This window comes from Vibrio sp. HENC-03 (assembly GCF_000305755.2).
GTDB classification, from domain to species: domain Bacteria; phylum Pseudomonadota; class Gammaproteobacteria; order Enterobacterales; family Vibrionaceae; genus Vibrio; species Vibrio owensii.
Window position 1 is genome coordinate 230,686 of sequence record NZ_JH976131.1, and the last position, 55,328, is coordinate 286,013.

Annotated in this window: 66 protein-coding genes (2 of these 66 only partly in view); 22 read left to right on the top strand and 44 right to left on the bottom strand. The window is 46.2% G+C overall.

Annotation, left to right across the window (positions count from 1 at the left end; genetic code table 11):
* From cgtA to rplU, 3 genes are all read right to left on the bottom strand, one after another.
* Positions 1-371, bottom strand: the start of a protein-coding gene (cgtA, locus tag VCHENC03_RS01935; protein ID WP_005437377.1) for an Obg family GTPase CgtA. It extends 805 nt beyond the left edge of the window; 371 of the gene's 1,176 nt are visible here — the first part of the coding sequence; the start codon lies at positions 369-371; the stop codon falls past the left edge of the window.
* 211 nt (positions 372-582) lie between these two features.
* On the bottom strand, positions 583-840 hold the full coding sequence (gene rpmA, locus VCHENC03_RS01930) for a 50S ribosomal protein L27 (protein WP_005383095.1): 258 nt from the start codon (positions 838-840) through the stop codon (positions 583-585).
* Positions 841-860: 20 nt separating this feature from the next.
* Positions 861-1,172: a 50S ribosomal protein L21 gene (gene rplU / locus VCHENC03_RS01925; RefSeq protein ID WP_005437376.1), complete on the bottom strand. Its 312-nt coding sequence runs from the start codon at positions 1,170-1,172 to the stop codon at positions 861-863.
* 257 nt (positions 1,173-1,429) lie between these two features.
* Here rplU and ispB point away from each other — a divergent pair, with 257 nt between their 5' ends.
* Positions 1,430-2,401: an octaprenyl diphosphate synthase gene (ispB, locus tag VCHENC03_RS01920; RefSeq protein ID WP_005437375.1), complete on the top strand. Its 972-nt coding sequence runs from the start codon at positions 1,430-1,432 to the stop codon at positions 2,399-2,401.
* 82 nt (positions 2,402-2,483) lie between these two features.
* On the opposite strand, the gene VCHENC03_RS0126285 is transcribed toward ispB, so the two are convergent.
* A complete protein-coding gene (locus tag VCHENC03_RS0126285; protein WP_020196546.1) occupies positions 2,484-2,675 on the bottom strand; it encodes a hypothetical protein in 192 nt (63 codons plus the stop codon).
* Positions 2,676-2,808: 133 nt separating this feature from the next.
* Complete coding sequence (gene mdh / locus VCHENC03_RS01915) at positions 2,809-3,744, bottom strand: malate dehydrogenase (protein WP_009707801.1); 936 nt, start codon at positions 3,742-3,744, stop codon at positions 2,809-2,811.
* Positions 3,745-4,102: 358 nt separating this feature from the next.
* Between mdh and argR the strand changes: the two genes are divergently transcribed.
* The 4 genes from argR to VCHENC03_RS01895 all read left to right on the top strand — a co-directional run bounded on the left by argR (position 4,103) and on the right by VCHENC03_RS01895 (position 9,282).
* On the top strand, positions 4,103-4,573 hold the full coding sequence (gene argR / locus VCHENC03_RS01910) for a transcriptional regulator ArgR (protein ID WP_005430583.1): 471 nt from the start codon (positions 4,103-4,105) through the stop codon (positions 4,571-4,573).
* A 384-nt stretch (positions 4,574-4,957) separates the two neighbouring features.
* A complete protein-coding gene (locus VCHENC03_RS01905; protein ID WP_009707802.1) occupies positions 4,958-5,926 on the top strand; it encodes a TAXI family TRAP transporter solute-binding subunit in 969 nt (322 codons plus the stop codon).
* 294 nt (positions 5,927-6,220) lie between these two features.
* Positions 6,221-8,800: a TRAP transporter permease gene (locus VCHENC03_RS01900; protein ID WP_009707803.1), complete on the top strand. Its 2,580-nt coding sequence runs from the start codon at positions 6,221-6,223 to the stop codon at positions 8,798-8,800.
* 44 nt (positions 8,801-8,844) lie between these two features.
* Positions 8,845-9,282, top strand: a complete 438-nt coding sequence (locus VCHENC03_RS01895) for a universal stress protein (RefSeq protein ID WP_005437370.1) — start codon at positions 8,845-8,847, stop codon at positions 9,280-9,282.
* A gap of 94 nt (positions 9,283-9,376) precedes the next feature.
* Here VCHENC03_RS01895 and thiQ read toward each other — a convergent pair whose 3' ends face one another.
* The 5 genes from thiQ to mpl all read right to left on the bottom strand — a co-directional run bounded on the left by thiQ (position 9,377) and on the right by mpl (position 14,921).
* Positions 9,377-10,081: a thiamine ABC transporter ATP-binding protein gene (gene thiQ, locus VCHENC03_RS01890; protein ID WP_009707804.1), complete on the bottom strand. Its 705-nt coding sequence runs from the start codon at positions 10,079-10,081 to the stop codon at positions 9,377-9,379.
* On the bottom strand, positions 10,081-11,667 hold the full coding sequence (gene thiP / locus VCHENC03_RS01885; protein ID WP_083481892.1) for a thiamine/thiamine pyrophosphate ABC transporter permease ThiP: 1,587 nt from the start codon (positions 11,665-11,667) through the stop codon (positions 10,081-10,083). Before thiP ends, thiQ begins: the two co-directional genes overlap by 1 nt.
* A 14-nt stretch (positions 11,668-11,681) precedes the next feature.
* The gene (gene thiB / locus VCHENC03_RS01880; RefSeq protein WP_009707806.1) at positions 11,682-12,674 is read right to left on the bottom strand and encodes a thiamine ABC transporter substrate binding subunit; all 993 of its coding nucleotides are present in this window, start codon (positions 12,672-12,674) and stop codon (positions 11,682-11,684) included.
* Between the two features lie 250 nt (positions 12,675-12,924).
* Positions 12,925-13,563: a flavin prenyltransferase UbiX gene (locus VCHENC03_RS01875; protein ID WP_005450501.1), complete on the bottom strand. Its 639-nt coding sequence runs from the start codon at positions 13,561-13,563 to the stop codon at positions 12,925-12,927.
* Positions 13,563-14,921 (bottom strand): UDP-N-acetylmuramate:L-alanyl-gamma-D-glutamyl-meso-diaminopimelate ligase, encoded by a 1,359-nt coding sequence (gene mpl / locus VCHENC03_RS01870; RefSeq protein ID WP_009707808.1) that lies wholly within the window; start codon positions 14,919-14,921, stop codon positions 13,563-13,565. The genes VCHENC03_RS01875 and mpl overlap by 1 nt, the downstream gene beginning before the upstream one ends.
* A gap of 313 nt (positions 14,922-15,234) precedes the next feature.
* Between mpl and fbp the strand changes: the two genes are divergently transcribed.
* On the top strand, positions 15,235-16,251 hold the full coding sequence (gene fbp / locus VCHENC03_RS01865; RefSeq protein ID WP_005430527.1) for a class 1 fructose-bisphosphatase: 1,017 nt from the start codon (positions 15,235-15,237) through the stop codon (positions 16,249-16,251).
* Between the two features lie 125 nt (positions 16,252-16,376).
* Positions 16,377-16,907 (top strand): inorganic diphosphatase, encoded by a 531-nt coding sequence (gene ppa / locus VCHENC03_RS01860; RefSeq protein ID WP_005437361.1) that lies wholly within the window; start codon positions 16,377-16,379, stop codon positions 16,905-16,907.
* A gap of 65 nt (positions 16,908-16,972) precedes the next feature.
* Here the strand turns inward: ppa and VCHENC03_RS01855 are convergent, their stop codons facing one another.
* The 5 genes from VCHENC03_RS01855 to tamA all read right to left on the bottom strand — a co-directional run bounded on the left by VCHENC03_RS01855 (position 16,973) and on the right by tamA (position 23,783).
* Positions 16,973-17,332 carry a DUF2799 domain-containing protein gene (locus tag VCHENC03_RS01855; protein ID WP_009707810.1) on the bottom strand — a complete coding sequence of 120 codons (360 nt, stop codon included), beginning with the start codon at positions 17,330-17,332 and terminating at the stop codon, positions 16,973-16,975.
* A 23-nt stretch (positions 17,333-17,355) separates the two neighbouring features.
* Positions 17,356-17,694, bottom strand: a complete 339-nt coding sequence (locus VCHENC03_RS0126290) for a DUF2799 domain-containing protein (protein ID WP_020196538.1) — start codon at positions 17,692-17,694, stop codon at positions 17,356-17,358.
* Positions 17,695-17,758: 64 nt separating this feature from the next.
* Entirely contained in the window at positions 17,759-18,106 is a 348-nt protein-coding gene (locus VCHENC03_RS01850) for a gamma-glutamylcyclotransferase family protein (protein WP_009707812.1), read from the bottom strand.
* A gap of 32 nt (positions 18,107-18,138) precedes the next feature.
* Positions 18,139-22,074, bottom strand: coding sequence for an autotransporter assembly complex protein TamB (gene tamB / locus VCHENC03_RS01845; protein ID WP_009707813.1), 3,936 nt, complete (start codon positions 22,072-22,074; stop codon positions 18,139-18,141).
* Entirely contained in the window at positions 22,071-23,783 is a 1,713-nt protein-coding gene (gene tamA, locus VCHENC03_RS01840) for an autotransporter assembly complex protein TamA (protein WP_032803111.1), read from the bottom strand. The genes tamB and tamA overlap by 4 nt, the downstream gene beginning before the upstream one ends.
* Before the next feature lie 166 nt (positions 23,784-23,949).
* On the opposite strand from tamA, the gene msrA reads away from it, so the two are divergent.
* Positions 23,950-24,588, top strand: coding sequence for a peptide-methionine (S)-S-oxide reductase MsrA (gene msrA, locus VCHENC03_RS01835; RefSeq protein ID WP_009707815.1), 639 nt, complete (start codon positions 23,950-23,952; stop codon positions 24,586-24,588).
* Positions 24,589-24,637: 49 nt separating this feature from the next.
* Here the strand turns inward: msrA and VCHENC03_RS01830 are convergent, their stop codons facing one another.
* Positions 24,638-24,838, bottom strand: a complete 201-nt coding sequence (locus VCHENC03_RS01830; protein ID WP_009707816.1) for a DUF1107 domain-containing protein — start codon at positions 24,836-24,838, stop codon at positions 24,638-24,640.
* 215 nt (positions 24,839-25,053) lie between these two features.
* On the opposite strand from VCHENC03_RS01830, the gene VCHENC03_RS01825 reads away from it, so the two are divergent.
* The 7 genes from VCHENC03_RS01825 to VCHENC03_RS01800 all read left to right on the top strand — a co-directional run bounded on the left by VCHENC03_RS01825 (position 25,054) and on the right by VCHENC03_RS01800 (position 30,685).
* A complete protein-coding gene (locus VCHENC03_RS01825) occupies positions 25,054-25,605 on the top strand; it encodes a YtfJ family protein (protein ID WP_009707817.1) in 552 nt (183 codons plus the stop codon).
* 176 nt (positions 25,606-25,781) lie between these two features.
* Positions 25,782-26,081: a DUF2607 family protein gene (locus VCHENC03_RS0126295; protein WP_005437348.1), complete on the top strand. Its 300-nt coding sequence runs from the start codon at positions 25,782-25,784 to the stop codon at positions 26,079-26,081.
* Between the two features lie 99 nt (positions 26,082-26,180).
* Positions 26,181-26,903: a zinc uptake protein ZrgA gene (gene zrgA, locus VCHENC03_RS01820; protein ID WP_009707819.1), complete on the top strand. Its 723-nt coding sequence runs from the start codon at positions 26,181-26,183 to the stop codon at positions 26,901-26,903.
* A gap of 52 nt (positions 26,904-26,955) precedes the next feature.
* Positions 26,956-27,684, top strand: coding sequence for an ABC transporter ATP-binding protein (locus VCHENC03_RS01815; protein WP_009707820.1), 729 nt, complete (start codon positions 26,956-26,958; stop codon positions 27,682-27,684).
* On the top strand, positions 27,681-28,940 hold the full coding sequence (locus tag VCHENC03_RS01810) for an ABC transporter permease (RefSeq protein WP_005437344.1): 1,260 nt from the start codon (positions 27,681-27,683) through the stop codon (positions 28,938-28,940). The genes VCHENC03_RS01815 and VCHENC03_RS01810 overlap by 4 nt, the downstream gene beginning before the upstream one ends.
* A 5-nt stretch (positions 28,941-28,945) precedes the next feature.
* A complete protein-coding gene (locus VCHENC03_RS01805) occupies positions 28,946-29,440 on the top strand; it encodes a DUF3299 domain-containing protein (protein ID WP_009707821.1) in 495 nt (164 codons plus the stop codon).
* 339 nt (positions 29,441-29,779) lie between these two features.
* A complete protein-coding gene (locus VCHENC03_RS01800; protein ID WP_009707822.1) occupies positions 29,780-30,685 on the top strand; it encodes a TIGR03899 family protein in 906 nt (301 codons plus the stop codon).
* Positions 30,686-30,775: 90 nt separating this feature from the next.
* On the opposite strand, the gene cysC is transcribed toward VCHENC03_RS01800, so the two are convergent.
* The 5 genes from cysC to cobA all read right to left on the bottom strand — a co-directional run bounded on the left by cysC (position 30,776) and on the right by cobA (position 36,645).
* On the bottom strand, positions 30,776-31,393 hold the full coding sequence (gene cysC / locus VCHENC03_RS01795) for an adenylyl-sulfate kinase (protein WP_009707823.1): 618 nt from the start codon (positions 31,391-31,393) through the stop codon (positions 30,776-30,778).
* A 24-nt stretch (positions 31,394-31,417) separates the two neighbouring features.
* Positions 31,418-33,142 (bottom strand): SLC13 family permease, encoded by a 1,725-nt coding sequence (locus tag VCHENC03_RS01790; protein ID WP_005437336.1) that lies wholly within the window; start codon positions 33,140-33,142, stop codon positions 31,418-31,420.
* Between the two features lie 210 nt (positions 33,143-33,352).
* Positions 33,353-34,783, bottom strand: a complete 1,431-nt coding sequence (gene cysN / locus VCHENC03_RS01785; protein WP_009707824.1) for a sulfate adenylyltransferase subunit CysN — start codon at positions 34,781-34,783, stop codon at positions 33,353-33,355.
* An 18-nt stretch (positions 34,784-34,801) separates the two neighbouring features.
* On the bottom strand, positions 34,802-35,710 hold the full coding sequence (gene cysD / locus VCHENC03_RS01780) for a sulfate adenylyltransferase subunit CysD (RefSeq protein ID WP_005450539.1): 909 nt from the start codon (positions 35,708-35,710) through the stop codon (positions 34,802-34,804).
* 59 nt (positions 35,711-35,769) lie between these two features.
* The gene (cobA, locus tag VCHENC03_RS01775) at positions 35,770-36,645 is read right to left on the bottom strand and encodes a uroporphyrinogen-III C-methyltransferase (RefSeq protein WP_009707825.1); all 876 of its coding nucleotides are present in this window, start codon (positions 36,643-36,645) and stop codon (positions 35,770-35,772) included.
* A gap of 275 nt (positions 36,646-36,920) precedes the next feature.
* Between cobA and cpdB the strand changes: the two genes are divergently transcribed.
* The 3 genes from cpdB to VCHENC03_RS01760 all read left to right on the top strand — a co-directional run bounded on the left by cpdB (position 36,921) and on the right by VCHENC03_RS01760 (position 40,108).
* A complete protein-coding gene (cpdB, locus tag VCHENC03_RS01770) occupies positions 36,921-38,882 on the top strand; it encodes a 2',3'-cyclic-nucleotide 2'-phosphodiesterase (protein ID WP_009707826.1) in 1,962 nt (653 codons plus the stop codon).
* A 97-nt stretch (positions 38,883-38,979) separates the two neighbouring features.
* Positions 38,980-39,552: a Crp/Fnr family transcriptional regulator gene (locus VCHENC03_RS01765; RefSeq protein WP_009707827.1), complete on the top strand. Its 573-nt coding sequence runs from the start codon at positions 38,980-38,982 to the stop codon at positions 39,550-39,552.
* A 208-nt stretch (positions 39,553-39,760) separates the two neighbouring features.
* A complete protein-coding gene (locus tag VCHENC03_RS01760; RefSeq protein WP_009707828.1) occupies positions 39,761-40,108 on the top strand; it encodes a hypothetical protein in 348 nt (115 codons plus the stop codon).
* 60 nt (positions 40,109-40,168) lie between these two features.
* Here the strand turns inward: VCHENC03_RS01760 and dbpA are convergent, their stop codons facing one another.
* Positions 40,169-41,548, bottom strand: coding sequence for an ATP-dependent RNA helicase DbpA (gene dbpA, locus VCHENC03_RS01755; RefSeq protein ID WP_009707829.1), 1,380 nt, complete (start codon positions 41,546-41,548; stop codon positions 40,169-40,171).
* 146 nt (positions 41,549-41,694) lie between these two features.
* Between dbpA and VCHENC03_RS01750 the strand changes: the two genes are divergently transcribed.
* Positions 41,695-42,147, top strand: coding sequence for a GNAT family N-acetyltransferase (locus tag VCHENC03_RS01750; protein WP_009707830.1), 453 nt, complete (start codon positions 41,695-41,697; stop codon positions 42,145-42,147).
* Positions 42,148-43,008 (top strand): DMT family transporter, encoded by an 861-nt coding sequence (locus VCHENC03_RS01745; RefSeq protein ID WP_009707831.1) that lies wholly within the window; start codon positions 42,148-42,150, stop codon positions 43,006-43,008.
* 62 nt (positions 43,009-43,070) lie between these two features.
* Here VCHENC03_RS01745 and VCHENC03_RS01740 read toward each other — a convergent pair whose 3' ends face one another.
* Entirely contained in the window at positions 43,071-43,667 is a 597-nt protein-coding gene (locus VCHENC03_RS01740) for a LysM-like peptidoglycan-binding domain-containing protein (protein WP_009707832.1), read from the bottom strand.
* 231 nt (positions 43,668-43,898) lie between these two features.
* Here VCHENC03_RS01740 and VCHENC03_RS01735 point away from each other — a divergent pair, with 231 nt between their 5' ends.
* Both VCHENC03_RS01735 and VCHENC03_RS01730 read left to right on the top strand, forming a co-directional pair.
* On the top strand, positions 43,899-44,519 hold the full coding sequence (locus tag VCHENC03_RS01735; protein ID WP_005437303.1) for an FKBP-type peptidyl-prolyl cis-trans isomerase: 621 nt from the start codon (positions 43,899-43,901) through the stop codon (positions 44,517-44,519).
* Between the two features lie 151 nt (positions 44,520-44,670).
* Positions 44,671-45,150, top strand: coding sequence for a DUF2780 domain-containing protein (locus VCHENC03_RS01730; protein ID WP_009707833.1), 480 nt, complete (start codon positions 44,671-44,673; stop codon positions 45,148-45,150).
* A 157-nt stretch (positions 45,151-45,307) separates the two neighbouring features.
* Here the strand turns inward: VCHENC03_RS01730 and rplQ are convergent, their stop codons facing one another.
* From rplQ to rpsC, 21 genes are all read right to left on the bottom strand, one after another.
* On the bottom strand, positions 45,308-45,688 hold the full coding sequence (gene rplQ, locus VCHENC03_RS01725) for a 50S ribosomal protein L17 (protein ID WP_005383141.1): 381 nt from the start codon (positions 45,686-45,688) through the stop codon (positions 45,308-45,310).
* Between the two features lie 26 nt (positions 45,689-45,714).
* Entirely contained in the window at positions 45,715-46,707 is a 993-nt protein-coding gene (locus VCHENC03_RS01720; protein WP_005383143.1) for a DNA-directed RNA polymerase subunit alpha, read from the bottom strand.
* Between the two features lie 24 nt (positions 46,708-46,731).
* Positions 46,732-47,352: a 30S ribosomal protein S4 gene (rpsD, locus tag VCHENC03_RS01715; protein WP_005383146.1), complete on the bottom strand. Its 621-nt coding sequence runs from the start codon at positions 47,350-47,352 to the stop codon at positions 46,732-46,734.
* Between the two features lie 27 nt (positions 47,353-47,379).
* On the bottom strand, positions 47,380-47,769 hold the full coding sequence (gene rpsK, locus VCHENC03_RS01710) for a 30S ribosomal protein S11 (protein WP_001118870.1): 390 nt from the start codon (positions 47,767-47,769) through the stop codon (positions 47,380-47,382).
* 18 nt (positions 47,770-47,787) lie between these two features.
* Positions 47,788-48,144, bottom strand: coding sequence for a 30S ribosomal protein S13 (rpsM, locus tag VCHENC03_RS01705; RefSeq protein ID WP_005435100.1), 357 nt, complete (start codon positions 48,142-48,144; stop codon positions 47,788-47,790).
* Positions 48,145-48,293: 149 nt separating this feature from the next.
* Positions 48,294-48,407, bottom strand: coding sequence for a 50S ribosomal protein L36 (rpmJ, locus tag VCHENC03_RS01700; protein ID WP_000868186.1), 114 nt, complete (start codon positions 48,405-48,407; stop codon positions 48,294-48,296).
* Positions 48,408-48,445: 38 nt separating this feature from the next.
* Positions 48,446-49,780: a preprotein translocase subunit SecY gene (secY, locus tag VCHENC03_RS01695; protein WP_005435093.1), complete on the bottom strand. Its 1,335-nt coding sequence runs from the start codon at positions 49,778-49,780 to the stop codon at positions 48,446-48,448.
* Positions 49,781-49,800: 20 nt separating this feature from the next.
* The gene (gene rplO / locus VCHENC03_RS01690; RefSeq protein WP_005435092.1) at positions 49,801-50,235 is read right to left on the bottom strand and encodes a 50S ribosomal protein L15; all 435 of its coding nucleotides are present in this window, start codon (positions 50,233-50,235) and stop codon (positions 49,801-49,803) included.
* Positions 50,236-50,241: 6 nt separating this feature from the next.
* On the bottom strand, positions 50,242-50,418 hold the full coding sequence (gene rpmD, locus VCHENC03_RS01685) for a 50S ribosomal protein L30 (protein ID WP_000201159.1): 177 nt from the start codon (positions 50,416-50,418) through the stop codon (positions 50,242-50,244).
* Between the two features lie 7 nt (positions 50,419-50,425).
* The gene (gene rpsE / locus VCHENC03_RS01680) at positions 50,426-50,929 is read right to left on the bottom strand and encodes a 30S ribosomal protein S5 (RefSeq protein ID WP_005435090.1); all 504 of its coding nucleotides are present in this window, start codon (positions 50,927-50,929) and stop codon (positions 50,426-50,428) included.
* Between the two features lie 14 nt (positions 50,930-50,943).
* On the bottom strand, positions 50,944-51,297 hold the full coding sequence (gene rplR / locus VCHENC03_RS01675; protein WP_005435088.1) for a 50S ribosomal protein L18: 354 nt from the start codon (positions 51,295-51,297) through the stop codon (positions 50,944-50,946).
* A gap of 9 nt (positions 51,298-51,306) precedes the next feature.
* Positions 51,307-51,840, bottom strand: coding sequence for a 50S ribosomal protein L6 (gene rplF / locus VCHENC03_RS01670; protein ID WP_005435087.1), 534 nt, complete (start codon positions 51,838-51,840; stop codon positions 51,307-51,309).
* A 12-nt stretch (positions 51,841-51,852) separates the two neighbouring features.
* On the bottom strand, positions 51,853-52,245 hold the full coding sequence (rpsH, locus tag VCHENC03_RS01665; protein ID WP_009707834.1) for a 30S ribosomal protein S8: 393 nt from the start codon (positions 52,243-52,245) through the stop codon (positions 51,853-51,855).
* 29 nt (positions 52,246-52,274) lie between these two features.
* On the bottom strand, positions 52,275-52,580 hold the full coding sequence (gene rpsN, locus VCHENC03_RS01660; RefSeq protein WP_004410442.1) for a 30S ribosomal protein S14: 306 nt from the start codon (positions 52,578-52,580) through the stop codon (positions 52,275-52,277).
* 17 nt (positions 52,581-52,597) lie between these two features.
* Positions 52,598-53,137, bottom strand: a complete 540-nt coding sequence (gene rplE, locus VCHENC03_RS01655; protein ID WP_004745887.1) for a 50S ribosomal protein L5 — start codon at positions 53,135-53,137, stop codon at positions 52,598-52,600.
* Between the two features lie 23 nt (positions 53,138-53,160).
* Positions 53,161-53,478, bottom strand: a complete 318-nt coding sequence (gene rplX, locus VCHENC03_RS01650; protein ID WP_005435084.1) for a 50S ribosomal protein L24 — start codon at positions 53,476-53,478, stop codon at positions 53,161-53,163.
* Between the two features lie 13 nt (positions 53,479-53,491).
* Positions 53,492-53,863 (bottom strand): 50S ribosomal protein L14, encoded by a 372-nt coding sequence (gene rplN / locus VCHENC03_RS01645; RefSeq protein ID WP_004410450.1) that lies wholly within the window; start codon positions 53,861-53,863, stop codon positions 53,492-53,494.
* A gap of 164 nt (positions 53,864-54,027) precedes the next feature.
* Positions 54,028-54,282: a 30S ribosomal protein S17 gene (gene rpsQ, locus VCHENC03_RS01640; RefSeq protein ID WP_005435082.1), complete on the bottom strand. Its 255-nt coding sequence runs from the start codon at positions 54,280-54,282 to the stop codon at positions 54,028-54,030.
* Positions 54,282-54,473: a 50S ribosomal protein L29 gene (gene rpmC, locus VCHENC03_RS01635; protein ID WP_004410456.1), complete on the bottom strand. Its 192-nt coding sequence runs from the start codon at positions 54,471-54,473 to the stop codon at positions 54,282-54,284. The genes rpsQ and rpmC overlap by 1 nt, the downstream gene beginning before the upstream one ends.
* Positions 54,473-54,883, bottom strand: a complete 411-nt coding sequence (rplP, locus tag VCHENC03_RS01630) for a 50S ribosomal protein L16 (RefSeq protein ID WP_005379577.1) — start codon at positions 54,881-54,883, stop codon at positions 54,473-54,475. Before rplP ends, rpmC begins: the two co-directional genes overlap by 1 nt.
* 11 nt (positions 54,884-54,894) lie before the next feature.
* Positions 54,895-55,328: the 3' portion of a 30S ribosomal protein S3 gene (gene rpsC / locus VCHENC03_RS01625; protein ID WP_005435080.1), read on the bottom strand. The gene runs 265 nt beyond the window's last position; the window shows 434 of its 699 coding nt (coding positions 266-699); its start codon lies beyond the right edge, outside the window; its stop codon occupies positions 54,895-54,897.

Below are 55,328 nucleotides of genomic sequence, written 5' to 3' on the forward strand. Positions count from 1 at the left end.
CCGTGCCAGCCGCCTTTCGCGACCATCACTTTCTTACCGTGTTCTGCTACTTCTGCAACGATTTCGTTAGTGTGGATATCAACCGCGCGAGTACCTACTGGTACGCGAAGTGTGATGTCTTTACCACGTTTACCAGTACAGTTACCTCCGCGACCGTTTTCACCGCGTTCTGCTTCGTAAAAGCGTTGGAAACGGTAATCGATCAGGGTATTTAGGTTTTCATCGGCTTGGATGTATACATCACCACCATCACCACCGTCGCCACCATCTGGGCCACCTTTAGTGATGAATTTTTCACGCCAGAAACTTACAACGCCGCTACCGCCGTCACCAGCCTGAACTTTAACTACCGCTTCATCTACGAACTTCATCTTTTACTCCGACTACTTCGTGCGTGGATTAAATCTGATTTGCCATCAAACAATTTTAGCAGATGACAGATCTAAGCTCCCAGATTCCAACCCCTCAGGGATAAAACGAGAAACTTGAATATGTCGACTGCTACAAATAAAAAACCCCGCCGAATCGGCAGGGCTTTTGAATTCAGCTATAAAGCTTTAGTAATTAACCTAAAAGGTAAAATTACTCAGCTTCGATGCTTACAAACTTACGGTTCTTAGGACCTTTAACCTCGAACTTCACCTTACCTTCAGTAAGAGCGAATAGAGTGTGGTCTTTACCGATACCTACGTTGTTACCAGCGTGGAACTTAGTACCACGTTGACGAACGATGATGTTACCTGCAAGAACAGATTCACCACCGAAACGTTTAACACCTAGACGTTTGCTTTCTGAATCGCGGCCGTTACGAGTAGAACCACCAGCTTTTTTGTGTGCCATTGTTAAACTCTCCTAATAGATTAAGCGTTGATACCAGTGATCTTCACTTCAGTGAACCACTGACGGTGACCCTGTTGCTTACGAGAGTGCTTACGACGACGGAACTTAACGATTTTAACTTTATCGCCACGACCGTGTTGTACTACTTCAGCAACAACTTTGCCGCCCTCTACAAGAGGTGCGCCAACTTGGATTTCTTCGCCGTTAGCAACAAGAAGAACTTTATCAAATTCAACAGTTGCGCCCGTTTCAACGTCTAATTTCTCTAAACGAAGAGTTTGACCTTCGCTTACACGGTGTTGTTTACCACCAGATTGGAAAACAGCGTACATATTTTACTCCGCTTTTTCCGCACAGCCTTTTCATGAGGGTGTGCGCTAAACTAATCATCAATAGGGCGCAGATTCTACAGAAGAGATGCCCCTATGACAAGCCATATTTTGAAAAAATTGGCGAAAAGCTAATCGCCAAAGAAAAGTGCGGCAATCATGCCCTTTAGTAATGTATTAATCAACGTTTTTTAGTGTATTATTCGACAATTATATAAATCGAATAAGCCTTGCAGGGTCTAACTTCAGCCGGATATACGATGGATTTTAAAACTATCCAAGCGCTTACTGCCGATGACATGGCAAAAGTGAATGAAACAATTCAAGCCCAACTAAATTCTGATGTCTCTTTAATCAACCAACTCGGTTTCTATATCGTGAGTGGTGGAGGCAAACGCTTAAGACCACTTCTGGCGATATTGTCAGCACGTGCTCTTGGTTACCAAGGTAACGGCCATACAATGGCAGCTGCGTTTATCGAGTTCATCCATACGGCAACTTTGTTGCACGATGATGTGGTAGACGAATCAGACATGCGCCGCGGTAAAGCGACAGCAAACGCTGCGTTTGGTAATGCCGCTAGCGTGTTAGTTGGGGACTTTATTTATACTCGCTCATTCCAAATGATGACTGAGCTAGGATCAATGAAGATCCTTAAACTGATGAGCGACGCAGTTAATGTGATCGCAGAGGGTGAGGTTCAGCAGTTGATGAACTGTAATGATCCTGACACGACAGAAGAAAGCTACATGCAGGTCATCTACTCTAAGACCGCACGTTTGTTTGAATCCGCTACACAGATTGGTGCGATTCTTAACGATGCGCCGGAAGAAGTAGAAGTCGCATTCCAGAACTACGGTAAATATTTGGGCACAGCATTCCAACTGATCGACGACGTGATGGATTACACGTCTGACGGTGAGGATATGGGTAAGAATGTTGGTGATGATTTGGCTGAAGGCAAACCAACGCTTCCTCTACTTCATGCAATGCGCAATACCACGCCAGAGAATGCGCAGATGATTCGTGAAGCGATTGAGAAGGCCAATGGCATGGATCGACTAGAAGACATTCTAGCGGTAATGCAGGAAGCTGGCTCGCTGGAATACACCACGCAAAAAGCGATGGATGAAGCAGATAAAGCGATTGCAGAACTCGCAATCCTTCCAGAATCTGATTACAAGCAAGCGCTGATTACTCTAGCCCACATGGCAGTTAAGCGTACCAGCTAAGCTAGTAAAAGAAGACCCTGATGAAAAAAGGAAGAGTGCTACTCTTCCTTTTCATTATGTTTGGCGCTCAAGCGATGTTTCGTTAGTAATAACGGTCACAACTGTCGTGAAGCTGTGGATTGTCTTCTATTTCATCGAAGCTAACTGCAAGCTGCTCTTCTGAACCTTGCTTAGCAAGCAGCACTGTCTCTGCCTCTTGGTCGATGACTAGAATCGTACCGACACCTTGCTGACACTCAACGACCATACCTTTACGGATTCGATTTGCTTCCATCACCCTCTCCTTCACAAAGTTACCCGATTCAGACTCTGTTACGCGAGATAAGGTGAAAGGATCAAAAAAGCCGATCATCAGATCGGCTTTCAATTTAAATTGTCTTCTTTATATAACCTATATAAAAATACGCTTATTTCGCAAATTCAACACCAATGTTGATATCGCCATTTAGTGTTTCTAGCATGCCATCTAATGCTGACGTCTCGTAGTCACTTAGCGCACCGTAGCTTAGAACTTCTTCTACGCCGTCTTTACCTAGCTTCACAGGTTGTGCGAAGTATGGTGCATGTTCGCTGCCACCGTCTACATAAGCACACTCCACTACGCCTTCTTCACCTTGAAGAGCACGTACTAGCGCTAAGCCAAAGCGACATGCAGCTTGGCCCATAGATAGAGTTGCACTACCGCCACCCGCTTTCGCTTCTACTACTTCTGTACCCGCATTCTGGATACGCTTCGTTAGCGCTTCAACTTCTTCAGCAGTGAACTCAACACCTTCTACTTGAGATAGAAGAGGAAGAATTGTCACACCAGAGTGACCACCGATAACAGGAACGCGAACGTCACCTGGATCTTTATCTTTTAGTTCAGCCACGAAGGTTTCTGAGCGGATAACGTCCAGCGTTGTTACACCAAACAGTTTGCGCTTGTCGTAAACGCCTGCTTTTTTCAACACTTCAGCTGCGATTGGCACTGTTGTATTCACTGGGTTAGTGATGATACCAACACATGCTGTTGGACATACAACTGCGATCTTTTCCGCCAGCGACTTAACAATGCCAGCGTTTACGTTGAACAGATCCGCGCGATCCATACCAGGTTTACGAGCTACACCAGCTGAAATTAGAACAACATCCGCACCTTCAAGTGCAGGTGTTGGATCTTCGCCAGCGTAACCTTTAATAGAAACCGGAGTTGGGATGTGGCTAAGATCTGCAGCCACACCAGGAGTTACTGGAGCAATATCGTATAGGGCTAAATCTGAACCTGCAGGAAGACGGTTCTTAAGTAGAAGGGCCAGAGCTTGACCGATGCCGCCAGCGGCACCAATAACGGCTACTTTCATGTAGTTCTCCTTGAGAGTATTTCTCTTATAAACGTATTCGTAGGGTATTTTGTAACCAGCTGAAACAAAGCTATCGGAATCACAACTTGATTACAATCAATTAACGCCAGCTTTGCGACCTCGCGCAACTCGCTGTTACCGTGCTACAAACAAAGGCTTGATTATTCGTTTATTCTGTTGAAATGACAAGAAATTCAGTGCAATAAATAGGTCAACAATTTCATACTTAAAGAACCCTATCCTGTTTAGGGTTTACAGTGATGGAATTAACATAATGTCGTGACTTTTTGGCACTGCCTGAATATCTATGCGAGAATATGCAAAATTGCTGACCCTTGATAAGAGAATCATAACGACTATGCGCAATTCAGAAAAACAAGATAACTTAGTTCGCGCTTTTAAAGCCTTATTAAAAGAAGAGAGCTTTGGCTCACAGGGTGAGATCGTTGATGCACTAAAACAACAAGGTTTTGAAAGTATCAACCAATCCAAAGTTTCTCGCATGTTGACTAAGTTTGGTGCCGTACGTACACGTAACGCAAAAATGGAAATGGTTTACTGCCTACCAGCAGAGTTAGGCGTACCAACAGTTAGCAGCTCTTTGCGTGAGTTGGTGTTGGATATCGACCATAACGCAGCTCTTGTCGTTATCCACACCGGCCCAGGTGCCGCTCAATTGATTGCTCGCCTACTGGACTCATTAGGCAAATCAGAAGGCATCTTAGGTGTGGTTGCTGGTGATGACACCATCTTCATTACCCCGACAATGCCAGTTTCTACAGAACAATTGTTCAAATCTGTGTGTGAGCTTTTCGAGTACACAGGCTAAGTAACTGTTTGTGGGCTATGAAATTAGTTGAGTTTTGTAGCCCATGAAAAATGTAAATTTTTTGATTTTTTAGCTTATTTTTCACCCATCCTATTTGTGATTTACATCACGCTATTGGTTTTTTTAATACCCTCGCCAACATGCAAGATAAGTAATTGTTCTAAAAAGAATTAGTCTACGAATTCATCCCCACACACCAACGCACACTTTAGACTTATTCGCTATAGTTTTTAACAATCGGATAATTTTCTGCCAATTTTTTGTTATGATTCGCTCGCTTTTTCAAACGATTGGATTGGAAAAGATGCCGTTTCCAAATAGGAAACTCCTGAAGTGATTTTTGGTTATTTCCGGGTTAATAATGAATATAAGGAAGGGAAATTCATGGCATTTAACAAACTTCTTAAAGTAGGCGCTATCGCTGCAGCAGTTATGGGCGCAGGCGCAGTTAACGCTCAAGAGTTTATTACTATCGGTACTGGCTCTGTTACAGGTGTTTACTACCCTACTGGTGGTGCTATTTGTAAATTGGTGAATAAAGGTCGTAAAGATCACAACATCCGTTGTTCAGTAGAATCGACTGGTGGCTCAATTTACAACGTCAACACAATCCGTGCTGGCGAGCTAGACTTTGGTATCGTGCAATCGGATTGGCAGTACCATGGCTACAACGGTACGAGTAAGTTTGCTGAACAAGGCCCGTACAAAAAACTACGTGCAATGTTCTCTCTTCATACCGAACCTTTTAACATCATCGCACGTGCAGACTCTGGCATCGAAAACGTTCAAGACCTTAAAGGTAAGCGTGTAAACATCGGTAACCCTGGTTCTGGTGACCGCGCGACAATGGGCGTAGTGATGGACGCAATGGGCTGGACTAACGACAGCTTTAAACTTGCATCAGAACTAAAAGGTTCAGAACGTTCTCAAGCACTATGTGATAACAAGATCGACGCGTTTATCTACATGGTTGGTCACCCGAACGGTTCAATCAAAGAAGCAACAACCTCTTGTGATGCGAAGCTAGTTCCAGCAACTGGTCCAGAAATCGAGAAGATCGTTGCTAATAACCCCTACTATGCGTTCAGCACAGTGCCTGCTGGCATGTACCGTGGTACAGACAAAGACGTAAACAGCTTTGGTGTTGCGGCAACAATGGTAACGACTTCTGACGTTTCAGATGACGTGGCTTACAACGTTGCAAAAGCGGTATTCGAAAACTTCGATACCTTCAAGCGTCTACACCCTGCATTTGCAAACCTGAAGAAAGAAGACATGGTGAAAGCTGGCCTTTCTATCCCTCTTCACCCAGGTGCAGAAAAATACTACAAAGAAGTAGGTCTGCTTAAGTAAGCAACTACTAACTTCAAGCTCAGACAGAAAAGGATGGTTTTCTGTCTGATTGAGTATGCTGGTCGAGCACCTTCAACCAGCATACTTTGTTCAATTTTGCCGATTTCTTCCGGAAGTCGCGCTCACACACCTAAGAAAAAGAAAACGCACTTTTCCATACCTATGAATCAATGGGTTGAAGGATTGTAGCGATTCACTCGAAAGCAAACTTCGCTCTATTCACTACACTGTTATAGCGAAGGCGGTTCTCGATACGCAATACAGACAGGACCATCAATAATAAGGAAAAAGTACATGGCGACGAACAACACTCCGTCACAAGATGTGCAAGAGATGGTGGCTCAGGCAGATACAGGTGCGCGTAGCCCAATGGGCATGCAAGGTCGAATCTTATGGTTCGTTCCGCTGTGCTGGTCGCTATTTCAATTATGGTATGCCTCTCCGCTACCATTTATTTTTAATTTTGGCGTACTCAACGACACTGAAGCGCGAGCAATTCATCTAACTTTTGCCACTTTTCTCGCTTTCACTGCTTACCCAGCAATGAAGAACTCTCCGCGTGATCGTATCCCACTCATCGACTGGGTATTAGCACTCGCGGGTAGCTTTGCTGCGGCTTACATTTATATTTTCTATACCGAGTTAGCAGGACGTTCCGGAGCACCTACAACAGTAGATATCGTCGTTTCGGTTACTGGTATGGTCTTGCTACTTGAAGCAACCCGCCGTGCATTAGGTCCACCGCTCATGGTGGTTGCAGCGGTATTCTTAACTTACACCTTTGCTGGCCCATATATGCCAGACGTCATTGCCCATAAAGGCGCTAGCTTAAACAAAGCGATGTCGCATCTATGGTTAACGACTGAGGGTGTATTTGGTGTTGCACTTGGTGTATCAACGTCTTTTGTATTCTTGTTCGTACTCTTCGGTGCGATGCTTGAACGTGCTGGGGCTGGCGCTTACTTCATTAAAGTGGCTTTCTCATTGCTTGGTCATATGAAGGGTGGTCCTGCAAAAGCGGCAGTTGTTGCGTCTGGTCTATCGGGTTTGGTTTCTGGCTCATCAATTGCCAACGTAGTAACGACGGGTACCTTTACCATTCCGCTGATGAAGCGAGTTGGTTTCCCTGGCACAAAAGCCGGTGCGGTAGAAGTTGCAGCTTCAACTAACGGTCAGCTTACACCACCTATTATGGGTGCAGCGGCCTTCCTAATGGTGGAATACGTTGGTATCTCTTACGTAGAGGTAATTAAAGCAGCCCTACTTCCTGCGCTTATCTCCTACATCGCCTTGATTTACATTGTCCACCTTGAAGCATGTAAAGCCGGTATGACTGGTCTTCCTCGTCGCCATAACCCAACCATGCTACAAAGCCTGTTGTCATTCACTGGCACCATCCTCGGCTTGTGCGTGATTAGTGCTTTGGTTTACTACGGCGTGGGTTGGACAAAAGACGTCTTCGGCGATGCAGCAACACCTATCGTTACTGTAGCTTTACTGATTGCTTATGTCGGTCTTGTGAAGATTTCAGCGAATCACGTCAAAGATGGCGCGATTGAAATTGATGCTGAGCTAACCGAAGTACCAGATCCGGGCCCAACAATTAAATCTGGCCTTCACTACCTGCTACCAATCGTTGTGCTGGTTTGGTGTTTAACCGTTGAGCGCTTCTCTCCGGGTCTATCAGCATTCTGGGCAACCGTGTTCATGATCTTTATCTTGCTGACGCAACGCCCATTGATTGCTTTGCTATCCAAACAAGGTGACTTGGTTGAGCAAACGAAAGATGGCTTTGTCGACCTAGCAGAGAGCTTGGTATCTGGTGCGCGCAACATGATCGGCATCGGTGTGGCAACGGCTGCTGCCGGTACGGTAGTTGGTGTAGTAACACTAACCGGTATTGGCCTGGTGATGACAGACTTCGTCGAGTTCATCTCTGGCGGTAGCATCATCCTAATGCTGTTGTTTACTGCAGTGATCAGCTTGATCCTTGGTATGGGTCTGCCAACGACGGCAAACTACATCGTGGTATCAACTCTGATGGCTCCAGTTATCGTAACTCTGGGTGCAGCTCATGGCTTGATCATCCCACTGATCGCGGTGCACTTGTTCGTGTTCTATTTCGGTATTCTAGCTGATGATACGCCTCCGGTAGGTCTGGCAGCCTTTGCAGCGGCAGCTATTGCTAAGTCCGACCCAATTCGAACGGGTATTCAAGGCTTTACCTACGATATTCGAACCGCAATTCTGCCATTCATGTTCGTCTTCAACACTCAACTCTTGTTGATGGGTATCGACACTTGGTGGCACCTTGCTCTCACTGTAATCTCCTCAATCATTGCGATGTTGATCTTCTCAGCAGCGACGCAAGGTTGGTGGTTTACACGTAACAAGTGGTGGGAAACCATCTTGTTGCTTGTACTGACGTTCTCTTTCTTCCGTCCAGGATTCTGGTGGGACATGATCTACCCTGCAAAAGTTCTTTCCCCTGGGGTTGAGATAGCTCAAATCACGGAAGGGCTAAATGTAGGAGAATCCATTGAGCTACGAGTCGCAGGTGAAAACCTAGAAGGTGACTACGTAGAGAAAACGGTACGTCTTCCGTTCGAAGATAAAGCAAAAACTGCAGAAGAGCGCATCTCTTCTATGGGCCTAATGCTAACCGAGAACGACGGCAAAATGATCGTAGACATGGTTGAGTTTGGTAGTCCGGCAGAATCGTCTGGCGTCGACTTCGACTGGGAGATCAAATGGATTGTTCAAGACGCAGAGCGCCCAATGAAAGAATGGGTATTTGTGCCTTGCTTAATGATCTTGCTGGTACTTGCCATGAACCAAAAACGTCGTGCTCGTAGGGAACAGTTGAGCGCATAACCGATTAGGCCCCGAGGACAAGGGGCCATGATGAGAGACACTGAATGTATAAACAAATTCTTGTTCCGGTTGATCTAAATGACCAAGGCTTCTCTGACCGAGCTGTTGAGCTGGCTGTTTGGCAAGCAAAACAAGCCAACGCGGAAGTTCACTTACTGACTGTACTGCCTGGCATTCATATGTCGATGGTCGCAACTTACTTCCCAAAAGATGCGGCTGCGAAGATGAAGCAAGACGTGAAGCAACAACTCAAAACGTTTGCTGACCAGCACATCGATGATGAAGTGATTTACAAAGTACACGTTGCAGAAGGCAAAGCGTATGCAACCATCCTTGATTACGCTGAGCGCTTAGGTGCCGATCTTATCATCATGCCAAGCCACAAACGCTCAAAGATCAACAAAGTGATGTTGGGCTCTGTAGCGAGCAAAGTGGTAGAGAACTCACCAATCAATGTGATGGTAGTGAAGCCACAAGGCTAACGTGCTCATTCAAACTCCCAAAATAAAAAAAGGTTGATGCTCGCATCAACCTTTTGTTTTTCTTAAGCCTAATTCATCAAAGATAAACGGTGCTCTACCCTGCCGCTCGCACAAACGCTGTTAAAACATCGCTAGAATGCGATACTGCCAATTCATCAATGTCACCTGACGCTTCGACCTGACCACCAGCGACAAAAGCAAAATGACTCGCAATCGCTCTTGCATCGCTCAAGTGGTGCGTCACCATTAACACGGTAATACCACGATCAGTAGCAAGCTGTTTCACCAGTGTCAGCATCTCTTCGCGCAGCACGGGATCAAGAGCAGAGAAAGGTTCATCAAGTAGCCACATTGAATGCGGCTGAACAAAGCAACGTGCAAGTGCCACACGCTGACGCTGACCGCCAGAAAGGTGTTCAGGTAAACGATCTAAATACTCAGCAACCCCGACCTGCTTGGCGGCTTGCTCCACAAGAAGCTTTTGGTCTGCCGTAAGCTTTAACCCCGGATGCAACCCTAGACCAATGTTGTCCCTTACTGACAGGTGAGCAAACAGATTGTGTTCTTGGAACAGCATTGAAAACGGGCGCTGATAAGGCTCTTTACTCACGATAGATGTGCCATCAACCAAAATATCGCCTAGGTCAGGATTAATGAATCCAGCGACCAAAGCGAGCAACGTTGATTTACCTGCACCGCTCGGTCCCATCAGCGACACGATTTGTCCGCGCTTAATCTCTAAATCAAAGCGAAACAGCTCACGTTGATAGGTGTACTGAACATCATCCAACACTAACATTATGCTTTCCCCTTTGTTTTTAATACTTTTTCAATCACAGCAAAGCAGCCTACGCTGAGTAACAACAAAGTAACCGACACAACCGCTGCTGCATCCATCTGATAACTGCCGAGCAGTTGGAATAGGTACAACGGCAAGGTTCTAAATTCTTGTCCGCCAAATAAGGCGATCGCACTTAAGTCACCAATCGCAAACATAAAACTAATAGCAAAAGCATGTGCAAACGGCTTACGCAGTGCTTGCCACTCCACGACTTTAAATCGTTGCCAACCACGCATGCCCAAGCTGGCACACACGTACTGATATTGCTGCTCAATGTGCAACATAGGTTGAGATAAAGTCTTGATGACGTAAGGCAATGCCATCAAGCCATTAACCAAAATCACGACAAAAAACGCTAAGCTGAATACATCAGTAAACGAACGCAGCAGTAAAAACAGTCCAGTGCTAATCACCAAACCTGGCGTCACTAAAATGATGGTTCCGATAAGCTCAATTTGATCGGCACGAGTATTTTTATACAGCAATCGCCAACGTCGACTGGTCAGCAAAATCGATACGCCTGCAGCAACGGCAAGAGAGCTCGCCAGTAGCGCAACTTTGAGTGAATTAAACAGTGCTGACCAAAAACGCTCATCGGTCAGTACCGACCAAACTTGCTGGTTGATCCCACTAAACACCACCATCACAAGCGGCGGTATGACTAGTAAAAAGGCACCTATGATCCAAAAGCTATCCCAAGCTTTTGACCACCTATGATCCTTCGTTAAATATTGCTGTACCGATGTGCTGCCAGCGCTTACTGAGACTGGCTTCGTCAACTTCTGTACGCCAATTGCTAACAAGCCACATAGTAGCATTTGCCACAGTGCCAAAAGCGCCCCTGCTTGCAGATCAAAATCGAACTTAATCGCCTGATAAATAGCGAGTTCAATGGTGGTCGATTTCGGTCCGCCGCCTAATGCCATCACGGTGGCAAAACTGGTAAAGCAAAGCATAAACACCAAGCCGCTTACGTGTGGCAATTGCTGTCTTAGGCGTGGCCATTCCACCCAACGAAACTTGTCCCAATGACTCATTCCAAGGTGTGCACACAGTTTATGTTGTTCTGCAGGTATCGACTCTAATGCCTGCAAAAGGAGCCGCGCTGCATAAGGCATATTGAAGAACAAATGCGCAAGTAAAATTCCGTTCAAACCATAGATGGAAAACGGCAGCTCAGCGTCGATACTTTTTAGCCATTGAGCCAATAAGCCGCTGTTACCGTAAATCGCCAATAAGCCAAATACACCGACCAGCACAGGTAAAACTAAGGTAGACGCAAACAACTTGAGCAATAGAGACTTCCCAAAGAACTCACGTCGAGAAAGTGCATGAGCTACAGGAATAGCAAAGCCAACACTCAATAGTGTCGAAAGGAAAGCTTGGTAGAAGCTGAATTTGGTGACGTGCTGATAGTATGGGTCTCCCCACACCATAGACACATCAAGTGAAGGCGCTTGGACAATCAAAGCACCAAGGGCAGAAACAACAAAGGTCGCGATAATCATCGCGACCCCTAACCCTATTTTCGGAACAGAATTCAAAAGTAGAACCTATATTAGAACGTCAATGCGCTTTGCCACTCGCGAATCCAAGTCTTGCGCATTTTCGCTACTTCGTCTGCACTAAAGCTCAGTGGTTTACTTGGTACGCTCAGAGTTTCAAAACCTTTTGGCAACTCAACGCCAGTCACTGGGAACATCCAGTTACCAGTTGGCATCGCAGATTGGAACTCATCACTCAAAATAAAGTTCATGAACTCATCTGCTAGCTCAGCATTCTTTGAGCCTTTCACCTTAGCCGCCACTTCCACTTGCATGTAGTGCCCTTCGGCAAAATCTGCGCTTGCGTATTTCGCGTCATCTTCTGCAATCAAATGGTACGCGGGAGAAGTCGTGTAAGACAGCACGAGATCGGACTCACCGTTCAAAAACATCGAGTAAGCTTCTGACCAACCTTTTGTAACCGTAACCGTTTTAGTCGCCAGTTGCTTCCACGCTTGAGTCGCATAATCACCGTAGATAGACTTCATCCACAACATCAAACCTTGTCCCGGCGTCGAAGTGCGAGGGTCTTGGTAAATCACTTTCAGATCATCACGCTCTTCCACCAACTCTTTCATACTCTTTGGAGGGTTCGCCAACTTCTCCTTGTTGTACACAAACGCGAAGTAGCCGTAATCGTACGGTACGAAGGTCTTATCGTCCCAACCGTTAGGCAAGGTCGTATTCGATGTATCAACGTTGTGCTCAGCCAGAAGCCCAGTCTTTTTCGCTTCCGCCATCAGGTTATTATCCAAACCTAACACGATATCCGCTTTGCTGTTGCTTCCTTCCAAACGAAGGCGGTTAAGGATTGAAACACCGTCATCCAGCGCAACGAAATTAACGTCACAACCGCATTTGGCTTCGAACGCTTTTTCGACTTTAGGACCCGGTCCCCAATCAGCAGCGAAAGAGTCATAAGTGTAGACAGTTAGGGTGTTTTCAGCGGCAAACGCTGAAGTAGAAGTGATGGTTGCAAGGGCAATCAGACTAAGAGTGGTTTTCACTGCTCGCTCTCCATTTGCATTATTAACATGAGTTGAGCGGCACAGGGTTGAGGCGGTATTTAGGACTTCCAATATCCAGACTCAATTCCTACGCCAGCATTATCTGGTTCAGGTAATACGGGTCCCTGTCTGCTCAACAATGTTAAACAATTAGGTCTCAGCGCCCCTTGGCATTGATAACATCAATACCTGATGGATTTGCTCCCCGATGAGTTGGATGGATTGTAAAGGTCTTTTATTGATTACACAATCAACGTTGGTCATAACCCCAACGTGGCACCAAGCCTTGCTCAATCCCAAGGTGATCGAGAATTCTTGCCACCATAAAGTCAACCAAGTCTTCAATACTCTTAGGCTGATGATAGAAGCCCGGTGCTGCCGGCATAATGGTGACGCCCATTTGCGAGAGCTTGTGCATGTTTTCCAGATGCAGCGTCGAGAATGGCGTTTCACGCACCACAAGTAAAAGCTGTCCGCGTTCTTTCATCACCACGTCTGCAGCACGTTCAATCAAGTTATCCGACATGCCGTGTGCAATGGCCGCGACACTGCCCGCGGAACATGGACACACCACCATTTGTTTTGGTGCCGCAGAGCCAGAAGCCACGGGCGAGAACCAATCGTCTTTACCACAAACAGTGATGTTATCTGGATTGCAGTTGAGATGCTCAACTAACGCCTTTTGCGCCGCTTCAGGGCCGCTTGGTAGTTTCAGGTCATGTTCAGTCGCCATTACCACTCGCGCAGCCGAAGAGATCAGCACATACACGTGGTAGTCCGCGGCAACCAAACATTCAAGAAGACGAAGCCCATACGGGGCACCAGAGGCGCCCGTTAATGCTAATGTGATGGCTTTTTTAGGGGTTACTTTTTGCTGCATAGATGTCATCAAGCTTTTTGTTTCAGTTGTTCTAGAAGCTTGCCGTGGATACCACCAAAGCCACCATTACTCATTACGAGGATTTGGTCACCCGGCTGCGCTTGCTCTACGATTTTTGCGACAAAGCTGTCCATCTCTGCATCCACAAAAGCAGGTTGTTTACACTGGTCGGCAATCTCTTGTACCGACCAATCAATGTTATCTGGTTGGAAGAGGAACACCTCATCAGCACTGTGCAGAGAAGCTGCCAGCGTATTCTTATGAACACCGCGCTTCATGGTCGCAGAGCGAGGCTCTAAAACGGCAAGGATACGTTTTTCGCCCACCTTGTTACGTAAACCACCCAATGTCAGTTCAATCGCCGTTGGATGATGAGCAAAATCGTCGTAAACCGTCACGCCCTGCTTTTCACCTTTCAGCTCTAAGCGACGTTTGGTATTGATAAAACGACCGAGAGCCTGACAAGCCAGTTCCGGCGCAACACCAACATGACGTGCAGCTGCAATGGCCATAAGAGCGTTATCCACGTTGTGGTCACCAACAAGGTCCCAATCTACGACACCTACTTTCTCACCTTGCAACGACACTTCAAATTTTGAGCCATCAACAACCAGTTTGTGTGCTTGCCAATCACCATCCACACCAGAGAACTGCTTTTCTGTCCAACAACCACGCTCGATCACGTCTTGCAACGACTGATCTTGCTTCGGTGCAAGGATCAAACCGTTCCCAGGAACAGTACGCACTAAGTGGTGGAATTGACGCTTAATCGCTTCAAGATCGTCGAAGATGTCTGCATGATCAAATTCAAGGTTGTTCATGATCAATGTACGTGGATGGTAATGAACAAACTTAGATCGTTTATCGAAAAAAGCACTGTCGTATTCGTCCGCTTCAACGACGAAAAACATACTTTCACCCAAGCGTGCCGACACACCAAAGTTACCCAACACACCACCGACAAGGAAACCAGGCTGGTAGCCACAGTCTTCTAAGATCCAAGCCAGCATGCTTGAAGTGGTGGTTTTGCCATGGGTACCCGATACCGCCAGAACCCAGCGATCGTGCAATAAGAACTCTTGTAACCACTGTGGGCCAGAGGTGTAACGCATATTGGTATTCAACACATGCTCAACACATGGATTACCACGGCTCATTGCGTTACCAATCACCACAAGATCAGGTTGAGGGTCAAGTTGAGAAGGGTCAAAGCCTTCAATAATTTCAATACCTTGAGACTCCAACAGGGTGCTCATTGGTGGATAAACGTTGGCATCCGAACCCGTCACTTTATGACCTAGCTGACGCGCTAAAATTGCCGCACCGCCCATAAACGTGCCGCAGATACCCAAGATATGAATGTGCATAAACTTAACCTTGTAATGCTTTCTTTAATCCTTTCATTATCGTGATAACCACCAGAAAAGCGAGTGCCTTTCGCCCTGTTCGTGCAGTCTCTTTCACAAATCTGACAGGGCTTAGTACTGACTGACCAAGCATTAACCAAGTGACAGACTTCTTATGCAATAAGACAAATAAATTGAGATCTCAGTCGGTTACTTCATTACCATTAATAAGATCCGCGTCATAAACTTACATCTAGCGCAATCGTTTAACATCCATAAAGAGATGACCCATTGCGCGACACCCCCAACGAAATGAAAAATGTAAGGATAAACCATGTCAGGACTGCGCACCCTAGGCGAATTCATTGTTGAGAAACAAGCGGATTTCCCCCACGCTAGCGGTGATCTTTCATCTCTCTTAGCTTCCATTCGTTTAGCTGCCAAAATTGTTAACCGCGAAATCAACGCGGCAGGTCTTGGTGATATCACCGGCGCTGTAGGTACGGAAAACGTACAAGGCGAAGATCAGCAAAAGCTTGATGTATACGCGAACGACAAGTTCAAAGCAGCACTTGAAGCACGTGACCAAGTGTGTGGCGTTGCAAGTGAAGAAGAAGATGAAGCAGTTGCGTTCAACAAAGAACTCAACCAAAACGCAAAGTACGTTGTACTAATGGACCCACTCGATGGCTCATCAAACATCGATGTGAACGTATCAGTCGGTACGATTTTCTCTATTTACCGTCGAGTTTCTCCTATTGGTACCCCGCCAACAGAAGAAGACTTCCTACAGCCTGGTCACAAACAAGTGGCGGCGGGCTACGTGATTTACGGCTCATCTACTATGTTGGTTTACACCACGGGTAATGGCGTAAACGGCTTCACTTACGACCCATCGATTGGCAGCTTCTGTCTTTCTCATGAAAACATGATGATCCCAGAAGATGGCAAGATCTACTCGATCAACGAAGGTAACTACATCCGCTTCCCGCAGGGCGTGAAGAAGTACATCAAGTACTGCCAGGAGAATGTGCCTGAAGATGGTCGCCCATACACATCTCGCTACATCGGCTCACTGGTGGCTGACTTCCATCGTAACCTGCTTAAAGGCGGCATCTACTTATACCCAAGTACGCAAAGCCACCCTCAAGGCAAGCTGCGCTTGTTGTACGAGTGCAACCCAATGGCATTCTTAATTGAGCAAGCTGGCGGTCTGGCGTCTGACGGTGTAAACCGCATTATGGATTTGAAACCGACCGAACTGCACCAGCGTGTGCCTTTCTTTGTGGGTTCAAAGAACATGGTCAACAAAGTCGAAGAGTTTCTTGAGCTGAATCGCGAAGAAGACTAATTTCAGACCTTTGTCCAACGCGGCAGGTGTTTACCTGCCGCGTTTTTGTCGTTAAAGTGAACTGCGTAAATGTTAGCCAGATTAAGCCTCTAAACGCTTAATCCTCAATGAAAAGGAATATTCAAATGAGCTTAAACAACGTACCAGCAGGTAAATCACTGCCTGACGATATCTATGTCGTTATCGAAATCCCTGCTAACGCGGATCCAATCAAATACGAAGTAGATAAAGACACTGGTGCTGTATTTGTCGACCGTTTCATGTCTGCGCCAATGTTCTACCCATGTAACTACGGCTACGTGAACGACACCCTTTCTCTAGATGGTGACCCAGTTGACGTACTGGTTCCTACTCCTTATCCATTGATGCCAGGTTCTGTGATTCGTTGTCGCCCAGTTGGCGTATTGAAGATGACGGATGAATCGGGTGAAGATGCGAAAGTCTTCGCTGTGCCGCATTCTAAAATCTCGAAAGAGTACGAAGGCATTCAAGATGTGGACGATATTCCAGAGCTACTCAAAGCCCAAATCACACAGTTTTTTGAGCGTTACAAAGAGCTTGAAGCAGGTAAATGGGTGAAAGTGGATGGCTGGGCAGATGTTGCTGCAGCGAAAGCAGAAATCCTAGAATCTTACGAGCGTGCGCAAAGCAAGTAACTGCGAACGTTAAAAAGAGAAAGAGCTGCACACAGGCAGCTCTTTTTTGTATTCACGATATATCGTTAGTAACCACCAGCCGTCGATAGCCTGCCTGATTCATAATCGTTTTGAAAAAATGGATCAACGTCATCGCAGATGCCAAAGTAAGGCGCGCCTTGTACGCCAAGAATGTAAGCACTTTGCTCGCAGTATTCTTGTTTACCTTCTTGATAGCCAGTTTTGTATGCCGTGATGAGTTCAGGAGTAGCACGATTAGTGTCATCTAACTTGGCGATGCGCTCTTCCGATAACTCAATCGCTCCGTCTAACGCTGATTGCTTACCGAAAGCCTGCCAGTCTGTCACGCTCACAGAGGTTGGTAATGTTGTCTGAGCACAAGCGTTGAGGAAAAGTAACATAGCGCCGACCACGAATAATCTCATAATCACTCCTTACTGATTGCTTGCTAGTAACGTTTACTGCCCTTCGCTGTGCGACCCAACTCGTATTCACGACGGAATCGGTCGTCTAGGTCATCACAGATACCACGGTAGTAACGCCTACTTTCACCGAGTGTAAAAGCGTCTTGAGCGCAGTAATTAGCTCGACCACTTTCGTAACCATTACTGTAAGCCATGTATAGCTCATCGTCTTTATTGAACTCTTGCATAGACAGTTTGGTATCGCCCGCTTCTGCACGCTGCATACCATATTGCTTCCATTCCATGCTGTCGTTGCCACTAGGTGGCGCGGTATTTGAACAACCGACCAGTAGCAGCAGTATGATTGGTGAAAGATATTTCATCGCAGACCTCCCAAGTCTTTGTTGTATATATCATCAATGCATACGTTACTGGTCTAAGTATAGTTCACACCCGTTGGCACCAATCGCCAGATGCTATCTCTTCCGTAAGTTGTTCTGTGTCTTGATATAAGTAGATCCAAGCTTGGCCAAATGGCGTCGTAATGGTTTCTCTTCGATACTCGACCGGCACATCTTCCAGCTTATCTAGCTCAACCAAGGTGTCATTATCAATCAAGTAAACTTCGCCTTGGATGACTTGCTGCCCCGTCGACAAAGCGGGGTAAGGCCCCAAGTCATAAAGCGCGAACTGGGCATCGGTTTGATGATGCCCAAGAAATTCGGCAGTACTCAAAAAGTGATGGTTGTGCTCTCCTTTGCGCAAGGTGCCATACACAAAAACCAAATGCTGCATAACCACTCCTTAGTTATGTTTAAAAGCTAAGCTTAGTTGAATTCAAATTGGTAAAGCAGATCAACCGCACTATCGACACCGGATACCGCTTCTAAGTACAAATCTTTCATCAAACGATAACGAACAGTGAACTCGCCTAAAGAGGTAAAGATACCCACGCCGTATTTGACTTGAAGACCCGGCAGAATGTAACCACTCACCGTCACCTGAGAGTCATCACCCGAACCTGCCGTATCCAATTGCAGGTCTTGTACACCAAAGGCTTCACCGATTTCACCGACGACTTTACCGCTCTTCGCCAAGCTGAGACCGATCAAGGTTGTGGTCATCGCGTTACCGCCCGACTCCGCATCGATATCTTGACCACGTAATAGGTAAGACAGCGCGTTTGCTTGTGGCATTGCAGGATCCGAGAAGATCTCTACTGTTGGGTCACTAGCAGGTCCCGTCACTCGAACACCTGCCGTCACATCATCTTGCGTGTTGTCAGGGTTACGAATCGCTTTTATCGACACGTAAGGCTGATCCGCCGGACCATTCATCATGATCTTACCTTCTTCAATCACCAAGTCTTGGCCGAATGAGCGGTATGAACCGTCGACGATATTCACTTCACCGACAATGAATGGACCTTTGTCTTTTTGCGTCACGTTCAAGTTACCTTGCAAGTCGCCTTTTAGGCCAAATGCAGATAACTGGAAGTCATCGCCAATCTTAATGTTGATGTCGGTTTCGACATTAAACGGCAGCGCTGGCTCACCATCGACCGGCTGCATGTCTTTGTTCAAAATAACCGTATCGCTCGAGACACCAACTGCGCTTGGCGGCAATTCATCCACCAAAATACGACCCCATGGTAGATTGATATTACCTTCTACCTTAGCAAGCTTCGGTGTGACATCAATTGTCATATCTGGCTCAACCTTGATTCGCACCATCGGCGGCATATCAACTTTTAGCTCTTTAGCAAACACACGAGCTTTGGTGTGCCAGTTTTCTAGATCGCGCCAATCTGCATCACCGTTAATTTCCAACTTGCCATCCGGCGTAATAATGCCAGCGTCTAAATCCGCTTGGTGACCTTTAAAGTTGATCGCGACTTGGCCAGAGTTGATATCGATTGGCGTCACTTCACCTTGCAGCTTCATTTGGTCAATCAAGAATTGGCCGTTGACCTTCGGATGCATCACATCACCCGAAAGAGCCAGATCCGTATTCATGTTCGCTTTGAACAAGCTGTATTCACCAATCAGCGGGGCTAAGAAATCAAGATGGAACGTCGATAGCGACACTTTACCGTCGATAGTTGGCTTTTCTGAAGAAACGTCATTCAACGATACCTTACCGGATAAATCACCGTTGTCTGTGACGTCAAGTAGCCACTCGGCATCTAACTTATCCTGAGCCAATTTTGCTTTGAGGCTCACGCTTTCCCACCCGACCTTGATTGGTTGCTCTAGCGTTTGCTCAACCTGACCTTTTGGCATATCCACATTCACCGTGACTTCCGGTTTCATGTCTGGCGCCCATTTCGCAAACGCGTTCGCATTCACCGAACCTTGTAGTTTGGTTTCTGGCGGTAAGAATTGCTTGATTTGGTCAAAATCAAAGTTGGTGATGGCTAACTTCGCTTCGCCGCTCTTACCAACGCTGATGTCTTCCGTTAGACACACTTTTGAGTTTGCTTGCAACCAACAGTGCGCTTGAACATCAGCCACTTGTTTGTCGATGTTCACTTTCACTGCTGTCGACTTCTGCAGCGCCCAAGGGCCTTGTGGCGTACTTAGAGTAAGTCGGCGTAAGGCACCATCCCAGATCATTTCAGGCTTCTGCTTAAACGTACCTTCAATTTCTAAGCTGCTTGAAACGATGTCTGATACCACATCCAACGTCAGTTGATGCAGCTTCTCATCGCCCGTCACTTCAAGATCGGCACTGTCGATTTTGATGTCATTGTAAGTGATGTTTTTCGCAATCAAACTCACATCGGCTTTCGGCGCAGGCAGAGGTGTCACATCGCCCTTCAGGGTAATCGTTTCGACCTTCGCTTGTTGTTGCCAATTCACTTGGTTAAGCGCGAGATCTAAGTTGATGTCTGGCTGTTTCAGGCTACCGCGAAGTGCGATATTACCATTCATATTACCGCCAAGATCCGGCACGCTTTTCGCGAAATCAGGGAAATTAACCTCAACATCCATTAAGATTTGCTTGTCGATCTTACCTTTCGCTCGCAATGAGTTAGGGCCATGCGACAAGGCTAAACCTTGAGTGTTCAGTTGAATGTCTTCGCCTTTGCCAGTCTTGTCCGCGGCATCTAATTGGCCTTCAATATTTAATGGGTAGCCACGTAGAATACCGTCGATGTCCAGTTTAGGCAGACTCACTTGCCAGCCACCTTGATCGGTTAATGAGCCTGAAGTCGATAGACTACCGCTGATATCACCTTCGGCTTCTGGCCACTGTAAACCTGGTTGAATGTTCTTCAGGTTCAGATCGGCTTGCCAGTTGATTGGCGCCACCCAGTTAGCCATGACCTTACCCGCTAACTCACCACCTAGCGTTTTGATTACAATGCTGTCTAAATCAATCTGCTCAAGCGTACCTTTGCCGTTCAGCGCCACATCGACTGCTGGGATATCTTTACCCGATGCCTTCGTTTCTAGCGCAACGGTGTAGCCATCTAGTGAGCCTTTTGTTTCTAAACTCGGCACAGAGACTTGATAGTCACTTTTTCCACTTAATGGCCATTGTGCTTCGACATCTTTCAGTTTGATATCAAATGGCAACTCAGGTTTAAGCGGTTGCACTTGACCTTCAATCTTGGCTTGAACCAGATCAGAAAGCGTTGCTTGTAATGACAAATCCCCCACAGAACCAGACGCAGATAACGATAACTTCTGGCCTTTCACGTCCGCTTGTTTAACCAAGGCATCAATCTGCGCTTGAATTGGGTAATCAGCCGATAATGTCACTTGTGTACTTAGCTGACCTTCCACTTCCGGCATATCAAGCTCAAGCGTTTTAACATCGACTTTATCACCGCCTGCCGTTGCTTCTAGTCCTAAGTTATGAACGATAACCGGCGTGTCACCAGACAATTTAAAGTCATGAATATCAAGACGCTGCGCGTCGATGGTCAGTGGAATCCATACCTCTGGTAAAACAATACCTTCAGGCTCAGCTTCTGTCGTCGCTTGGGGCTGTGTCTTATCTTGTTGTTTTGCAGCAACCTCTTGAGTTGAGGCTTGTTCCGCTTGTTCTGATGATTGCGTTTTTCCTGTCGCTTCAGATGCCGTATTTGCTGACTGTTGAGCCACCTTGGTTTGTGACTCGCCTTTCTCGGCTGAAGCTTTGGCCTCTGGTGCTTGTGTAGATTGCTCTTCTGTCGCCTCTTCACTTGGTGCAAGAGCCACATTGATGGCTTTCAATGCCGTTGGTGCAATGACTAAACGGTCACCCTGCATCGACAACGCCGTTGAGAAATCTTGCCAGTCAATTTTGTTTCCTAAGATGTTTAGGTTGATGTCGTTAAAACTGACTTTATTAACGAAGATCGGCACTGGAGTGCTGATGGAACGCAGCGGCGGGGTTTCTTCTTCCGGCTCTTCACTTGCAGGAGGCAGTTCCGGCATTTGGAAGTTCACACCTTGCAGAGCCAGCTCATCCACACACACTTTCGGATCAAAGAAACAACGGAAGTTGATCGCGAGCGTTAAGCTCTCAACCTTTGCATCAATATTCAGCGACTCGTCAACAAAGCTGACGTTGCGTAAAGCAAATCGAGGGAACAATGAACCTTGAATTTGCTCAACTTTAAGTTGTGGCAAAGCTTTCTCTGCGCCCCAAAGCGCCAGCTTTAAACCTGGATGCGTAAATAAAATGGTGCCGACGAAAATCGCCAGCAAAAGAATTAGACTCAGCAGACCGATTGAGAACCATTTCGTCCACTTCAAGGTTGTTTTCATCATAGCTCTGGCCCCAATGAGAAGTGGATGCGGAATTCAGGATCTGGCTCAGTGTCGAGACCCCAAGCAAAGTCAAAGCTGACCGGACCAACTGGAGATGCCCAGCGAATGCCCACACCCGCGCCCGATTTCCAGACTGGGGTTTCATTAAATGCGTCACCGATATCGTAGAAGACTGCGCCCCACCAGTTACCAGTTACGCGATATTGGTACTCAAGCGTACTTGTCACCATGTACTTTGCACCGGTCAATGCGCCACTCGAGTCTTTTGGCGAGATAGACTCATAACCATAACCACGAATGTTGTTGTCACCACCGGCGAAGAAACGCAGCGATGGCGATAGCTTCTCAAATTCATCGGTGATGTTGGCGCCACCCTCTAGGCGGAATAAACCACGATGGTTCTGACCAATCCCACGAATCCAAGACGTACGTCCAAGAAGACGAAGAACGCGCGTTTCAGACAGCAATGCAGGGTCGCCGTATTCAACGGTCACGCTCTGCTTATCACCCCACATCGGCATGTTGCCGCCACGAGTTCGTGTTCGAGAAAACGACGCACCCGGCAGAACAAATTGCACACCATCTTCTTGCAAACCTTGCGAGAAGTTTTCGTACAAGTGACGAACGTACAAAGTCTTGTGCCAACCACCATCGGTGATCCAGTGACGCTCTACCGCAAGATTCGATTCCAAACTCTCCGTATCGCGGTTATCGAGGTGCTTCAAACCGAACTGAAGTTGGTAGTACTCATGCAATACATCATCAAGTGGGATTTTGTAACCCGCTGTAATGGTTTGTTCAGGTTGCGATAGAGAAAGGGCGGTATCAAAACTGTGGCCACGTGCGCTCACCCATGGTTTTTTCCATTTCAGCGTACCGCGCACACCTGTATCGGTAGAGTAACCAATACCCGTCTCCAATTGGTTTTTCGCAGCAGGAGCAAGAGAGACTTTGATTGGTAGGTCTCGACCATCATCTAACTTGGTGAGATCAGGCTCGACAAACACCGAAGAGAACCAATCGGTGTTAGATAGGTTTTGGTTGTATTCGCCAACTTCAGAGACCAAGTAAGGCTCACCAGTTTTAAATGGACGCAGAGAGTCCACGCGATCTTCCCAGATCTGACTGCCCAGAATTTCAACCGTACCAAAGTGATAGCGAATACCACTGTCATAGTGCAGGCGGACATTCGCTTCGTTTAGCTCGGGGACAATTTCTAGGCGGCTCAGCTTAAAGTCGCCATTAAAGTAGCCGCGTTGCAGCGCTAAGTTGCGAATTCCTGATTTCAGAGCGTCGTATTCGCCTTGGTTAAGGATACGACCTTCTTTCAATCGTGATTTGTTGATGAGATTCGTGAACTCTTCGTCTTTCTCGGCTTCACCCGAAATCACCACGTCCATCTCTTTTATTCTGACCGGCTCGCCAGGTTTGACGTTGACGATCAGTTCATCATTATCTTTCGTAATAGTGTATGAAATTTTCGCATGATAATAGCCGAGCGCATTCAACGCTTCAGTGATACTTTGTTCCAATCGCGCCTGAAAGCGCAAAGACGTAGAGTAGTCGTCTTCAGGAATTGAAGACAAATAAGCGTTCACATTATCTTCTAGCGCGCCATCGATGCCCTTGATCGTCAGGGAAACATCGGCGTAAGCGCTATGAGAAAAGGCAAGGAGGCTAGCAATTATCGGGGTAGCTTTTCTTATCATGCTTTTTAGCTGGACGAGGTTAAATAAACGTAAACAATAATAACGCCAATTAAAGGCTAAGTCTGTAATATTAATAGGTTTACTACGGTCTATGTCATCACAACATCATATTCAGACTGAATAAAATAATTCGCAAAATTAAGACACGTATTGAAGGACAAATACCATGCTCAACAAACAGACAATGATCAGTATAGAAGATGCACTGCCTGGTCGAGAGGCATCAATGCAAATCGATGACACTCATTTTGTAAATCAATCGAGTTTAACGGCTCAGCCAGAATCTCACCAACAACAAATTTTATTCGGAATGGGCTGCTTTTGGGGCGCTGAACGTCTGTTTTGGCAACTTGAAGGCGTCGTATCAACATCCGTCGGTTACGCAGGTGGCTACACGCAAAATCCCACTTACGATGAAGTTTGTACAGGCAAAACTGGCCATACCGAAGTGGTTCGCGTCGTGTTCGACGAGCGCATTATTTCTCTGGAGCAATTACTGGCCACGTTTTGGGAAAGACACGATCCTACGCAAGGGATGCGCCAGGGTAACGATTTAGGAACTCAGTACCGTTCTGCGATTTATACCTACTTGCCAGAACAACAAGATGCGGCAGAAAAATCGAAAATCCAATATCAACAAGCGTTGAAAGAAGATCAGCGAGCGGCAATCACGACGGAAATCCAAGCGGCGGGCCCTTATTACTTTGCAGAAACCTACCATCAGCAATACCTAGCAAAAAATCCAAACGGTTATTGTGGGTTGGGCGGCACAGGTGTTTGCTTCCCACCGAGCCTTCAAGGTTAATCCGAAACGAAAAAGAGCGACGAAAGTCGCTCTTTTACAAATCTTGTCATTATACCGGGAGCGATAATATCGCTTGGTTTACTTCTCTAAATACAGAGAGTTGTTTGGGATTTTTAACGTCAGGTAATAGTACTTTGCCGTTATCAAAACGGAACTCACCCACACCTGCAATTGAAAACTGACCTTTGAATAAAGTCTTTACGAAACGCGCCACCTGACGTGGACGGTAAACAGCAAACTCACGTAGCATAACCAACCTCAACATCCTTTTGAGAAAACACTGATTGCTCTTTCCTTGGCAACCTTTATGCGCAATTTGCGACGTGGTTCATTCTATCAAATTTCAACGTTAACGCAACAATATTAGACATCATACGTTAAATAATTGTTATGAACGGTTCTACATTTTTATGCACTGTAAGTATATACTTGGGAAGTCTCACAACCCATATGGAACATAACAATATGAAAACTAAGACTCTCCTCCCTCTTTTCCTTGCTCTTACTCCGGGTCTAGCGCTTGCTCACAACCTGTCTCTTGGAGAGAGTGTACCCGCAGCAAAAGTTGATGCTTATGGTGAAATCGTACTGCAAGGTGAAGGTGTGGCTTACCAACCTTGGGCAACTCAACAGATGCTAGGTAAGGTCCGAGTTATTCAGGCTATTGCAGGACGCAGCAGCTCAAAAGAAATGAATGCACCATTGATGGTCGCACTGACTGACGCAAAATTCCCAGCAGACGCTTACCAAACCACAACCATCATCAATCAAGATGATGCCGTTTGGGGAACAGGCTCGTTTGTGAAATCTTCAGCACAAGACAGCAAACAAGAATTTCCTTGGTCTTCTATGGTTCTGGATGAAAACGGTGTAGTGGCAAGCTCTTGGGCTCTAAAAGAAGAAAGCTCTGCAATCATTGTGCAAGATAAACAAGGTAAAGTGTTGTTCATCAAAGAAGGCGCGCTAACTCCTGATGAAATCACGCAAGTACTTGGACTTATCAAACAAAACATCTAGCTGTTTTACGCTCCTTGCCACACTTGGCAGGGAGCGACTTCCTTATCTCTCCCAGATTACTCTTCTCATAAGCACTTCTTTCACCAAAGATAATTTGCTCTGCACTAACAAAAGAGTGAACTTTTAGAGAAAATGGATGTTATATTATAACACCAAGTATCATTTCGGGCTTTAAGATGCACTATCGCTGGCTAGCAACCACACATCATTGGCGTCGCACTGTTGTCTTGCTCAGTGTTGCGTTACTGATCGTATGGAATTTCGCTACCATTGCCCATGAACTTGACCTAATTCCAGAACATCATAGTCACCATCACTGTCAAATGTTTGCAGGAGCTCATCATGGTCTGGTTAAGGCTCTACCAGAAATTCTCGCTCCAACGTATCAACGTTCAACGCATTCTGACGTTATCGAAAAGCACTTAAATGTCAGTGATGTGCGCTACACAGCACGTGCGCCGCCGATATTTGCTTAAACTTAAGAAGTCCCCATACTAGAAACAAAACTGGTTGCTAACCTCATGATTTAATTCAGCAACCACAGCAAAATAATTAAGCAAATTAGGAAAAAGAAAATGCCATCTAAACACGCTCTAGCTCTTGTTATCGGCCTATCACTAACAGCAACTGCTCACGCAGAAGAATACCGTCAGCACGAAGCGCACGTTCACGGTCACGTAGAATTCAATATTGCTCAAGACGGTAAAGACCTATTGATTGAAATCACTTCTCCGGGCGCTGACGTAGTGGGCTTTGAACACGCACCAGAAAATGCAGAGCAAGAGCAAGCACTTAAACAAGCGATTGCTGCGCTAAAAGATACAGACAAGCTATTTGCTATCAACCAACAAGCAAAATGTGTGATTGAAGATGTTCATGTCTCTCACACACTAGGCCAAGATTCTCACGAGGGTCATGACCACCATGATCATGAAGGCCACGACCACGATAAGCATGACCACGAAGGTCACGATCATGACAAACATGACCACGACCATGATCACGAACACAAAGGCCATGATCATGATGAGCATGCGCATGATGACCATGACGGCCATGAGCACCACGATCACGAAGGTCACGACCATGAAGGCCACGATCATGAACACGGCGGCCACGGTGAGTTTACTGTTGAATACCGTTACCACTGTGATTCAGTCGCAGACCTAAACAGCATTGATACAACTTGGTTCAAGCAGTTCCCAGCGACAGAATCAATCAGCGCAAATCTATTCACTGACACCACTCAGTCAGCGACAACGTTGAACAAAGGCAACACAAAGATCGCAATTAAATAACTCACATGGCGTGTGAGTACTTACTCACACGCCATTGCTTTGGTAATTTATTATGACTGAAACCACGTCAAACGTTGTTGAGCTTGCTAACGCCCAGTTTGTCTGGCCCGGCTCTGAAAACGCGACCATTAATATTCCACACTTACACATCGCTCAAGGTGAGCATGTCTTTATCAAAGGCCCTAGCGGCTGTGGTAAATCGACTCTGCTTGCCCTACTAACTGGAATCAATACGCTTACATCGGGTTCTCTGTCTGTACTTGATACCGATCTTGCAAGCTTAAGAGCAAGTCAAAGAGACAAATTTCGTGCCGATCACATTGGCTATATCTTCCAACAATTCAATTTGTTGCCTTACTTGAATGTGATCGAAAACGTCCTAATCCCATGCCAATTCAGCAAAATTCGCCGAGATCGCGTTGCACCAAGCGCTTCGACAGCAACGCTTGAAGAGCAAGCAACATCACTGCTAGAACGTTTGCATCTTCCGAAAGCACTGCACAATAAGCCAGTCTCTGAGCTGAGTATTGGCCAGCAACAACGCGTTGCAGCTGCCCGTGCACTGATCGGCCAACCTGAACTGGTGATTGCTGACGAGCCAACTTCAGCCTTGGATCATGACAACCGCAAAGCGTTTATTGAGTTATTGATGGAACAAGCCAATCTTGCCAACGCTACATTGGTTTTTGTTAGCCATGATCCAACTCTGGAATCTCTCTTCCACAGAACACTAAACTTGCCTGAAATCAATCAAGCGCAAACCCCAGGAGCCGCATCATGAGTGCCGTAGTAAAGCTCGCTTGGAAAAGCCTGATGAACCGCAAAGCGACGGCGATTCTTACCATCATGACCGTCGCGATTTCTGTTGTCCTATTATTGGGTGTAGAACGTATCCGAACCCAAGCCAAAGACAGTTTTGCCAACACCATTTCTGGTACTGATTTAATTGTCGGCGGGCGTTCAGGGCAGGTAAACCTGCTACTGTACTCGGTTTTCAGAATCGGCAACGCAACCAACAACATTGACTGGAAAAGCTATGAAGAATTTGCCAATCACCGAGCCGTTGACTGGGCGATTCCTATTTCATTGGGTGACTCCCATAAAGGCTTCCGAGTCATGGGGACCAATCACAGCTATTTCGAACATTACAAGTACGGAAGTAAGCAACCACTAACCTTCTCAGAAGGTCGAGAATTCAACGGTTTATTCGAAACAGTACTAGGTTCTGATGTCGCCAAAAAGCTGGGGTATAAAATCGGTAGTGAGATCATCATTGCCCATGGCATCAGCGATGTAGGCTTCAGCCGCCATGACAACTTGCCGTTTAAAGTCGTCGGCATTCTTGCTCCAACAGGCACACCCGTCGACAAAACCGTCCACGTCTCATTGGAAGCAATTGAAGCGATACATGTCGGTTGGGAAAGTGGCGCTCGTCTTGGTCCAACACCGAGCGCAGAAGAGCTCAAGGCAAGAGACTTCCAGCCTAAGCAAATTACTGCGATGTTGATTGGCTTGAAATCGCGCATTCAAACCTTCGCCTTACAACGACAAATTAACACCTATCCGCAAGAGCCGCTTAGCGCCATCATGCCGGGTGTCGCCCTACACGAATTGTGGGGAATGATGTCTATTGCTGAGCAAGCGCTAATGGCGGTATCAGGGTTTGTCGTGGTCGCAGGTTTATTGGGGATGCTGAGCAGTCTACTCACTAGCTTACAAGAACGTCGCCGAGAAATGGCCATCCTACGAGCAATGGGGGCAAGACCAAAACACGTGTTCTCTTTGCTGATCAGCGAAGCAAGCTTACTGACATTTGCAGGCATCATTGTTGGGGTCGCGGGTTTGTATTCTATGCTTGCCCTCTTGCAACCGATAATCCAACAAAGTTATGGTATACACCTAACATTAACGGCACTGTCGCCGTATGAATGGATGTTGCTTGGCTTTGTGCAGTGCGCAGGCATTGTGATTGGCTTCATCCCTGCATTCCGTGCTTACCGACAATCGCTCAGTGATGGAATGACAATTAGGATTTAGTAAAGATGTGGAAAAAGATACTCGCTAGCTGCTTGCTACTGATTTCGTTCACTGCGCCAGTATTGGCAAGTGATGAGCCGTTGAAACTCGACTGGATTGATCTAGTCCCTGAGAATGAGCGCAAGATGTTCGACAGCGTAGGTATGCCTGCGACTGACCACACGGGTGGCGCGGCATTACAGTCAAAGATTGGTAATGTTCGTCCAGAACTGAACGGCAGCAAGGTAAAAATCCCTGGCTTTGTGATCCCATTAGAAGGTGATGCGAATACAGTGACGGAATTTTTGCTGGTGCCATATTTTGGCGCTTGTATCCACGTTCCACCACCGCCGCCAAACCAGATCATCTACGTGAAGTTTCCGAAAGGAGCGCCAGTACAAGAGTTGTGGGATGTCATTTATGTCGTGGGGACATTAAAGACCGAGACCATAGAACATGAACTGGCAGAAACGGCCTACGTGATTGATGGCTCAGCAATTGAAGCCTACGATGACATGTAGTTTGTAGCTCAATGAGCTCGTATAGCTGATTAAGTAAATACACCAAGGCGTCGATTCGGCGCCTTTTTTCTTTCTGTTAGTTAAACAATGTAGCGCGACAAATACGCTAATACACCAACATATAAAACCAAAAGTAGCGCTATCGACAGGTGCTTTCTCAGTTTGCTTACGTCTGAATATTTCATCACCCCTCCAAAATAACGATAACAATTTTAACAACTCATTATCATTTTGAATAGCCTTTATTCTGTCAATTTCAAGACATGCCTCTCTGGTCGAGAAAACAGGAAAGGTGTAAATTTAAGCAAGCGCTAATCGCCAGTCTTGGTAGGAAATGAAATGGCAGAACCAACAAAGCAACCTGTTGTTATCGAACACGAACCCACACAACAAAAACATACTCACCATGAAAAGAAGTCTGGTTACATTAAAGACAGTGCGAGCCGTGTTCAAAGTATCGCCCAAATCTACGGGTTAGACGCATTGTTGCAAAGTGATCCTCCAGCCAAAACCGCACTTGAGCGAGCTCAATTAAGAGAACAACGCCGCCAAGAACAAAGACAGAAAAACTTAGAGCAGATCCTCAAACTGGCGCACAGTTCATGTCGAGATGAGACCGCAGGTGAACCTGACCAAGACTGGCTGTATCGCTTTTTCGATATGGCTCAGGACATCCACAACAGCTCGATGCAAAAACTCTGGGCTCAAGTTATGAAGCGCGAAGTCACCAACCCCGGTTCAACTTCGATGAAAGCACTTAAAGTGTTGAAAGACATGTCGCCGAGAGAAGCCCAAACTCTGCAACGTGCCGCGACGTTAGCTTGCAGTTTTGGTGGTGATTCAAGTAGAAAACTGTTGATTGGCTACAAAGCGCATGGCGGAATATTCAGTTTTGGCAAACGTGATACCACCAGCAATCTCAACATGGGTAGCTTCCAGCTTCCTTATTCAAGTTTGTTAGTGTTGATTGAATTGGGGCTGCTACACAGTACTGAATTAGAGTCTGGCGAAATTGGTATTGAAACGCCTCTGATGCTCAGCTACCAAGGTAAGAATTTGTCCTTACAGGTGAATACAAAGGGCGTGCGTCTGCTTTACTACCGCTTTACTCCGACAGGTAATGAATTGTGTAAGCTGCTTGGTAACAAGCCTAACAATCAATACTATGACCAGATGCTTGCGCTTCTAAATCAAAGATTTAGCGTTCATAGCGAAGCAAAACCCACAGTAAACCACACCGTTTAGTACATAAAAAAGAGCTTTTGGTTACCTATGATCCAAAAGCTCTTTTAACTGCTCAGTGACTTTTTGGCCACCCATGATCCAAATGCTTTTTTATCGGATCACATCACGTTGTTTAAGGTCGATTAAACATAACTCCACCAGCTCTTCGACACTCTTTTCGCCCGCTGGCAAATCAATTTCTGGGTTTGCTGGTGCTTGGTATTCAGAGTCAATACCAGTGAAATTCGGGATTTCTCCTGCGCGTGCTTTCTTGTACAAGCCTTTCGGGTCACGGTCTTCACACACTTCTAAAGACGCATTGACGAACACTTCAATAAACTCCCCCTCGGGCAGTAGATCACGCACCAATTGACGCTCTGCACGATGAGGAGAAATGAACGCAGACAGAACAATCAAACCCGCGTCTGCCATCAGCTTCGCCAGTTCACCAATGCGACGAATGTTCTCGCGACGGTCTTGCTCAGAAAAGCCTAAGTCGCTGCACAAGCCATGACGCACATTGTCGCCGTCAAGCAAATAGGTGTGGTAACCCAGTTCGGCTAAGCGATTTTCCAATGCACCAGCCACCGTTGATTTGCCTGCGCCAGATAGCCCAGTAAACCAAAGTACCGCAGGCTTCTGTTTTTTTAATCCAGCACGAAACTGTTTATCAACCGAGTGCTGATGCCAAACGATGTTTTCATCTTTTACCGGAGTTTCGGCAGTCATAACGTATCCTTGTAAATTTACAGATTAAAACGGAAAGAAGACCGGAATCAGCGTCAGTACTAGTACTGAATACACGATAGAAATCGGCACGCCAATTCGCACATAATCGGTCAATTTGTAATTCCCTACGCTGTATACCAGTAAGTTGGTTTGGTACCCGTAAGGAGAAATAAAACTGGCACTGGCACCAAACAGCACCGCCATAATAAAAGGCATTGGATCAACGCCATAACCTACCGCCATGCTATAGCCAATAGGGAAAGACAGCGCTGCCGCAGCGTTGTTAGTGACAAGCTCGGTTAACACCAGAGTCATGATGTAAGTGGCAACCAACGCACCAAACACACCCCACCCGTTAAATGCCTCAATAAACATGTCGCCCATTCGTACCGATAAACCGGACGAAATCATCAGCTGTGCAATAGATAATGCTGAGCCGACAATCACCACGATATCAATTGGGAAACGACGACGAAGCTCAGACAGCTGAATCACGCCAAAAGCAAGTAGCGCAATCAGATAAGCTGCCAGACCTTTGATAATCGGTACGAGCTCCAACAACGCACAGCCAATCACTGCCGCAAAACCAAACAGAACTAGAGCGGATTTATTCGAGTCCAAGCGCGCGCTGGAATCCAGATCGTTGACTAAAACAAACTCTTTTCGGTGCGCACGTCGCTCTGCCTCAAATCGTTTGCCGGGAACCAAGACCAATGTGTCACCCGCGGCTAATGTGATATTGCCTAAGCCACCTTCAAGACGCTCATGACCACGACGGATAGCTACGACTACCGCATCAAATCGGTCACGGAAACGGCTCTCTTTAAGGGTTTTGTGACAGAAGGTCGCCGATGAACTGACTACCACTTCAATGAAATTCTGACCATTGAGATGTTGATGACCAAACAGCGTTAATCCGGGGATCTCTTGTAATGTAGCCACGCTTTCTACATCACCACAAAACAGCAATCGGTCTTTAGCATTCAGAACAAAATCAGGACCAACAGAAGAAACCGTCACACCATCGCGAATCACTTCAGCAAGGAACAATTTTCTCAGGGCACGTAGGTTATTTTCGGTAATGGTACGACCGACCAAAGGTGAACCGGGCTCAACACGAGACTCTAAGAAGTAAGGTAAGTCCTCTTGGTTTTGGTCATCGTAATTGGGTAATAGATAGCTCAGCGGGATGAGGATAAGCACACCGCCCACCAACACCGCTAAGCCAATCATGGTTGGAGTAAAGAAGCTCAAGCTTGGTAGGCCGGCATCTTCAACAAAGCTGTTGATAATTAAGTTGGTCGAGGTTCCAATCAGAGTCAGCGTGCCACCAAAAATCGCGGCATAAGAAAGCGGAATCAAAAGCTTAGAAGGCGCATGTTGTTGGTTGCGTTTAATCGCACCAATCAATGACACCACAACCGCCGTGTTATTAGTGAAAGAGGAAAGTAAAGCGGTAGAAAAGCCCAACTTGGCAATCACACTACCAAGGTGACCTTCAGAAATACTGCGACTGACCCAGCTGATCAATAAGGTTTTTTCTAATGCGCTCGATGCGAGGATCAGCAGCACTAGGGTCAGAAGTGAAGAATTAGTAAAGTTTGCCGCAATGGTATTGAGCTCAATCATCCCCGCCATAAAGGCGATGAAAGCAGCTCCTGCAAATACGTAACTTGGTTTAATTTTGGTTACGAGTAAACAAGTGATAATGCCAAGCAAAATCGCTAATACAAATCCTTGTTCCCACATAGCCAATCCTTACCAATAAACCCAATACGGGCACAACAACGACTCGTGCAAACTTAGCTGCACGGAGTGACAAACGAGTAACCAGACAAAAAAGCAAAGCAAGCGAAAAAGAACGCCAGAATGCTCGGTTTCTTGGGCTTCCGGAGCATTCTGGATTCGGGGGAAATCAACCTGACGGGTTTCGCAATCCCGTCAGGCTAGGTGAGCCAATTACTTCTTCAATAACTGGCTCAGGTCTTTAGCTTCCCAATGCGGGAAGTGCTTACGAACCAAAGCATTGAGTTCAAGCTCGAACGCTGAAACATCCGCAAGACCACGCTCAACAGCCGCTAGGCTTTCTTTCACCATGCCCGCACCAACCGTTACATTGGTTAGACGATCGATGATGATGAAGCCGCCGGTATCTGCACAGTCTTGATAGTTATCCAGCGCGACAGATTCGTTCAGCGACCACTCACACAAACCAATGCCATTGAGCGGCAATTCAGCTGCACCGTGAGTCGAAAGGTTATTGATGTCGTATTGGTGACGAATCGCTTCAACATGACCAACCGTCTTCTTACCAGCAATCTTAATGTCGTAATCACGACCAGGTTGCAGCGGTTGCTCTGTCATCCACACTACGTCAGCCAACAAGTGGTTAGTTGATTCCACTTGCGCATTTTCTAGCACCAGCAAATCACCACGACTAATGTCGATTTCGTCATTCAGCGTCAACGTCACAGCCAGACCTGCTTGTGCTTCCTGTACATCGCCATCAAAAGTCACGATACGTGCAACAGTTGAGGTTTTGCCTGATGGCAGCGCCTTAATCGCATCGCCTACTTCCACCGAACCCGATGAAATCGTGCCAGCAAAGCCGCGGAAGTCGAGGTTAGGACGGTTTACATACTGAACAGGGAAACGAAAGTCACCTTCGCCTTTCTCGTGGTCAACATCCACTGTCTCAAGTAGCTCAAGCAGAGACGGACCTTCAAACCAGCTTAGGTTCTGTCCTTTCTCTACCACGTTGTCGCCTTCTAGCGCTGACAACGGAATGATTTGGATATCCGTCTCACCCGCTAGGTTTTCTGAGAACTGCAGGTACTCATCGCGAATCTCTTCAAAACGTTCTTGTGAGTAATCCACCAAGTCCATTTTGTTGATAGCAACAACGAAGTGTTTCAAACCTAGTAGGTTAGAAATGAATGAGTGACGACGCGTTTGGTCCAACACACCTTTACGTGCATCAACCAAAATCACAGCCAAATCACAGGTCGATGCGCCTGTTGCCATGTTACGTGTGTACTGCTCATGCCCTGGCGTGTCAGCAATGATGAACTTACGTTTCTGCGTCGAGAAGTAACGGTAAGCCACATCAATGGTGATGCCTTGCTCGCGTTCTGCTTGTAGACCATCTACCAGCAATGCCAAGTCTGGCTTTTCACCCGTGGTGCCTACGCGTTGGCTATCCGAGTGAACTGCTGCTAGCTGATCTTCATAAATTTGTTTTGAGTCGTGGAGTAAGCGACCGATTAGGGTACTTTTACCGTCATCTACCGAGCCACAAGTCAGGAATCTAAGTAACGACTTGTACTGGTGTTGTTTTAAATAGCCTTCAATACCAAGCTCGGCTAATTGAGCTTCAACTGCACTGTTCATTATCTTTCCTTAGATCCTTTAGAAGTAACCTTGACGTTTCTTAAGCTCCATCGATCCTGACTGATCGTGGTCGATCGCCCGACCTTGGCGCTCACTTGAGGTTGCCACCAGCATTTCTTCGATGATGCCTGTTAGCGTGTTTGCTTCAGACTCAATCGCGCCAGTCAGCGGGTAACAACCCAAAGTACGGAAACGTACACTCTTCTCTTCAATCACTTCACCTGGTTCTAGCTCCATGCGGTCATCGTCTACCATGATCAGCATGCCATCACGCTCAACAACCGGTCGCTTGTCTGCAAGGTACAGAGGCACGATCTCGATGTTTTCTAGGTAGATGTATTGCCAGATATCCAGCTCAGTCCAGTTTGAAAGTGGGAACACACGAATGCTCTCCCCTTTGTTTACTTGACCGTTGTATGTTTTCCAAAGCTCCGGACGTTGGTTTTTTGGATCCCAGGTATGGTTCTTATCGCGGAATGAGTAAACGCGCTCTTTTGCACGTGACTTCTCTTCATCACGACGCGCACCACCGAATGCCGCATCAAAACCGTACTTGTTCAGAGCCTGCTTCAAACCTTGAGTCTTCATGATGTCAGTATGCTTTGAAGAGCCGTGCACAAATGGGCTACAACCCATTGCTAGACCTTCTGGGTTCTTATGAACCAAAAGCTCAAAGCCGTATTTCTCAGCGGTACGATCACGAAACTCGATCATCTCGCGGAATTTCCAATCCGTATCTACGTGCAGTAGTGGGAATGGAATTTTGCCTGGGTAGAAGGCTTTACGCGCAAGATGCAACATGACTGATGAATCTTTACCAATCGAATACATCATGACTGGGTTATCGAACTCAGCAGCAACTTCGCGGATGATATGAATACTCTCCGCTTCGAGTTGTTTAAGGTGAGTTAAACGTTGTTGGTCCATGTTTTGTCTTTCCTTTTTAAGCTTGAAGGCTCATTACGTCCCTAATCTTTGGTCTGAAATTATATGGAGCTGGCAATAGCACTTTTGTTGAATTCAGTACTAGACAAAAACCAGTCCAACTTTTGAGACAGACGCACAACTTCGCCGACAACAATCAAAGACGGAGCTTGAGCTTCTTTAGATAATTCAGATAGTTGAGAAAGTTCTCCGGTGAAAACTTTTTGCTGGATTTGCGTACCGCGCTCGATGATGGCGATAGGGGTTGAGGCTGCCCTACCATGTTTGATGAGCTGATTCTGAATATAGTGTGATTTCATCAGTCCCATGTAGATCACTAAAGTCTGATTCCCACGCGCGAGCGTCGACCAGTCCATGTCGTCACTTTCTTCTTTCAGATGACCCGTAACAAACAGCGCTGACTGCGCGTAATCTCGATGCGTCAGCGGGATACCTGCATAAGCGGTCGCACCTGCTGCTGCAGTAATGCCCGGAACCACTTGGAAACGCACACCAGCATCAGCCAAAACTTCCAGCTCTTCACCACCGCGGCCAAACACAAATGGATCGCCACCTTTTATGCGCACCACTTTGTAACCTTGCTTAGCAAAGTCCACCAACAGTTGATTTGTCTTCTCTTGTGGCACACTGTGGTGCCCGGCACGTTTACCCACGCACACCAAAATGGTTTCGCTTGGAATCAACGCCATAATCTCGTCAGACACCAGGTAGTCATAAAGCACGACGTCAGCTTGTTGTAGGCAGTTGAGTGCTTTCAGTGTTAATAGCTCAGGGTCACCCGGGCCGGCACCAACAAGGGCAACTTCACCTGGCTGAAGAGATTGCTTACTGAAACGCGGAAGATCGGCAGCTTGGTTATCCGAAACCAGCCGAGGCTTATTGATTGGGAAATTCGTTACTGAATCGTTAACTGCCATGTGCTTGCTCATCATCCATTGATATCGTTATGGATGGCATTATGGCGGTGGGTTTATATTACCGGAAATTCTAAAATTTCATTTTTTATTCAAAAAACTGCTAAGAAGCTTTTGTTAGGTCTCATTCAAAATGGTGAAAAAGGCATCAGTCTGACACTTTCCTCCGCATTTAATTGCCTAATGTTCACAGTTTTCTGCATCTTAGCCTGAGCTTGCACTAATATTTGTTACATTACGCTGTACGACCCCTCTATCCCATTTAATTGGAGCACCTCATGAAAATGGCAGTTAATCCCGTATCCGTCGCAGTTTTAAGCGGTATGTTGACGCTTGCTGGCCCAGCGATGGCGGACACCATCAAGCTACGTATTATCGAAACCACCGACATTCACACCAATGTGATGGATTACGACTACTACAAAGATCAGCCTTCTCAGCAAATCGGTCTTAGTCGTTCGGCGACACTGGTTAAGCAAGCGCGTGAAGAAGCAGTGAACAGTGTTTTGGTCGACAATGGCGACTTGATTCAAGGCAGCCCGATGGGCGATTACATGGCAGCGAAAGGGATTAACGCTGGCGAAATCCACCCGGTATACAAAGCGATGAACCAGTTGGATTACGATGTGGGTAACATTGGTAACCACGAATTCAACTACGGCCTTAAGTTCCTGAAAAACTCTATCGACGGTGCAAACTTCCCTTATGTTAGTGCTAACGTTTTCGACAAGAAGACAGGTGAGCACTACTTCAAACCTTATCTAATTAAAACGCACACGTTCAAAGACACTGATGGTCAAAGCCACGAAATCAAAGTGGGTTACATCGGCTTCGTCCCGCCACAAATCATGGTATGGGATAAGAAGAATCTAGAAGGTAAAGTCTTCGCTGAAGACATCACTGAGACAGCGAAAAAGCTGGTTCCTCAGATGAAAAAAGAAGGCGCAGACGTGATTGTGGCGATTCCACACTCTGGTATTTCGACTGACCCATACAAGCTAGGCGCTGAAAACTCGGTTTACTACCTCACAGAAGTTGAAGGCATTGATGCGATTGCATTTGGTCACTCTCACGCGGTATTCCCGGGTAAAGATTTTGCCAAGCTGCAAGGTGTCGACAACGCAAAAGGCACAATTAATGGCGTAACCGCAGTAATGCCAGGTCGCTGGGGTAGCCACGTTGGCGTAATGGACTTGATGCTGAAAGAAAAAGATGGCAAGTGGCAAGTGGTTGAAGGTCAATCTGAAGCGCGCCCTATCTTCGATAAAGCTAACAAGAAATCTTTGGCAGAAGCCGATAAAGGCATCGTGGATGCACTTGTTGATGACCATAAAGGCACACGTGAATTCGTCAACCAGCCAATTGGTCAAGCAAATGATGTGATGTACAGCTTCCTAGCGCTTGTACAAGATGATCCAACGATTCAAATCGTAAACCTAGCGCAGAAAGATTACGTGGAACGCTTTATCCAAGGCGACCCAGACCTTGAAGGCATCCCAGTATTAAGCGCAGCTGCACCATTTAAAGTGGGCGGACGTAAAGACGATCCAAATGGTTTCACCGAAGTCGAGTCAGGTCAGCTGACTTTCCGTAATGCCGCAGACCTTTACCTATACCCGAATACGCTTGTAGCGATGAAGGTTAAAGGCAAAGAAGTTCATGAATGGCTAGAGTGTAGTGCAGGTCAGTTCAATCATATTGATGTTAACAGCACCAAACCTCAATCTTTGATCAACTGGGATAGCTTCCGTACTTACAACTTCGATGTGATTGATGGTGTGAACTACCAAATCGATGTGACTCAATCACCGAAGTACGATGCGGATTGTAAAGTGATCAACCCAGATTCACAGCGTATCGTTAACCTGACTTACAACGGTAAGCCAGTTGAGCCAAAACAAGACTTCATCATCGCAACCAACAACTACCGTGCTTACAGCGCAACCTTCCCAGGCACTGGTCCGGACTTCATCGCGTTTGATTCTCCAGATGAGAACCGCTCAGTAGTGGCCGCTTACATCTCTCGCATCAGTAAAGAGCAAGGCGAAGTGACACCAAGCGCGGATAACAACTGGTCATTCGCACCAATCAAATCGGATAACAAACTTGATGTTCGTTTTGAAACCTCACCAAGTGATAAAGCTGCGCAGTTCATCAAAGAGAAAGGGCAATACCCGATGAAACGTGTCGCAACTGACGAAGTTGGTTTCGCGATTTACCAAATCGACCTGAATAAATAAGGTAAGTTTGGCAGTGATTTCAAGCGGCTCTCATGAGCCGCTTTTTTGTTATCAGTAAAAACCGTTAGAATGAGAAAAACCGTTTCTGAGTTATCACATGCACAGCGATCTTTTTTCTGACTTAATCAATCATGGCTTCCTCGAAGATGAAGCGAATCAGCTAATTGAACATGGGCAACAGCTAGAGTTGCCGACACGTCATATTCTCAATCACCAAGGTGAATCCAGTTCGCACATCTACTTTGTGTTGGAGGGTTTATGCCATGCCAGTTATCTGACCGACAAAGGGAAGGAATTCAGTAAAGAGTTCTACTGGGAAAAGGATTGGGTGATTGGCTTTGAAGGGCTTATTAAGAATCAGCCCTCGCCGTACTTATTAGAAACGCTGACACCTTGTCATCTGTTTTGCTTGCCGATTGAAGTGCTACACCAATGGCGTGAAGAAAAGCACCCTATCTACTTAAAGCTGCTCGAAGCGCAATTAATGCATAAAGAAAACAAAGAACGCTTTATGTTGCTCTACTCACCAGAAGAGCGTTACCAACTGTTTTGTCAGCATTACCCAGACTTAGAACAGCGTATTACTGATAGCCAGATTGCCGCTTACTTGGGGATTACCGCGATCAGTTTAAGTCGAATAAAAACCCGCTTGAAGCAGCATCACGAATAGTAAAACTAAAATAATATTGACAAAAAACAATCACTTTCAGTAATCACACTCTTATTATTAACTAACGCTATTTGTTTGAAGTATAAGCAAAAATCTCAAATCCCATCTGGATATGCATAAGGATATACCACACCCTGCATAGCCAAATTTCATATCACTCGCCTCACATGGCGGGCGAGTGTTTCATCATGAGTTAAGGGAAAAGATTATGTTTGGAAAACTGAAAGCCGCCGCCGGTGATGCCGCAAACAATAAAGCAGCAACACTCATAACGACACACGTAGAACCCGTAATGGAAGAAATCCAAGGCTACTCTCCGGCAGTTATCATGGAAGATGAGACCTACCAGAGCCAAGTGATTGAGCCGACGCTCGTTGCACTTCAAGCGGCTTCGTCAGGCGTGACCTCAATGCTGCCAAACTTTAATGAGAAATTTAGCGCCTGCATGTTCCACCTTCGTGGCGAACTGCTCGAACTATCAGAAGATAAAGTCGCACTGATCGACGACTTCAAACAACAACTACCCGCAGCTGTTATGGAAGGTTTAAAGCTATAGCAGTGTACAAAAACAAAAAAACGGCTAAATCGTTAGCCGTTTTTTGCTGTATTGCTTATATTACTTCAATAAACGGGCACGGAACTGACGACCTTTCATCTTGCCGTTACTGATAGTTTGTAGCGCTTTCTTCGCCACTGACTTTTCTACCGCAACATAAGCACGCATTGGGAACAGGTGAATCTTACCCACTTGCGCGCCTGTGATGCCATTTTTACCCGTTAAGCAACCCAGAATGTCGCCTGCGCGCACTTTCTGCTTCTTGCCGCCATCAATGTTAATCGTCACCATCTTCGCTTGGTATGGCTGCTGGGTTGATTTCGCTGGCAATGTTGCTGGTACCACGTCCATGTCTAGATACTCTTCGATACGAGCCACACGCAGGCCGTCTTTTTCACCAAAGAAGCTGAATGCTAAGCCTTTGCTGCCAGCACGACCGGTACGACCAATACGGTGAACGTGGACTTCTGGGTCACGAGACAATTCGAAGTTAAATACCGCATCTAGGTTGTCAACGTCCAAGCCGCGTGCCGCCACATCTGTTGCAACAAGGATAGACACACTCTTGTTAGCAAACTGAACCAAGGCTTGATCACGTTCGCGTTGCTCTAGATCCCCATGAAGATCGATAACACTGAATCCTTTGTGATGCAGTTCATCTGCTACATTCTGTACTTCTTTCTTCGTATTACAGAACACCACAGCCGATTCTGGTTGATGTGTCAGTAGTAGGTTAGCCAGAGCTTCATCACGCGCTTCTGAACCTTCTACATTGTAAAAGTACTGCGCAATGCTCGACGTATCGTGAGTGGATTCTACTTTGATCATCTCTGGCGATTGCATAATACGTTGAGCAATCTGTTCGATTTTCTCAGGGAACGTTGCACTGAATAGTAAAGTTTGACGCTGCTTTGGCGCGGCTTCAATGATCGCATCCAGTACATCTTGGAAGCCCATATCTAGCATACGGTCCGCTTCATCCAGAACTAGTGTGTTTAGCTCTTCTAGGTTAATGCGGCCTTTCTCTAGGTGATCAAGGATACGACCTGGCGTACCTACCAGAATATGAGCGCCATGTTCTAGTGAACCAATTTGCGGTCCCATTGGCATTCCACCACAGAGCGTAAGCACTTTGATGTTGTGAATACTACGGCCCAAAGTACGAATTTCTTTTGCCACCTGATCAGCCAGTTCACGCGTCGGACAAAGCACTAAAGATTGTACACGGAAGCGTTTTACGTTTAGGTTGGATAGTACGCCAAGACCAAACGCTGCCGTTTTACCTGAGCCAGTTTTACCCTGACCAATCACATCACGCTGATTCAAAATCGCAGGTAAGCTCAACGCTTGAATTGGCGTCATATGGGTGTAGTTCAATGATTCAAGCGTCTCTAGTAGCGCTGGAGTAAGCCCTACTTGGTCAAAAGTTTGTTTGCTCACAGGGAAATATCCTCAGGTGGGATGAAAAAGAGGGCACATTATCGCCAGATTTGTCATGAAGACCAGTGAAAATTAACCATTGTTAATGAGTAATAGCAGAAAACGACGTAAAGTCAGCTGCATTCGCTTATTAATGGATATTGGAAATGATCAACTGGACTGCCCTACCTTTCTCTCAACTGACAACGACACAACTCTACGAGATGCTGCGCCTGCGCGTTGATGTCTTTGTGGTGGAGCAAACCTGTCCTTATCCAGAGCTGGACGGCAAAGATACACTGGAAGGCGTTTTTCACCTATTGGGCTACAAAGGCGATGAACTGGTTGCCTGCGCTCGTCTATTGCCTGCTGGCACCACTTACGACAATGTGAGTATCGGCCGTGTGGTCACCAAACAAAGCGCTCGCGGTGGTGGTCTTGGACATGAACTGCTTGAGCAAGCTTTACAACATTGCCAACAACTTTGGACAGGCCAAACCATCGATATCGGAGCACAAGAACATCTGATGGCTTTCTATGCGAGCCATGGCTTTGAAGTCATTTCTGAAAGCTACCTTGAAGATGGTATCCCTCATGTCGATATGCGCCGAGTAAGCTAAATGTCGCCTCACCACCTGGCACTATTCTTACTGGTGATCGGAAATTTGGCGGCATCACTCTCCGATGTCGCCGTCAAACTGATTGAAGGCGGCATTAGCCCGTTCCAATATATGTTTGTTCGCCAACTGGCTTCACTGCTGCTCATCTTACCTTTCTATCTCAGACAACAACCGGATAAACGTAGCCTGAAGCAAGCGCCTATAACGATTTTACGTGCGCACCTGATATTGATTGGCAGTGGTTGTATGATGGTTGCGGTGACTCACCTCCCTCTGGCAACTGCCAACGCGGTTTTTTACGCCGCCCCTATTCTAATGCTGCCACTATCGATATTGTTTCTTAACGAGCACCCACCTCTGAGCAAAATTCTACTAACTTGCTTCGGGTTCCTTGGTGTCTTAGTGGTATTACGGCCGGATCACTTTCATTGGGCAGCACTATTTGCACTCGGCACGGCGAGCACACTGGCGATGTTCAATATATTAGTAAGAAAACTACCGAGCGAACAATCTGTCGTTACCACACTTTGGTGGACTACGCTGTTCTCGTTACCAATCTCTGCAGTACTGGCTGGGTTTTACTGGCAACCTATAACGTGGCAAGAACTGGCATTGGTTGTTGCGAGTGCGGTTTGCATCTTAAGTCATAACGGTTTGGCAGTATTGGCTTATCAAAAAGCGCCGGCGGGAGAGATAGCCTTAGCTGAATACTCAGGCTTAGTGTTTGTCACGCTCTTTGGGATATGGTGGTTTGATGAAATACCAGATTGGCTGACTGCTATAGGGATAATAATGATCGTATTACCGCTCTTACCATGGAATAAAATAAAACCACTCGCAGGAAAACAAATTAGACGTTAACAGATCAACAGCCATAAAAAAGGCGCTGATCATCGCGCCTTAAGAATAATGGTTATCTAACCTTATTTGTTGCGACCAAATGTGCCATCAGATAGACGGAAGAACATCACCGACTCACCACTTTTCTCTAGCTGAAGCATATCTAATTTGCCATCGTCAGCAAGCTTAAAGCGTACCAATTGACCTTGCTTAATTCGACTCAAAGGCTTGTCGCTGCCTTCAATTTTAACTAAGGCGTTTAAGTCTGCCATCGGTAGTTGGTTACTGCGGAATACTTGAGCCAAGGTATCGCCATTCTTCACCGTGTATTCTTTCCACTGCTCAGATTTAGGCTCTGAGTTTTGTGCAGAACGCTGCTCACTTAAGCTTTGCGCGTTCAACTGAATCGCAACACGTTGATTCTCTACTTGGGTGTCTTCAAGTAGCACTTCTGTATCTTTTGGTACTGGGATGATCAAAAGCACCAACACCACTGGCACTAATACCATAAGTGCACGTTGATGTAGTTTTGGAAGACGATGCCAAAACTGAGTCACAGGCTGTAATCTTTCCTGCCACTTCTCTTTATTGAATGGCTGCTTCCAATCGATAGCAGCGAGCTTTTGTTTCATCAATTCGACATGGTCGACTTGCTGCTTTTTCTTTCTGCGACGATTCATTCTGATGAGTCCCTTAATACTTCTGATGTCAGTATAAAAATACCAGCGCGGAGAGTATATGTTTTTCGCCAAAGTAAAATGTAATTTGGCGTAAATTAGCAGAAATTTCACTTGGAGTAAGAGATAAGTCACACCCTCTACTCATCATAGAGACATTCGAGCGCAATCATTTAAACCTAGCCTCGAACCTGATATCCTGTGCCTTTATCACTCCTAATAAGAGCGACATTCATGTCTGAAATTAAATTTGAAACTGCAGAACAAAAAGCAAGCTACGGTATTGGTCTGCAAATGGGTCAGCAACTTGCTGGTTCTGGTCTAGAAGGTCTTAGCGTTGACGCTATCGCTGCTGGTATTGCAACGGCACTAACTGGTGACATGCCTTCTATCGAAATCGACGAAATCAACAACGCACTGCAAGAGCTACACACTCGTGCAGAAGCAGTTCGTCAAGAAGCAGCTAAAGCTGCAGCGGCTGACGGCGAAGCGTTCCTAAAAGACAACGCTCTACGTCCAGAAGTAAACGTTCTTGAGTCTGGTCTTCAGTACGAAATCATCACTGAAGGTACTGGTGAAATCCCAACTGCTGCATCTCAAGTACGTGTTCACTACCATGGTGAGCTAACTGACGGCACTGTATTCGACAGCTCTGTATCTCGCGGTCAACCTGCTGAGTTCCCAGTAACTGGCGTAATCAAAGGTTGGGTTGAAGCTCTTCAACTAATGCCGGTTGGTTCTAAGTGGAAACTATACATCCCACAAGATCTAGCATACGGTGAGCGTGGCGCAGGTGCTGCTATCCCTCCATTTGCTGCTCTAGTATTCGAAGTAGAACTACTAGACATCCTGTAATTGAGACTCTCCTCAATACAAATTCAAAGCGGCGCTCACTAGCGCCGCTTTTTTTGTCTAAAATAAACAGACTTAAGCTCAACAACCTTAATGTCTCTGTTATCTTAAGTAGTGAATAAACAATAATAATCGCAAGCCACACGGAGGTATTATGCGTAAGACACTCCTCACCTTAACGCTGCTCTCAATGAGTATTGGTACAGCGCACGCTTTTCTTGATGCAGTAACCGATAAAGAAAGCCAAGAAGGGTTAATGGACATGGTCAGCCAAGGCATGAATGCGGAATCATCTCCGCTCACCGATTTACTCACTAGCCAATTGCCCGTCTCAACCGAGCAAGCTGCAGGTGGTACGGGAGCCTTGTTAGCACTTGCACAAAGTCAGTTATCAGACCAAAACAGCAGCGAGCTGAAATCCCTAATTCCAGGCATGTCGAGTCTAGATGGCGCGCAAAGCTTATTAGGTAATATTGAAAGTTTAAGTGCAGTACAAAGTACTTTTGATAAATTAGGACTAGACCCATCGATGATCAGTCAGTTTGCGCCGGTGATACTTGGCTATCTAGGTGACCAAGGCGCAAGTGAAGGCTTGCTGAATTCGTTAAGCGGATTGTGGGGTTCAGGCAGCTAGACGTCTCGCCTAAACATAAATTAAGACTCAACATTCGATTATCGAAGATTAGCTTTGAGAGGGGAGACGGAAAACTGAATGTGTTTTCCCTTTCAAATACAACAGATACAAAAAAGCCGAGCTAATGCTCGGCTTTTTTTGTTCTTACGAACTGAGATTACTCAGCAGCTTCTTCAGCAGCTGGGCGATCTACAAGCTCAATGTAAGCCATTGGAGCTTTATCACCAGCACGGAAGCCAGCTTTTAGGATACGAGTGTAACCGCCCTGACGAGCAGCAAAACGTGGACCTAGTTCGTTAAACAGTTTTGCAACTACTTCGTTATCACGAGTACGTGCAAATGCTAGACGACGGTTAGCAACACTGTCAGTCTTAGCTAGTGTAATCAAAGGCTCAACTACGCGACGTAGCTCTTTTGCTTTTGGCAAAGTAGTCTTGATAACTTCATGACGTACTAGAGAGCTAGCCATGTTGCTGAACATCGCTTTACGATGTGAGCTGTTGCGGTTGAGTTGACGACCACTCTTACGATGGCGCATGACCTAATCCTTCTAACTAGTATCGATTAATCTTCAGCGATTGATGCAGGTGGCCAGTTTTCTAGGCGCATGCCCAGAGACAGACCACGTGACGCAAGTACGTCTTTAATCTCAGTAAGAGATTTTTTACCAAGGTTAGGCGTTTTAAGTAGCTCAACCTCAGTACGTTGTACTAGATCACCGATGTAGTGAATCGCTTCTGCTTTCAGACAGTTAGCAGAGCGAACTGTTAGTTCAAGATCGTCTACAGGACGCAGTAGGATCGGATCGAATTCTGGCTTCTCTTCCTTCTCCTCAGGTACACGTACATCACGAAGATCTACGAACGCATCCAATTGCTCAGCTAGGATAGTAGCTGCACGACGGATTGCTTCCTCAGGTTCTAGAGTACCGTTTGTTTCCATATCGATAACAAGCTTGTCTAGATCGGTGCGCTGTTCTACACGAGCTGCTTCTACAGCGTAGGCAATTTTGTCTACAGGGCTGTAAGTAGCATCTACTAGTAGGCGACCGATTGGACGCTCGTCTTCTTCGTTATGGATACGCGCAGAAGCTGGAACATAACCACGACCACGTTCAACTTTGATACGCATTGCGATCTCAGCGTTGTCATCCGTTAGGTGACAAATTACGTGTTCAGGGTTAGCGATCTCTACATCACCATCATGGGTGATGTCACCTGCAACCACAGGGCCCGAGCCTGATTTGTTCAAAGTAATGAACACTTCATCTTTGCCTTCGGCAACGCGCACAGCCAAACCTTTAAGGTTTAGAAGAATTTCAAGAATATCTTCTTGAACGCCTTCTTTCGTGCTGTACTCATGAAGTACGCCTTCAATTTCTACTTCTGTTACAGCACAACCTGGCATAGAAGATAGAAGGATGCGGCGAAGTGCATTACCCAGAGTATGACCAAAGCCACGCTCTAATGGCTCAAGAGTTACTTTTGCGTGAGTCGAGCTGATTTGTTCGATGTCAACTAGACGTGGCTTAAGAAATTCTGTTACAGAACCCTGCATTGTGTCCTCTCTTTAGTTTAAACCTTACTTAGAGTAAAGCTCGACGATCAATTGTTCGTTGATGTCAGCTGATAGATCAGAACGCTCAGGCATACGCTTGAATGTACCTTCCATCTTGCCACCATCTACTTCAATCCAAGTTGGTTTTTCACGTTGTTCAGCAACTTCTAGAGCTGCTTTGATACGAGCTTGCTGTTTAGCTTTCTCGCGGATAGAAACAACGTCATTAGCCGCTACTTTGAAAGAAGGAACGTTTACAACTTTACCGTTAACTAGGATAGCTTTGTGGCTAACTAGCTGACGTGCTTCTGCGCGAGTTGCGCCAAAGCCCATGCGGTAAACTACGTTATCAAGACGACCTTCAAGAAGCTGAAGTAGGTTCTCACCTGTGTTGCCTTTAAGACGTGCAGCTTCTTTGTAGTAGTTACGGAATTGTTTTTCTAGAACGCCGTACATACGACGAACTTTTTGCTTCTCACGAAGCTGAACGCCATACTCAGATAGACGACCGCGACGAGCGCCGTGTACACCTGGTGCGTTATCAATTTTACACTTGGTATCGATCGCGCGAACACCAGACTTAAGGAATAAGTCAGTGCCTTCACGACGGCTAAGCTTCAGCTTAGGACCCAAATATCTTGCCATGATCTTTCTCCAGTAATCTAAAAAACGTTATACGCGACGTTTCTTAGGTGGACGACAACCGTTATGAGGGATTGGTGTAGCATCAACGATGTTTGTGATGCGGAAACCAGCAGCGTTCAGTGCGCGAACAGTAGATTCACGACCTGGACCTGGACCCTTAACCATAACTTCCAAGTTCTTTAGACCGTATTCTTTAGCCATTTCAGCACAACGCTCAGCAGCAACCTGTGCAGCGAACGGAGTAGACTTACGAGAACCACGGAAACCAGAACCACCTGCAGTAGCCCAAGCTAGAGCATTACCTTGACGGTCAGTAATGGTTACGATTGTGTTATTGAAAGAAGCATGGATGTGCGCAACGCCATCTGCAACTTGCTTGCGTACGCGCTTACGAGCGCGAGTTGGTTGTTTAGCCATTGTACTCTACCTTCCCGATTATTTCTTGATCGGCTTACGCGGACCCTTACGGGTGCGAGCATTGGTTTTAGTACGCTGTCCACGTAGTGGTAGACTGCGACGATGACGAAGACCACGGTAACAGCCAAGGTCCATAAGACGCTTGATGTTCATAGATACTTCACGACGTAGATCACCTTCTACAGTGTACTTAGCTACACCATCACGCAGTTGATCGATCTGCTCTTCAGTTAGTTCACTGATCTTAACATCTTCAGCAATACCCACTTCAGCTAGGATAGCTTGAGAGCGAGTTTTACCGATGCCGTAGATTGACGTAAGTGCAATCACAGCATGTTTTTGATCAGGAATGTTAATGCCTGCTATACGGGCCATTATTCACTCCTAAGTGTTTCTATAAAAGAATTAGCCGCAGCAAAGCCCGTTATGGATACGCTGCGGAGTACTACTTCTTTTGCACGCAAAAGGTAGGCCGAGGAATATACTCGACCTAACCTTCGTTTTCAAGTAAAAATTTCTGCTAATTAGCCTTGGCGCTGTTTGTGCTTTGGCTCACTGCAAATCACGCGAACGACACCGTTACGCTTGATTACTTTACAGTTACGGCAGATTTTTTTAACGGAAGCACGAACTTTCATTGCTAAACTCCGTAATTGAAACTGAGTCTACCGCCGTATTAACGACCGTAGCCTTTCAGATTCGCTTTCTTCAACACAGAATCATACTGTTGAGACATCAGATGAGTCTGTACCTGTGCCATAAAGTCCATGATAACAACAACTACGATAAGTAGTGATGTACCGCCGAAGTAGAAACGTACGTTCCACGCGACCATCATGAACTCGGGAATCAGACAGATAAAGGTAATGTACAGTGCGCCCGCAAGGGTTAAACGTGTCATTACTTTATCGATGTACTTCGCTGTCTGCTCACCTGGGCGGATACCGGGTACGAATGCACCGGACTTCTTCAAGTTATCCGCTGTTTCACGCGGGTTGAAAACCAACGCCGTGTAAAAGAAACAGAAGAAGATAATCGCTGCTGCATAAAGCATTACATACAGAGGCTGACCTGGGCTAAGAGCCAAAGACACGTCAGTTAACCAACCGAACGCGCTGCTCTCACCGTTCTGACCAAACCACTGAGCCAGTGTTCCTGGGAACAGGATAATACTTGATGCAAAAATCGCTGGAATAACACCTGCCATATTAATTTTAAGTGGCAGATGCGAGCTTTGTGCAGCAAATACTTTACGACCTTGTTGACGCTTAGCGTAGTTAACGACGATTCGGCGTTGACCACGTTCCATGAAAACAACGAAGTAAATTACTGCGAAAGCTAATACCGCGATTAACAGTAGAAGAAGTACATGCAATTCACCTTGACGCGCTTGCTCGATTGTTTGACCGATTGCAGAAGGCAATCCAGCAACAATACCTGCAAAAATCAGAATGGAAATACCATTACCGATTCCTCGCTCTGTAATTTGTTCACCTAACCACATTAGGAACATGGTACCGGTTACTAAACTTACGGTAGCAATTAGCGTAAACATGGTTTGGTTCATTACAACCAGATTGTCGACCATGTTTGGTAAGCCAGTTGCAATACCAATAGCTTGGAATGTTGCAAGTACAAGCGTGCCGTAGCGTGTATATTGGCTGATCTTACGACGGCCTGCTTCACCCTCTTTCTTGAGTTCCGCTAACGCTGGATGAACTACAGTTAGCAATTGGACAACAATAGATGCCGAAATATACGGCATGATGCCCAATGCTAATATAGATGCACGCTCAAGAGCACCACCGGAGAACATGTTAAACATTTCAACGATGGTACCTTTTTGCTGTTCGAACAAATCGGCAAGTACAGCAGCGTCAATACCAGGAATCGGCACAAATGAGCCGGCTCGGAATACTAAAAGTGCACCAATTACGAATAATAAGCGCGACTTTAGTTCACTTAAGCCGCTCTGAGCACTACGAAAATCTTGTCCTGGTTTCTTAGCCATCTGTACCTCGTTCCTCGAGATTATTCCTCGATTTTACCGCCTGCAGCTTCGATTGCAGCTTTAGCGCCTTTAGTCACACGTAGACCTTTAACAGTCACTGCTTTATCGATTTCACCAGATAGAACAACTTTTACGAATTCGATGTTCTTAGTGATGATGTTAGCAGCTTTAAGGCTGTTTAGATCAACCACGTCACCAGAAACTTTCGCTAGTTCACCTAGACGAACTTCAGCAGACACTAGGCTCTTACGAGAAGTGAAACCGAATTTTGGTAGACGTTGTTTCAGAGGCATCTGACCGCCTTCGAAACCTGGACGAACTTTACCGCCAGAACGTGATTTTTGACCTTTGTGACCACGGCCACCAGTTTTACCTAGGCCAGAACCGATACCACGACCTACACGCTTAGGAGCATGCTTAGAGCCAGCAGCCGGTGCAAGAGTATTCAAACGCATTTCTGATTACTCCTCAACTTTAACCATGTAGTAAACCTTGTTGATCATACCGCGTACGCACGGAGTATCTTCAAGTTCTACTGTGTGGTTGATTTTACGAAGACCTAGACCACGCAAAGTAGCTTTGTGCTTTGGTAGGCGGCCAATTGAGCTTTTAGTTTGAGTTACTTTAATAGTTGCCATGGTGTTCTTACTCCGAAATAGCTTCAACAGTTAGACCACGTTTAGCAGCAACCATTTCTGGCGACTTCATGCTACCTAGTGCATCGATCGTTGCACGAACGATATTGATAGGGTTCGTAGAACCGTATGCTTTAGATAGTACGTTGTGTACGCCAGCAACTTCTAGTACTGCACGCATCGCACCACCTGCGATAACACCAGTACCTTCTGCAGCAGGCTGCATGTAAACTTTAGAGCCCGAATGGCGACCTTTCACTGGGTGGTGAAGAGTGCCTTCGTTTAGCGCGATAGTAGTCATGTTACGACGCGCTTTTTCCATTGCTTTTTGAATCGCTGCAGGTACTTCACGAGCTTTGCCGTAACCGAAACCTACACGACCGTTACCGTCACCAACTACTGTTAGTGCAGTGAAGCTCATGATTCGACCGCCTTTAACCGTTTTAGAAACACGGTTAACTGCGATTAGCTTTTCTTGCAAATCATTCGCTTGAACTTGTTGTTCTTTAGCCATCTTCCAACCCTACCTTAGAATTTCAGACCAGCTTCGCGAGCAGATTCTGCTAGCGCCGCTACTCGACCGTGGTATTGGAAACCAGAACGATCAAATGCAACTGCAGTTACGCCTTTTTCAAGAGCGCGCTCAGCAACAGCTTTACCTACTGCTTTAGCTGCATCAACGTTACCAGTGTATTTCACTTGCTCACGGATCGCTTTTTCTACAGTAGAAGCTGCTGCGATAACCTCAGAGCCATTAGCCGCGATAACCTGTGCGTACACGTGACGAGGAGTACGGTGTACAACTAGGCGAGTCGCACCCAGTTCTGCAATCTTACGACGTGCGCGTGTAGCACGACGGATGCGAGATGCTTTCTTATCCATAGTGTTACCTTACTTCTTCTTAGCTTCTTTAGTACGCACATTTTCATCTGCGTAACGAACACCTTTACCTTTGTAAGGCTCAGGTTGACGGTAAGAACGAATGTCAGCCGCAACTTGACCAACTAGTTGCTTATCACAACCAGTGATGATGATTTCAGTTTGGCTTGGACATTCAGCTTTAATACCCGCTGGCAACTCGTGCTCAACTGGGTGAGAGAAGCCTAGTGTTAGACCTACAGCGTTGCCTTTGATAGCAGCACGGTAACCAACACCTTTAAGAGTTAGCTTCTTAGTAAAGCCTTCAGTAACACCAACAACCATGTTGTTAACTAGAGCGCGAGCTGTACCAGCTTGTGCCCATGCGTTAGCAGCACCTTCTTTAGGACCGAAGGTTAGGTTGTTTTCTTCCTGAGCGATAACCACAGCGCTGTTAAGAACGCGTGATAGTTCGCCCTTAGCACCTTTTACAGTGATTTCTTGGCCGTTTAGTTTCACCTCTACGCCAGCTGGAATAGCGACAGGTGCTTTAGCAACACGAGACATATTCTACTCCTATTAAGCTACGTAGCAGATGATTTCACCACCAAGACCTGCTTTACGTGCAGCGCGGTCTGACATAAGACCCTTGGAAGTAGAAACGATAGCAATACCAAGACCACCCATTACAGAAGGAAGATCATCTTTCTTCTTGTAAACGCGTAGACCTGGACGAGAAACACGTTTAAGTTGCTCGATTACTGGTTTAGCTTGGAAGTACTTAAGTGTAACTTCTAGCTCAGGTTTTGCTTCGCCTTCAACAGCGAAGTCAACGATGTAACCTTCAGCTTTTAGTAGTGCAGCAATTGCAACTTTAAGCTTTGAAGAAGGCATTTTAACAGCAACTTTGTTTGCTGCCTGACCGTTACGAACACGGGTCAGCATATCCGAAATCGGATCTTGCATGCTCATATGATTTACTCCAAATGATTAAGTGGCAATTACCAGCTAGCCTTACGAAGACCCGGAATCTCGCCTTTCATGCAAGCTTCACGAACCTTAATACGGCTTAGACCGAACTTACGTAGGTAACCGTGTGGACGACCAGTTTGGTTACAACGGTTGCGCTGACGTGATGCACTTGAATCACGTGGAAGAGATTGCAGTGTAAGAACCGCATTCCAACGATCTTCTTCAGATGCGTTTACATCGCTGATGATAGCTTTTAGCGCTGCACGCTTTTCAGCGAACTTAGCTACTAGCTTCGCACGCTTTGCTTCACGTGCTTTCATTGAATTTTTAGCCATAACAGTAACCCTTCACCTTACTTACGGAATGGGAAGTTAAAGGCAGCCAGCAGAGCACGGCCTTCCTCATCAGTACCAGCAGACGTCGTAATAGTGATGTCTAGACCGCGTACTCGATCAACTTTATCAAAGTCGATTTCCGGGAAGATGATTTGCTCGCGAACGCCCATGCTGTAGTTACCGCGACCGTCAAAAGACTTAGCGCTAACACCACGGAAGTCACGTACTCGTGGAAGAGCGATGTTAATCAAACGCTCAAGAAAATCCCACATACGTTCGCCACGCAAGGTTACTTTACAACCGATAGGGTAGCCTTCACGGATTTTGAAACCTGCAACAGATTTACGAGCTTTAGTGATAAGTGGCTTTTGACCAGAGATCGTTGCCATATCAGCAGCTGCGTTTTCTAGCAGTTTCTTATCGTTGATTGCTTCACCAACACCCATGTTTAGGGTGATTTTCTCGATTCTAGGGACTTGCATGACGCTTGTGTAGCTAAACTGTTTGGTCAGTTCAGCGACTACAGACGACTTGTAGTAATCATGCAGTTTCGCCATAGTAGAACTCCAAATTACTTCTATTAGTTAGAAACGATTTCGTTGTTAGACTTAAAGAAACGAACTTTCTTACCATCTTCAAAACGGAAACCGATACGGTCAGCTTTACCAGTAGCTGCGTTAAAGATCGCCACGTTAGAAACATCGATAGCTGCTTCTTGCTCTACGATACCGCCTTGGATACCTAGTGCAGGAACAGGTTTCTGGTGTTTCTTAACAAGGTTGATACCTTCAACGATAACTTTACCAGTTGCTAGGACCTTAGTTACTTTACCTTTCTTGCCTTTGTCTTTACCAGCAAGAACGATTACTTCGTCATTACGACGGATTTTAGCTGCCATTTCTACGTGCTCCTTACAGAACTTCTGGAGCCAGTGAAACGATCTTCATGAACTTATCGCCACGAAGTTCGCGTGTCACAGGACCAAAGATACGTGTACCGATTGGTTGCTCAGTGTTGTCGTTCAACAATACACAAGCATTTCGGTCGAAGCGAATGACAGAACCGTCAGGACGACGTACGCCTTTACGGGTGCGCACTACCACCGCCTTCAGAACGTCACCTTTTTTAACTTTACCGCGAGGAATTGCTTCCTTAACAGTAACTTTGATAACGTCACCGATATGTGCATAACGGCGGTGAGAGCCACCCAGAACCTTAATACACATTACGCTGCGTGCGCCTGAGTTATCAGCTGCGTCCAGCATACTTTGCATTTGGATCATGTTAGTGCTCCGCTAAATAATAAAAAAACTAGACCCTCTCGGGTCGGGCTGCCTCTTTAAAAGGGACGCGAATTGTACCACCCTTTTTTCAGATTGGGTAGTCAAAAAATAAACGGCTCCAAAAATTATTTTTGGAGCCGTTTTTAATCATAGAATAAAGAAGATTAGATCTTCGCTTTTTCTAGGACTTTTACCAATGTCCAAGACTTAGTCTTAGACAGTGGACGACACTCAGCGATTTCAACTGTGTCGCCTAGGCCACACTCGTTGTTCTCGTCATGTGCGTGTACTTTAGTCGTGCGCTTTACGAATTTACCGTAAATTGGGTGTTTAACCATGCGCTCGATAGCAACTACGATAGACTTGTCCATCTTGTCGCTAACAACACGACCTTGTTGAGTACGTTTTACTTCGCTCATTATGCGCCTGCCTTCTCAGTCAAAACAGTTTTCACACGTGCGATATCACGGCGTACAGCTTTCAGAGTATGAGTTTGCTGTAGCTGACCAGTTGCAGCTTGCATGCGCAAGTTGAACTGTTCGCGTAGCAAATTCAATAGCTCAGCGTTAAGCTCTTCAACGCTTTTCTCGCGTAGATCTTGTGCTTTCATCACATCACCTGCTTAGTTACAAATGTAGTTTTGAATGGCAGTTTACGAGCCGCTAGGCGGAACGCTTCACGAGCCAATTCTTCAGGTACACCACCCATTTCGTACATAACCTTACCAGGTTGGATTTGGGCTACCCAGTACTCAACGTTACCTTTACCCTTACCTTGACGAACTTCAAGTGGTTTTTCTGTGATTGGTTTGTCTGGGAACACACGGATCCAGATTTTACCTTGACGCTTAACGTGACGTGTCATTGCACGACGTGCCGCTTCAATTTGACGAGCAGTTAGACGACCACGGCCAACAGCTTTAAGACCGAATTCGCCGAAGCTTACATCAGTACCTTTAGCTAGACCACGGTTACGACCTGTCTGAACCTTACGGAACTTAGTACGTTTAGGTTGTAGCATCTGTCGACTCCTTACTTACGGCCTTTACGCTGCTTCTTAGGCTTGTCGCCTTTAGGCTCTACAGCGTTAGCTGCTGGCATACCACCTAGGATCTCACCTTTGAAGATCCAAGTTTTAATGCCGATCACACCGTATTGAGTGTGAGCCGAAGAAGTTGCGTAATCAATGTCTGCACGTAGAGTGTGTAGAGGTACACGACCTTCACGGTACCACTCAGAACGTGCGATTTCAGCGCCGCCTAGACGACCGCTTACTTCCACTTTGATGCCTTTAGCACCTAGACGCATTGCGTTTTGTACCGCGCGCTTCATAGCACGACGGAACATAACACGACGCTCTAGTTGAGACGCGATGCTGTCACCAACAAGCTGTGCATCAAGCTCAGGCTTGCGTACTTCAGCGATGTTAATTTGAGCTGGTACACCTGCAATTTTAGCTACAGCTG

Excerpts from the sequence above, each read along its gene's own strand:
- rplF (WP_005435087.1), bottom strand. The coding sequence starts at position 51,840 with ATGTCTCGTGTTGCTAAAGCACCTGTCGCTATTCCAGCTGGCGTAGAG.
- mdh (WP_009707801.1), bottom strand. The coding sequence starts at position 3,744 with ATGAAAGTAGCCGTTATTGGTGCCGCTGGCGGCATCGGTCAAGCTCTG.
- VCHENC03_RS01850 (WP_009707812.1), bottom strand. The coding sequence starts at position 18,106 with ATGCAGCATTTGGTTTTTGTGTATGGCACCTTGCGCAAAGGAGAGCAC.
- ppa (WP_005437361.1), top strand. The coding sequence starts at position 16,377 with ATGAGCTTAAACAACGTACCAGCAGGTAAATCACTGCCTGACGATATC.
- rplQ (WP_005383141.1), bottom strand. The coding sequence starts at position 45,688 with ATGCGCCATCGTAAGAGTGGTCGTCAACTCAACCGCAACAGCTCACAT.
- rpsD (WP_005383146.1), bottom strand. The coding sequence starts at position 47,352 with ATGGCAAGATATTTGGGTCCTAAGCTGAAGCTTAGCCGTCGTGAAGGC.
- rpsM (WP_005435100.1), bottom strand. The coding sequence starts at position 48,144 with ATGGCCCGTATAGCAGGCATTAACATTCCTGATCAAAAACATGCTGTG.
- cysC (WP_009707823.1), bottom strand. The coding sequence starts at position 31,393 with ATGACTGCCGAAACTCCGGTAAAAGATGAAAACATCGTTTGGCATCAG.
- cysD (WP_005450539.1), bottom strand. The coding sequence starts at position 35,710 with ATGGACCAACAACGTTTAACTCACCTTAAACAACTCGAAGCGGAGAGT.
- VCHENC03_RS01855 (WP_009707810.1), bottom strand. The coding sequence starts at position 17,332 with ATGAGATTATTCGTGGTCGGCGCTATGTTACTTTTCCTCAACGCTTGT.
- VCHENC03_RS01765 (WP_009707827.1), top strand. The coding sequence starts at position 38,980 with ATGCACAGCGATCTTTTTTCTGACTTAATCAATCATGGCTTCCTCGAA.
- VCHENC03_RS01745 (WP_009707831.1), top strand. The coding sequence starts at position 42,148 with ATGTCGCCTCACCACCTGGCACTATTCTTACTGGTGATCGGAAATTTG.
- fbp (WP_005430527.1), top strand. The coding sequence starts at position 15,235 with ATGTCAGGACTGCGCACCCTAGGCGAATTCATTGTTGAGAAACAAGCG.
- rpsH (WP_009707834.1), bottom strand. The coding sequence starts at position 52,245 with ATGAGCATGCAAGATCCGATTTCGGATATGCTGACCCGTGTTCGTAAC.
- thiQ (WP_009707804.1), bottom strand. The coding sequence starts at position 10,081 with ATGTTAGTGTTGGATGATGTTCAGTACACCTATCAACGTGAGCTGTTT.
- rpmC (WP_004410456.1), bottom strand. The coding sequence starts at position 54,473 with ATGAAAGCACAAGATCTACGCGAGAAAAGCGTTGAAGAGCTTAACGCT.
- rplU (WP_005437376.1), bottom strand. The coding sequence starts at position 1,172 with ATGTACGCTGTTTTCCAATCTGGTGGTAAACAACACCGTGTAAGCGAA.
- VCHENC03_RS01730 (WP_009707833.1), top strand. The coding sequence starts at position 44,671 with ATGCGTAAGACACTCCTCACCTTAACGCTGCTCTCAATGAGTATTGGT.
- tamB (WP_009707813.1), bottom strand. The coding sequence starts at position 22,074 with ATGATGAAAACAACCTTGAAGTGGACGAAATGGTTCTCAATCGGTCTG.
- VCHENC03_RS01740 (WP_009707832.1), bottom strand. The coding sequence starts at position 43,667 with ATGAATCGTCGCAGAAAGAAAAAGCAGCAAGTCGACCATGTCGAATTG.
- VCHENC03_RS01815 (WP_009707820.1), top strand. The coding sequence starts at position 26,956 with ATGACTGAAACCACGTCAAACGTTGTTGAGCTTGCTAACGCCCAGTTT.
- VCHENC03_RS01750 (WP_009707830.1), top strand. The coding sequence starts at position 41,695 with ATGATCAACTGGACTGCCCTACCTTTCTCTCAACTGACAACGACACAA.
- VCHENC03_RS01720 (WP_005383143.1), bottom strand. The coding sequence starts at position 46,707 with ATGCAGGGTTCTGTAACAGAATTTCTTAAGCCACGTCTAGTTGACATC.
- VCHENC03_RS01810 (WP_005437344.1), top strand. The coding sequence starts at position 27,681 with ATGAGTGCCGTAGTAAAGCTCGCTTGGAAAAGCCTGATGAACCGCAAA.
- VCHENC03_RS01760 (WP_009707828.1), top strand. The coding sequence starts at position 39,761 with ATGTTTGGAAAACTGAAAGCCGCCGCCGGTGATGCCGCAAACAATAAA.
- VCHENC03_RS01800 (WP_009707822.1), top strand. The coding sequence starts at position 29,780 with ATGGCAGAACCAACAAAGCAACCTGTTGTTATCGAACACGAACCCACA.
- VCHENC03_RS01830 (WP_009707816.1), bottom strand. The coding sequence starts at position 24,838 with ATGCTACGTGAGTTTGCTGTTTACCGTCCACGTCAGGTGGCGCGTTTC.
- ispB (WP_005437375.1), top strand. The coding sequence starts at position 1,430 with ATGGATTTTAAAACTATCCAAGCGCTTACTGCCGATGACATGGCAAAA.
- VCHENC03_RS01895 (WP_005437370.1), top strand. The coding sequence starts at position 8,845 with ATGTATAAACAAATTCTTGTTCCGGTTGATCTAAATGACCAAGGCTTC.
- VCHENC03_RS0126295 (WP_005437348.1), top strand. The coding sequence starts at position 25,782 with ATGCACTATCGCTGGCTAGCAACCACACATCATTGGCGTCGCACTGTT.
- rplR (WP_005435088.1), bottom strand. The coding sequence starts at position 51,297 with ATGGATAAGAAAGCATCTCGCATCCGTCGTGCTACACGCGCACGTCGT.
- VCHENC03_RS01735 (WP_005437303.1), top strand. The coding sequence starts at position 43,899 with ATGTCTGAAATTAAATTTGAAACTGCAGAACAAAAAGCAAGCTACGGT.
- cysN (WP_009707824.1), bottom strand. The coding sequence starts at position 34,783 with ATGAACAGTGCAGTTGAAGCTCAATTAGCCGAGCTTGGTATTGAAGGC.
- rplX (WP_005435084.1), bottom strand. The coding sequence starts at position 53,478 with ATGGCAGCTAAAATCCGTCGTAATGACGAAGTAATCGTTCTTGCTGGT.
- rplO (WP_005435092.1), bottom strand. The coding sequence starts at position 50,235 with ATGCGTTTGAATACTCTTGCACCGGCTGCTGGCTCTAAGCATGCTCCT.
- rpsE (WP_005435090.1), bottom strand. The coding sequence starts at position 50,929 with ATGGCTAAAGAACAACAAGTTCAAGCGAATGATTTGCAAGAAAAGCTA.
- rplP (WP_005379577.1), bottom strand. The coding sequence starts at position 54,883 with ATGCTACAACCTAAACGTACTAAGTTCCGTAAGGTTCAGACAGGTCGT.
- rpsK (WP_001118870.1), bottom strand. The coding sequence starts at position 47,769 with ATGGCTAAACAACCAACTCGCGCTCGTAAGCGCGTACGCAAGCAAGTT.
- VCHENC03_RS01790 (WP_005437336.1), bottom strand. The coding sequence starts at position 33,142 with ATGTGGGAACAAGGATTTGTATTAGCGATTTTGCTTGGCATTATCACT.
- VCHENC03_RS01905 (WP_009707802.1), top strand. The coding sequence starts at position 4,958 with ATGGCATTTAACAAACTTCTTAAAGTAGGCGCTATCGCTGCAGCAGTT.
- rpsQ (WP_005435082.1), bottom strand. The coding sequence starts at position 54,282 with ATGAGCGAAGTAAAACGTACTCAACAAGGTCGTGTTGTTAGCGACAAG.
- VCHENC03_RS01875 (WP_005450501.1), bottom strand. The coding sequence starts at position 13,563 with ATGACATCTATGCAGCAAAAAGTAACCCCTAAAAAAGCCATCACATTA.
- VCHENC03_RS0126290 (WP_020196538.1), bottom strand. The coding sequence starts at position 17,694 with ATGAAATATCTTTCACCAATCATACTGCTGCTACTGGTCGGTTGTTCA.
- rpmJ (WP_000868186.1), bottom strand. The coding sequence starts at position 48,407 with ATGAAAGTTCGTGCTTCCGTTAAAAAAATCTGCCGTAACTGTAAAGTA.
- zrgA (WP_009707819.1), top strand. The coding sequence starts at position 26,181 with ATGCCATCTAAACACGCTCTAGCTCTTGTTATCGGCCTATCACTAACA.
- rplN (WP_004410450.1), bottom strand. The coding sequence starts at position 53,863 with ATGATCCAAATGCAAAGTATGCTGGACGCAGCTGATAACTCAGGCGCA.
- msrA (WP_009707815.1), top strand. The coding sequence starts at position 23,950 with ATGCTCAACAAACAGACAATGATCAGTATAGAAGATGCACTGCCTGGT.
- VCHENC03_RS01825 (WP_009707817.1), top strand. The coding sequence starts at position 25,054 with ATGAAAACTAAGACTCTCCTCCCTCTTTTCCTTGCTCTTACTCCGGGT.
- VCHENC03_RS0126285 (WP_020196546.1), bottom strand. The coding sequence starts at position 2,675 with ATGGAAGCAAATCGAATCCGTAAAGGTATGGTCGTTGAGTGTCAGCAA.
- rpmA (WP_005383095.1), bottom strand. The coding sequence starts at position 840 with ATGGCACACAAAAAAGCTGGTGGTTCTACTCGTAACGGCCGCGATTCA.
- cpdB (WP_009707826.1), top strand. The coding sequence starts at position 36,921 with ATGAAAATGGCAGTTAATCCCGTATCCGTCGCAGTTTTAAGCGGTATG.
- VCHENC03_RS01805 (WP_009707821.1), top strand. The coding sequence starts at position 28,946 with ATGTGGAAAAAGATACTCGCTAGCTGCTTGCTACTGATTTCGTTCACT.
- rplE (WP_004745887.1), bottom strand. The coding sequence starts at position 53,137 with ATGGCGAAACTGCATGATTACTACAAGTCGTCTGTAGTCGCTGAACTG.
- mpl (WP_009707808.1), bottom strand. The coding sequence starts at position 14,921 with ATGCACATTCATATCTTGGGTATCTGCGGCACGTTTATGGGCGGTGCG.
- VCHENC03_RS01900 (WP_009707803.1), top strand. The coding sequence starts at position 6,221 with ATGGCGACGAACAACACTCCGTCACAAGATGTGCAAGAGATGGTGGCT.
- rpsN (WP_004410442.1), bottom strand. The coding sequence starts at position 52,580 with ATGGCTAAAAATTCAATGAAAGCACGTGAAGCAAAGCGTGCGAAGCTA.
- tamA (WP_032803111.1), bottom strand. The coding sequence starts at position 23,783 with ATGATAAGAAAAGCTACCCCGATAATTGCTAGCCTCCTTGCCTTTTCT.
- rpmD (WP_000201159.1), bottom strand. The coding sequence starts at position 50,418 with ATGGCAACTATTAAAGTAACTCAAACTAAAAGCTCAATTGGCCGCCTA.
- cobA (WP_009707825.1), bottom strand. The coding sequence starts at position 36,645 with ATGGCAGTTAACGATTCAGTAACGAATTTCCCAATCAATAAGCCTCGG.
- argR (WP_005430583.1), top strand. The coding sequence starts at position 4,103 with ATGCGCAATTCAGAAAAACAAGATAACTTAGTTCGCGCTTTTAAAGCC.
- secY (WP_005435093.1), bottom strand. The coding sequence starts at position 49,780 with ATGGCTAAGAAACCAGGACAAGATTTTCGTAGTGCTCAGAGCGGCTTA.